We start from the raw sequence: 56043 nt of genomic DNA on the forward strand, positions 1-56043 counted from the left end.
CCCGTTCGATAAGGACCCGGATGATCTCCAAAGCTCCTGTGAGGATCGACGGGTCCGATAACGCATGTGCAAGACTAGCAACATTGGAGCGGCAGCGGAAAAACCCCTCATTGGTGCGCATTGCAATGAAGGCCAGAGATGCAAACTACACGAGCCTAGAATAGAAAGTGTCCGTTTGAGCCGCAAGAGTGCAAAGCGTGAAAGTCGCTGTGTTCAAAAACTTGATAGTAAATTCGAATCCGAAAGAAATTTGCCCGAGTTGTCAATGCGCGCTTGAAAAGCGACATTGATGTCCAAGGGCTATCTAGTTGGTAGCTTTATTGGATGGTTGAACACTTTACCTAGTTAAGCTCAAGCGACCTGCACTTCTCTCTCCGGCCAGAACTCGTCGACTATGACATAGGCGACAATTACGAAGAATGCGGCCCCTGCGACTTGCAAAACGCGCGTAATACTTTTGACGTCGGCCTCATCCGAAAATGGCGCAATCGACCCACCATAAACGATCAGGACAGTCGTCAACGCCGAGCCGGCTGCCGCGGCGAGAGCGGCCTGAGACTTTCCAAGCGCTCCGAGGGTGAAGCAGAAGAACAGACATAACAAAATTGGCGTCAGAATAACTGGTGCGATCACGTTTACTTCATAACAGATGATCGACACCGCAGCTCCAAGCAGGTTTGCTGTCAACATCGCTTTAGCGACGGTCTTACCCATTGAAGGCATGGCTGCCAGTTGCTGACTCAAAAGGGCGACGAAGAACAGAACCAATAGGGCAGATGCGCCAGATAGAAAAAACACCATGGCAAATGGCACAGTCACAAGTGACATTCTGACGATCCGCCGGTGCGGATCAAATACGGGTGGCGCGTCAGCTTTCTTCTCTGCGGCTGATTGAAGATCTGCTGGGATCAGCACAAACATCAGCGTCGATACGAAACCTGCAAATAGCAGGTTTATCGGTATCCAGAACACGAGCACAAGCGCCAGGTCCTGCGATTGGAGGGCGAGGTTCGGGATCATCAATGCCCCCATAAGCGCTATGACACCAGGTAGAACACCAGCCCCTGAAACTGACCACATGAAGGACAGGATGATCCCGATGGCCACCAGAATAAGGAATACCACTGGGTAGGGTGCGAAGATCGACGACAATAGAAATGAGATGAACATCAATCCTATCGAGAAAACAAACAATTTGGTGAATGCTGCCAACGGCAGCGCAGCGGGTGCTTGCAGGAAGAGCGCAGTGAAAACTGCCCCTACAACCGCCAAGGGCCATCCTAAAAACAGGCCCAAGGTAAAGACGCCGGTCACACCCAAGGCGAGCCTGAAAATGGATTTCCGGCCCTCAATAGGCATAGGAAAGAATCGAAACCAAACGGATATAGGTCTGCCCGACCATGTTCAGCAGGGAATTGTCGCTCAGATACATGATCACGTCGGCCTGCCCGTTAAGTTGGAAGCGTAGGTCGTCTTCGGCGCTTCCGGCCTCATACCCCGGCAGCACGATCCGAACAGGGAACCGTTCTGGTTCGCGTAGAAACCCTTTGGTACTTGGCGGGCTCGCCAACTGGCCGGGTTCATCGCCTCCGCTCAAAGATACGGCCGCGCTGAAGCTCTCAATAACACCCGGGACGATTTTACCGGGATGCATATCCAACACGACATCGACAGGAGAACCTATTGCAGCTCGGCCTAAGTTGTTTTCAGTAAAATACGCCTCAATCCAAACGTCGGTTGCATCTAGGAACGTCAAAAGGTCCTGACCAGATCGTGCGTATGTACCAGGGGCTATCAACAAATTGGATATGACACCCGTCGCCGGAGCGCGAAGTTCCGTCCACTCGAGGTTTAGCTCTGCATCTGCCAAGGCTGCCAATGCGCGTTGTATTTTTGGATTTTCGATCCCGTCGTCACCCAACCTCTGCTTTGCTTTTTCCAAATCCGCTTTAGCGTTCTCATAACTTGCCTCAGACTCTGCCAATTGACCTCGGGCATCATCGGCTTTTGAGACGGCGATCAATCCCTTTCTTTCCAGCGCAAACACGCGCTCTGTTTGAATCCGCATCGTATCCAGATCGCTCTGGGCCCGGGCCAATTTGGCTTGCGCAGCCCTCACCTCTGCCGAGGATGCGCCCACTTCCTGCGTAGCGGCTTCCAGATCAGCTTCGGCCTTGTCGCGTTGAATTTCGTAGGGCCTGGGGTCAATCCGAACCAGAACATCACCTGCCGAGACAACCTGTCCATTTTCGACAAGAACTTCGGTCACTGTACCGGTGACCTGTGGAACAATTTGGGTCGCGACGGCCTTTACTCTGGCATTCCCGGTAAACGGGGTTTTGCGGTCCGCGATAAGGTACCAGACGAGGAAAATAAGAATGACGGCCAAAGTGGTCCAAATCGTCTTTCTCATTTCGCCGCTCCTTCAGCTTCACTTTCGGCTTCTGCAGGCGCATCGATCCAGACCTTGAACAGTTCATAGAATACAGCGAACAGAACAGGCCCCATAAAAATTCCGATCAAGCCATACGCCATCATGCCGCCGAGAACACCGATGAGGATGACTAGCATAGGTGTCTCAAGGCCTTTTGAGATAAATACTGGCCTTAGGAAGCTGTCCATTATCGCTACGGGAACGGCCAGTACGGTGAAGATCAACGCTGTGCCACCGGACATGGTGCTCCAGGCGTAGATGACCACTGGCAGAAGAACCAAACCGGGTCCAATCTGGATAATCGAAAGGATTAGGCAAATAAACGCCAGCGTCGCGGCCGAACCAATCCCGAACAGCGCCAACAATACCCAAACTACGACCGCCTGAATCGCAGCTACGCCGATCACACCCTTTGTCACATTGCGGATCGTCGCGCCTGCCAGTGTAACGAATTCGCCGCCCCGGGGCGCAAAGACTCGGTTGGCAAAACGCTGAAGGCCTTGCACAAGACTTGGGCCAGGGCTGAACAAGGCACCCATAATCAAGACGGACAAAGCCAGTGCCAAGAGGCCAAGTCCGATGCTTAGCACCCGTCCGAACAGCGATTTGGTGATCTCAAGAATCTGCGCGCCGTATTTGGCAAGCGCGCCATCAAGGTTTCGTTCAAATAAGCCCCAAACTTCAGAAATCTTGTTGCCGACCAGGGGCAGCTCTTTTAGCCCTTCTGGTGCCGGTGGGACTTTTAGCTCGCCGCTGTCAGCTTGCTCTGCAAACTCAGATCCAAGCTCGGCTGCCCCTGATACCGCTGTTGCGACCGGCCCCAAAGTCAGAAGAAGACCTAACAAAACCAAAATCGTCGTAGCAAGTTTCTTCCGACCGCCCAACTTGGACTGTAGCCAATCGAAAACTGGATAGAGTGCGACGCATAGGATCGTCGCCCAGATCACCACGCTTGCCAGCGGTGCCACCATTACCAAAGCGCTGTAAAGGAATAGTCCGAGAAACAGCAGTCTTATCGCGAGATCGACAATCTTCGCGTCCTGGGTCTTTTCCATACCATCCCTCCAATATTTGTTTTCTGAATGTTACACTCAAAAAACGAAATATGTATATTTTTAAATTGGAGGGACCTGCAGCAACCTGAATTCTCTTGTAAATTCGTATTTCAGAGGGCTGGTCTGTAGATGTATAGCCTGCGTATGAAATTGGGTTGGCTCATTGGAGCAAAAATTAGTCGTCCCCTTTGGTGTCATCTTGGGACAGGATTGTATCCGCCACCGTGGTCGCTGCAGTCACGAAAATGCCGAGCCCCACGATGATGTAGAACATTGTAAAGATTTTGCCTGCTGCGGTTTCAGGAGAAAAGTCGCCAAACCCTACAGTCGATATTGTCACAACAGAAAAGTAGATGGAGTCGAGCCAACTCCAACCTTCGACATAGCGATAGAATACAGACGCCCACAGGATCATACCGGTTGTGAAGGCCAGAAGGCCTTTGACCCTGCCATCTTTAAAGGCGACGCCTATTCCTCGCGTAATTCTGGCTATCGAATTCATAAAACGACAATATCAAGGTAAAAACAAATATATACTATTTTTTGAATTTTTTCGTACTAGCCCGAAAATCTTGTGCGCTCTCACCGCGCGTATCGTGCGGAAATTGTAACCGACTGTTCGCCCAACCGCTTTAGGACTACTCAGTTCTGTTGTTACTCTATCGGCAGTGACGGCAATGGTGAAATGCGACACTTGCAACGAAAGGCTAACGGAAATTTCAAGTTCATACCGCATCGGCGAAATCCACTTTCCCAATGTCAGTAGGGTCCGCTAACAGGGACTGCACAGTCTGTTTTTGAATGTCCGGTTCGGGCTGTATTCTGTTACAGGCGACGGTGGAACGTGGTTCCCCGCATTCACCATGAAGCGAAACCCTTTTACTTTGCCCTGAAATTTTGTTTCGTAGCTTGGCCAAAAAGCGAAATTTCATGACAGCGTAGGCGCGATGGTTTAGGTTTTTACTTTAAATAGAATATCCAAGTCTCGGTGGGCTCCTTGGAACAAGTTACCTTTACGTTTGAGATGGGTGTGGTTTGCGTTTTGTTGGCCTTCACCGTCTTCTTGTTCGTGTCAGAAATTGTCAGAATTGACCTCTCCGCCATACTGGTTCTGGTTCTCGTCGGACTTCTCAGCTACGTACCCGGGCTTGAGAACCTGGCGGATGTTTCGCATCTGTTCGATGGGTTTGCGTCGAACGCTGTGATTTCTATTATCGCGGTCATGATCGTCGGTGCCGGATTGGATAAAACTGGTATCATGAACAAGGTTGCGGCGGTCATTCTAAAATATGGCGGCACGGCTGAAAGCCGGGTCCTGTCGATTGTGTCAGGAACGGTCGGCATCATATCCTCATTCATGCAGAATGTCGGAGCGGCTGCGCTGTTTTTGCCGGTCGTCAGCCGCATTTCTACGAGGTCGGGAATACCCTTGTCCCGCCTGCTGATGCCCATGGGGTTTTGCGCCATTCTTGGCGGCACGATGACTATGGTCGGGTCTTCTCCGCTGATTTTGCTGAACGACCTGGTCCAGACTGCAAACGAGGGGCTACCTGAAGGCCAAAAAATCCAACCCTTCGGGCTGTTCTCGGTAGCGCCAATTGGCGCGGCCTTAATCCTGACCGGGATCGGTTATTTTCTTCTGTTTGGGCGTTGGGTGCTGCCTGAAGACACCGGGTCCGACAACACCGGCACAGGACAGGGTACGCAGGAATACCTGCAACGGGTTTACGGCTTGCAGGCGGATATTTTCGAAGTGATCGTGCCAGAAAAAAGCCCGTTGGTCGGGCAGATACTGGCTGACATCAACCATGAAAATCATCTCTACATAATATCCACATTTTATCGCGGTAAGACTTCCATGGTTCAAGTTCTTACCGCCGAGATTGCCGCTCCGTGCCGGCTTGCCATCATAGGAAACCGCTCGGTTGTCGAACAGTTTGCAGAGAAATTTGGTCTGACTGTTCTTCCTGAACTGGATATCTTCGTAGAAGAGTTTGCGCCAACCAATGCCGGAATAGCCGAAGTCGTCGTGACACCTGATAGCAAGCTGATTGGGAAATGCCCCCGCGAGCTTTTGTTCCGAAAGACGTACGGCATGTCATTGCTTGCTATTCATCGAGGAGAAGAAACTCTCAGTCACGTCGAGACTGATACGCACGTGTCCACTCAGATCGGACTTGAAGAGTTTCACGCAGGCGACATGCTTGTCGCGCATACGAAGTGGGACAACCTGATGCGGGTCAAAAAGGATCCAGACTTCGTGGTTGTGACAACAGATTTTCCGCAAGATGAGCTACGGCCTCAGAAGGTCGGTTGGGCTTTGGCCTTCTTTGCAATATCGCTGTCGCTGATACTGTTCACCGACGTTCGCTTGTCCCTTTGCCTTCTGACGGGCGCCGCTGGAATGATGCTCACGCGGGTACTCAGTGTCGATGAGGCATACAGGGCAGTCGGATGGAACACGGTTTTCCTGTTGGCATGCCTGATACCTCTGGGGCAGGCGGTGCAAAATACCGGCACCGCAGCTTGGATCGCCCAGCAAATCATGATCATTTTGAACGGTTGGCCGATTTGGGCGCTTCAAGCCGGTGTCGCAATATTGGCCACCGCGTTTTCCCTGGTTATGTCGAATGTCGGGGCAACCGTGCTGCTCGTGCCCCTTGCTGTTTCAATTGCCGTAGCTGCCGGCGGAAACCCTGCGGCCTTTGCGCTAACAGTTGCAATCTCGACCTCGAACAGCTTCATCATTCCGACTCATCAGGTAAACGCACTGATTATGGGGCCCGCGGGTTACAAGGTAATGGACTTTGTGCGTTCCGGGGGCATCATGACCGTCCTGTTTTTGTTGGTTTCCTTGGTGATGCTCAATGTGATTTTCTGAACCGACTGACGGGAACAGATATCAAACTTTAGGCATCAAACCAAAACCTAACGATGCCGGTTTTAACTTTTTGCCGCTTACCGGGTTTCACTGGTCATCTGAACTCGCCCATGCCCAATCTGTCTTTTTTAGCCGAGAACTTTCACGGGTTTGGCACGCTCGGTGCGTCAATTGCATTGCAAATTTCAAACCCGAATTGAAAAGCACGCGGGTCACAACAAATTCGGTCCCGACCTTCAAACGGATTGCTATTTTGCGTCCCGTTGAACGTCCGAAAAGCCAGTTGGATGGCAGACACGGATCCCGGCGCTTAAGGTCCGGTTTTCTCCTCACTAACAATTTCACTATGAGTAACGGTTTTGTGAGGCTCATCGGTTCATGACTAGCTAATCAACTAGTTGAATCAGAATTAGTATTTTCAACAGAGACTGATTGTGTTGGGTGGCGAGTATGTATTCACTATTGTTTTCTATTTGGGCATCTCTTCCGTTTGACTTTGGCCAAAGGGCTGAACACTGCTCTAGGGCAGTGGAACAAGCACTCCTCATAGCTGGGCTTCTGACTGTTGCGGCGACGGTGTTTTCTGCGGAACATCAATTAGAGGACGGCACGACCGTCGCGCCGCTTGAGATGTTCCAGGAATGCGATGTCTGCCCCGAGATGATCGCGCTTACCGAGGGTGAGTTCATGATGGGTGGGCCTCCAGGGGAATCTCGGCGAACCAAGTATTTTGCTGATGGAAAAACGCGTACCGCTACGCCGGAGGCTCCTTACATCGCAAAACATGAGGGTCCGGTTCACCGTGTAGAAATCGACATTCCAATTGCAATGGGGCGCAACCAAGTAACCTACGATCAATGGATGGCGTGTGTCCAAGATGGGGGCTGTGGCGGGATCGTTCCGCAAAATTGTATTCCTCAGATCGATGGTTCCTGTGTGTCATTGACCGGAAATTTCCCGGTTATCTACGTCTCGTTTGAAGATGCGATTAGTTATACGAATTGGCTTAATCAAAAGGTTGGAGCCGAGGTCTATCGGCTGCCAACCGAGGCTGAATGGGAATACGCCGCGCGGGCGGGAACTCAGACGTCCTTTGCCCAGGGCGAAGAGGTTTCTACTGATCAGGCAAACTTTAGCGGTTCCGCGACCGCGAAGATGTTGGGAGTAGATCGCCATGATCTGGTCTCACGCCGGCTACCTGTACAGGTTGACCAACTCAATGCCGCGAACGCGTGGGGGCTAAGGCATATGTCAGGCAATGTTGCGGAATTGACGATGTCTTGTTGGTCCAAGAGATACGAAGGGTGGCGGACGTCCAGCCGTTATTTGGTCGAAGCGGAACTTTTAGATTGCGAACTAAGAGTAACTCGTGGAGGAGCTTACCGCTTTGCAATGGACTATGCGCGTACGGCTTCTCGTGGAAGAGGCTATGAAACGAGTCGGCGGAATGCAGTTGGGTTCCGTGTACTCAGAGAATTGAATTATTACGACTAAATTTTGGAGAGTTAATATGACTTGAGTCCATGGTGACAGAGATCCCCACACAGTAATTGGTCCATTTGCGGGGCTTCCAACGAGCTTAGGGGAACCTGTACGGACAACCACCTAAGGTCACGTTTTCTGGCTCACGTGATCGCATCAATCTCCCCTCGAACATAATCCCAAAGACTGAGGCGACCGAGGAAGAGATTTCAGAAAAACTGGAAAAAGGCACAGCGCAACGACGTCAATTCATAGTCCCAAAAAAGGGATAGAGAATTTCTGAACGCATCTCGTTCTGCTTAGATTGACACCGTCAGACAAAGCGAAAACATGCTTTCAGTTTCGCCTAAACTTTCCTTAATCGTTCAGAATAGCAGCCTTAACTTCCGCCTCCTTTATCTGTTGTACGACATCAACAGGACACTAGGAATTGGAGGAATTACCATGGCCAATACTCATGCCGCCCCAGCGCCGAAAAACGTTTTTGCCGGGATGATAGCAGACTATGCAGAGGCACGGACCGAGCTCTTTCGGCGGCGGATTTTCGCAAAGACCGTGCGGGAGTTGGAAAGCCTGAATGATGCACAGTTGGCGGATATCGGCGTCCCGCGCGCCGAGATCAAACAGCGCGCTTACCAAAGTGTCTATCGCGGCGTTTCTTACCACGACTGACATGGCCCTCGCCCAGCTCAAAGTAGCAAAGAAGGAAGGACCCTGAATATGTTTGATGACGTTTCATTGAATGGCAGGCTGACCCCGGCCGAAAGCGCATTGTTGCTGTTCGACAGAGCGATGAGGATCCAGGCGATCAGAGCCGATATCGTTCGTGCCGCACAATATCTGGACGGGTTCAGTGATCGCAAACTCTCAGAGTTAGGGATCAATCGCAGCGATATTGAAACAACGATCGACAGGTATATCTGACCGCATCACGCAGGGTTGGGTAGCGGCTTTTCAAGCTGAACGGTCAGTTGCAGTGGGTCTCTATCTGTAGGTGCTGTGCCAGCCTGTCGATCTCGGCCATCCATGTTTCCACGAGTTTCGGGTCACTGGGTGCCGCGTGAACCCCGGCCGGAACGGCCCGGTTCAGAACTGCTTCGACGGCCAGTGACACCGGCACTGAGACGAGGCGCGCCATCGCCGTGCCGCGCGCGTCGCCCCACGCGTCCATGACATAGGTTTTGTGCCAGACAGGAATGCCGTCCTTCTCGGCCTTCAGGCTCACGCACAGAACCACGCGGTCGGGCTCGCCCTCGTCATAGGCGTTCTCGGCCCAGAACTGATCCGACATCTCTTTCAAACGCGCATCGCCTTCGGGGCCCGAGAGGGTCTCGATCTCGGTAAATACGTCCGACCAGGCATCAGCCCAGCCGTTCAGGCGCAGGGTGCCGCGGACGAATTCCTTGACGGTCCAGTGATCGTCGAACTGGTACTCGGCCATGAACGGCAGAGAATCCCGGTTGGGATAGACCTCAAAGCTTTCGGGAGCGGGTAGCGGTGCAATATAGCTGGTGATGGCATCCCACGGGCGGGCAACGTCCAGCGGCGCGTAGTCGCGGATGGATTTTGACGGCGACCGCAGGGCTTTCAGAACGCCCAGAGGCGACCAGCTGAATTTATAGCGGAACGGGTTGGGGTTTTTGGGGATGCCGCCGCAATAGGAGATGAAGCTCAGGTGGTTTTGCGCGTCAAAAGCATCCGAGGCGCGGTAGTCAGCGACCAATGCGTGCGCCATCAGGTGATCGATGCCCGGATCCAGCCCGACCTCGTTGACAATGGTAACACCCGCTTCGCGCGCCTTGTAATCCAGCGCGCGCATTTCGGGGGCGATATAGGATGACGACACAAAGTTCGCGCCTTTGGAGATCGCCAATTCGGCCAGCGGTACATGCCAGTCGCCGGGTAGCATGGATACGATCACATCGCCCTTTTCCAACACCGCGCCCAAAGCGTCTATGTTAAATGCGCGAATTTCATCCGTCAGGTCGCCGACCTCAGCCTTGGCCTTGTCGATGGTCCGGTTCCAGACGGTGACTTTGTGACCGCCCTCGATCAGGCGGCGCAGGCCGGGGATGGCCGACAGGCCGGTGCCACACCAATGGATGGTCATTCGTATGCTCCTTTTTGGCTTTCAGCCGAATTTAAGTTTCGCAGTTACAATCGCACCGACAAGCAGGATCGATATCACATTGCCAAGGATCAACGGCCACGCAGCGATCATCAGCCCATAGATCAGCCACAGTGTCAGCGTGGTCAGAATCAGCAAGTTGGCGGGAAGGGACAGGTCTTTTGTTTCGCGGGTGCGCCAAGTTTTGAAAGTTTGAGGCAACCAGCATACTGTTCCCAAAATTGCCGCTGTTGCCCCGATCAGGTGTTCCATGGTTCGCCTTGCCTAACAATGTTTGACGAATTCGGCCCGTGCGCGGCCCCAGACGCCGCTGTCCAGATCGGTCAGGGTCAGCAGGGAGGGCAGCAGTTGCGTGGCATAGTCTTCCGAGCTTTCGACCGGCAGCATCGAGGGCAGGTTGTCGATGGCCATCACGTCCATCACCGGGTCGGTGGCCACGCGCAGCGCGGGGGCGTCCCATGTGGTCGCCCGGTCATAGACTGGCACTGGGTTATAGTCGCTGTCCGGATCGCAGGCCACGTCTCCGATGGCGGTCAGGTTGCGCTGTGCGCTGAGCGCCTCGCGCGGGACAAAGATCGGCGTGCCGGGGCGAGCGAAGATGCAGTTCAGGAACAGATCATGGTCGAGGATCTCGGGGAAGGGTCCACCGCTGGCGGTCTCGGCCATGTCCCACTTTGTAACAGCGACTCCCATCGCCTCGCACAAATCCGCAGCACCCGTGCCCACGCGGCCCAAGGCGCCGATGACGATAGCACGGGGGCGGGTGCCCGTGGCGTCCAGCTCGGCCAGCAACTCGGCGTTCAGCGCGTCTTTGTTGGTGTACACCCCGACCGGAGGGCATTCCTGCCCCCGCTGCTGCGCAGCCCATGTTTTCAGTGTCACCGCCGCACCCGCATAACCGGCCCAATAGCCAAAGGCAGCGACCCGGCGGCCGTCTTCGTCGACCAGATATTCCAAATCATAAAGCGTTCCGCCCCCGGTCTTGAAGCGCTCTAATAGGGCGCGTCCAGAATGCTGGCCCTTATAAGCATGGCCGAACATGATATGGCGATGGGGCAGGGGCGTGCCGTCCTCTGGCAGTTCTTTAAGGCCAAAGATTATCGCGTCCAGCGGGGCTTGGGGCCAGGAGTTCTCAGCTGCGACCTCACACCCGGCCGCCTTATATCCGTCCAGCGGGATGGCGCGGACCGAGCTTTCCTCGACCGTCACGCGGATGCCTGCGGCGATCAAAGCTGCGGCGCCTTCGGGGGTAAGCCCAACCCGTTCTTCGTTCGGGCGCTGTTCTGCCCGGACCCAGAGATGTGTCATCGTCGTTCCTTTTTCAGAGCATTCCGGCAGCGCGTACGGTCTGCACCGATGCCCGCGCCTCCATCGCGTCTCGGAACGCGATAATCTTGGGAAAGGCTGTAACGTCAACGCCGTCGCCCTCGAGCCAACTGCAGACCACATACAGATAAGCGTCCGCCAGCGAGAACTCATCCCCCAGTACAAAAGGCCCACGCAGCCCGTTCGAGGAGATATAGTCGCAGGACGCGGTCATCGTCTGCGCTACCTTACCCTGCATGTCTTTCCAGCTGGATTGCTTGTCAGCCCACCGCGCCCCGCGCATCTTGTGGGCGTGGTTCACATGCATGGTCGAGGCAAGGTAGTACATCACCTCGCGCATCCGCGCGGCCATGATCGGATCAGTGGGCACAAGCCCGGCCTCGGGCGCTATGGTTGCGATATAGTCCAACAGTGCGCCCGTTTCAGTCAGGATACCTCCGTCTACTACCAGCGCTGGCACACGACCCTTAGGGTTGATTTGCTTGTAGGCGGGTTTGGTCTGCTCACCGCCTGCGAAATCCAGCTTGATCGCCTCGTATTCCAGCCCGGCCTCTTCCAAGGCGATGGCCACGGCGACTGAAATCGTACGGGGGGCATAGTAAAGCTGCATGAAGGGCCTCCTTACAGGTGGGTCTGGGCGTATTGCCGATCGGGTGCTTCCAGATGCGGCACTGCATTGAACAGCACCGGGCTCAGCTGCGCACCAATTGGGTGCAGACGATGCATCGACGTATTCATGATGGCAAGCGCCACACGCGCCATCGCCGGGATATCCAGCCCCATCGCCTGCCGCACGACCATCGAGATCAGCCCGCCTGATGTCACCACAATCGCCGGGCCCCCTGCGGTTCCAATATCGTGCAGAGCGTCGCGCACGCGGGTTTCGAAGGTCTCAAACGTTTCTGGTGCGTTGGCGATTTCACCACTCGCCCACGCGGCGAATGTGCGGGGCAGGTGTTCCACAAACCCTTCGCGGTCTGTGGGCACGGCCACGTTGTGTTGTGTTTCATAGAGCTTGGCGATGTTGAAATACTCGATCTCGTTCAAACGCGGATCTTGCACGGGGTTCGGAAAACCCATGCTGGCCGCTGTTTCCAAATGGCGTTTCAGCGTTCCTGAATAGACCCGAGGAAAGTTGGCTTGTGTGTCGCGCAGATGCGCCCCCAGCCAACGCGCTTGCTGATGTCCCAGTTCGCTCAGCTTGTCGTAATCAGCTTCGTCCCGCGCGGCGGTATTGGCCTGACCGTGGCGTATCAGAGTTATATGTGACATGTCCGTCCCTTCCGGGGCGAAGTCTTATGACAGCTTGAACCGAGGGACCAGAGGCTTCGGACTTGAACCAGGGAATTTCACCCTTTGGCGCGCGCTTTGCGGGAAAGCAGAAATGACTTGGGTTGCATTGGCAATTTCAAGTGTTGCGTAACGGAAAAAAGTTTCCTATACGCTACAAAACTGCTGTATGCGCCCGTATACACCTCTGGTTTCACCTGCCGAGTTGGGTCTTGTGTTTAAGGTTGTTGACTTGCGGCTGAGACCTCGGAAGCTTGTGGTGGGATCATGTTGAGCGACCAGCGCAAATAACGCGGCGATACGGGATGCCAGGTTTTGAAAGGTTATAGATATGACATTACCGCGGCGCACGCCTTTGTATGACTTGCATGTTGAGTTGGGCGGGAAGATGGTTGATTTTGCTGGGTGGGAGATGCCTGTTCAGTATTCTTTGGGGATTATGGGTGAGCATTCGCAGTGTCGCGAGAGGGCTGCGGTGTTTGACGTCAGCCATATGGGTCAGGTGATTCTGCGCGGTGAGAATGTGGGGGAGAAGCTGGAAGCTTTGTGCCCGCAGGCTTTTGCGACGCTGAAAGAGGGCAAAGCGCGCTACGGTTTTTTTACGAACGAAGACGGCGGGATCATGGATGACCTGATCGTGTCGAATGCGGGGGACCATTACTTTGTGGTGGTGAACGCGGCGCTGCGGCATCAGGACATTCCGCATATGCGCGAACATCTGGACGGCGTCGAGGTGATCGAGATCTTCGACCGCGCGCTGGTAGCAGTGCAAGGCCCCAAGGCCGAGGATGTGGTGGGCGAACTCTGCCCCGCTGCCCGCGATCTGAAGTTCATGGAAACCACGGTGGCGGATATCAACGGCGTTGAATGCCGTATCTCACGCCTGGGTTACACCGGTGAGGACGGGTACGAGATCTCGATCCCCGAGGACAAGGCCATAGAAGTGACCCGCGCGTTCCTGGCGCATGAGGATTGTGAAGCCGCCGGTCTGGGCGCGCGCGACAGCCTGCGGCTGGAGGCGGGGCTGTGTCTTTACGGCAATGACATCGACCAGAGCACCTCTCCGATCGAAGCTTCGTTGGCTTGGGCAATCCAGAAGCGCCGCAAGGAGGAGGGCGGCTTTCCCGGCGCTGCGCGTATCCAAAAGGAACTGGCCGACGGGCCTGCACGCAAGCTGGTGGGCATCAAGCCGACAGGTCGAGCGCCTGCACGTCAGGGCGTGGAAATCCAATGCGCCGAGGGCAATAGCATTGGCCAGATCACCTCGGGCGGGTTTGGCCCCACGGTGGGCGGACCGGTGGCGATGGGCTATGTGGTGGCGGGCCATGGCGCGCCCGGCGAGGTGGTCAACCTGATCATCCGGGGCAAGCCGCAACCGGCCGAGGTTGTGGCGCTGCCCTTCGTCACCCAGAATTACAAGCGTTGAAGTCAGGAGAGAAAGACCATGGCAACCTATTATTCCGAAGAACATGAATGGCTGGATGTGGACGGCGACACGGCCACGCTGGGCATCACCAAGCACGCCGCCGAGCAGCTGGGCGATGTGGTCTTCGTGGAACAGCAGGAAGTGGGTGACGAGTTCGAGAAAGACGGCGAGATCGGCGTGATCGAATCCGTCAAGGCGGCCTCGGAACTCTATGCGCCGGTGGATGGCGAGATCACCGAGGTCAACGAAGCACTGGCCGACAATCCCGGCGCGCTGAACGAAGACCCCGAGGGTGAGGCGTGGATCTACAAGATCAAGATCGCGGACGCGTCGCAACTCGAAGATCTGATGGACGAAGCTGGCTACAAGGCCTTCATCGGCTGATCCAGACCGGGGCCCTGTACAGGGCTTCGCCCGTTCGGGCCGAACCGGCTCGTGATGATGTATCGGAGGCCTGCGTGGTCTCCGCCCGACCTGACTTATTCATAGGAGCGCTGCAATGGCTTTCAAACTGACCGACTACGAAGCCTATGACTTTGCCAATCGCCGCCATATCGGGCCCAGCCCGACCGAGATGCGCGACATGCTCAAGGTGATCGGCTTCAAGACGCTGGACGCGCTGATCGACGCCACCGTCCCGCCCGCGATCCGCCAGAAAGAGCCGCTGGACTGGGGTCCGGCGATGACGGAACGCGATGCGCTGTTCCACATGAAAGAGGTGGCGAGCAAGAACAAGGTTCTGACCTCGCTGATCGGTCAGGGCTATTATGGCACCACCACGCCGGCGCCGATCCTGCGCAACATCCTGGAAAACCCGGCCTGGTACACCGCCTATACGCCCTATCAGCCCGAGATCAGCCAGGGCCGGCTTGAGGCGCTGTTGAACTTCCAGACCATGGTCAGCGATCTGACCGGGCTGGACGTGGCCAATGCCTCGCTGCTGGACGAAGCCACCGCCGCGGCTGAGGCCATGGCGATGGCCAAGCGCGGTGGTCGGTCCAAGGCCAACAACGCCGCCTTCTTTGTCGACCGCAACTGCCACCCGCAGACCATCGCTGTGATCAAAACCCGCGCCGAGCCCTTGGGCATCGACGTACAGGTGGGCGATCCCGACCAACTGGAAGCAGGCGCCGTCTTTGGCGCGATCTTCCAATACCCCGGCACCCACGGCCATGTGCGCGACTTCACCGCCGAGATCGCGGCGCTGCATGAGCACAAAGCGATTGCCATCGTCGCCGCCGACATCCTGTCGCTGGCGCTACTGAAGTCACCGGGTGAGATGGGCGCGGATATCGCCATCGGATCGACCCAGCGCTTTGGCGTGCCGATGGGCTATGGCGGGCCCCATGCCGCCTATATGGCGACCACCGACAAGCTGAAGCGCGCGATGCCGGGCCGGATCATCGGTGTCAGCATCGACAGCCGGGGCAACAAGGCCTACCGCCTGGCGCTGCAGACCCGCGAGCAGCATATCCGCCGCGAAAAAGCCAACTCGAACGTCTGTACCGCGCAGGCGCTGCTGGCGGTGATGGCCTCGATGTACGCGGTCTATCACGGCCCCGACGGCATCAAGGCGATTGCGCAATCGGTGCACCGCAAAACCTCGCGCATGGCCGCCGGTCTGGAAGAGGCGGGCTTCTCGGTCGAACCCGAGGTGTTCTTTGACACCATCACGGTCGAGGTCGGCCACTTGCAGACCACCGTTATGGAGGCCGCCGTTGCCCGTGGCATCAACCTGCGCAAGGTCGGCGAGACGAAAGTGGGCATCAGCCTGGATGAACAGACCCGCGCCGAGACGATTGAGGCGGTTTGGGGCGCCTTCGGCATCGACCGTCAGGATGACAGCTCGAACGTGGCGTACCGCCTGCCGGATTACGCCCTGCGCGAGACGCCCTATCTGACTCACCCGATCTTCCACAAGAACCGGGCCGAGGCCGAGATGACCCGCTATATGCGCCGTCTGGCCGACCGCGACCTGGCGCTGGACCGGGCGATGATCCCGCTGGGATCCTGCACCATGAAGCTGAACGCGACGATCGAGATGATCCCGGTCACATGGCCCGAGTTCGGCAATCTGCACCCCTTTGCTCCGGAAGACCAGGCGCAGGGCTATCATGAGATGATTGCCGATCTGAACGACAAGCTGTGCCAGATCACCGGCTATGACGCGATCTCCCAGCAGCCCAACTCGGGCGCGCAGGGCGAGTATGCAGGCCTGCTGACCATCCGCAACTATCACTTCGCCCGCGGCGAAGGGCACCGCAATGTCTGCCTGATCCCAACCTCGGCGCACGGGACCAACCCGGCCTCGGCGCAGATGGTGGGCTGGCAGGTGGTGCCGGTGCAATCGGATGAGAACGGCAATATCGACCTGAATGACTTCCGCGCCAAGGCCGAGAAGCATTCGGATCATCTGGCCGGCTGCATGATCACCTACCCCTCGACCCATGGCGTGTTCGAGACCACCGTGCAGGAGGTCTGCCAGATCACCCATGACCACGGCGGTCAGGTCTATATCGACGGGGCCAACATGAACGCCATGGTCGGCCTGTCGCGTCCCGGAGACATTGGCGGCGATGTCAGCCACCTGAACCTGCACAAGACCTTCTGCATCCCGCATGGCGGTGGTGGCCCCGGCATGGGCCCGATCGGCGTCAAGGCGCATCTGGAAGAGCACTTGCCCGGTCACCCGGAATACGGCACCGCCGTGGGGCCGGTCTCTGCGGCGCCCTTTGGCTCGCCCTCGATCCTGCCGGTCTCATGGGCCTATGTGCTGCTGATGGGTGGCGCGGGTCTGACGCAGGCGACCAAGGTTGCGATCCTGAACGCCAACTATATCGCAGCGCGTCTGCAGGATGCCTATCCGATCCTCTACACCTCCGAATCCGGTCGTGTGGCGCATGAATGCATCCTCGACACCCGACCCTTGGACGAGGCGGCGCATGTCAGCGTCGACGACATCGCCAAACGTCTGGTCGACAGCGGCTTCCACGCCCCGACGATGAGCTGGCCGGTGGCCGGCACCCTGATGGTGGAGCCCACGGAATCCGAGCCCAAGGACGAGTTGGACCGCTTCTGCGACGCCATGCTCTCGATCCGATCCGAAGCGCAGGATATCATCGACGGCAAGATCGATGCGGAAAACAACCCGTTGAAGAACGCCCCCCACACGGTGCGCGATCTGGTCGGCGACTGGGACCGGCCCTATAGCCGCGAACAGGCCTGTTTCCCTCCGGGCTCCATGGGCGTCGACAAATACTGGTCCCCCGTCAACCGCGTCGACAACGCATACGGAGACCGAAACCTCGTCTGCACATGCCCTCCAATGGACGCATACGCGGAAGCGGCGGAATAAAAAGAAAACCCCCGCCCAGCGGGGGTTTTTCTTAGGGAACGAAGCCTTTCGGTACCCCGAATGGTGGAGAGTCCACGCTGGATCCCGTCAGTGCGTTGAGGAATGCCACGAGACTTGCGATGTCAGCTTCGGACAATTCCAATGGCGTGATGTCCATCTTGCCGCGCACACGCGCCATTTCCAACCGGTCGTCCCAGACGACGAAATCGGCTTTGTGCAACCAAGGAACGTTCGGCAGGTTAGCCATATCACGGGTCCATTGTGACAGGCTGCGTTCCGGATTCAGGTGGTGGCGTATCATGCTTTCTAGGTCCGGAAATGCTCCATTATGCCCATAGGGCGCCGTCAGAGCGACGTTTCGCAACATCGGAGTGCGAAAGCGGTAAGCATCTTCCAAGCGGTCGCTTTCCCCCATGCGGCCAACGTCACGCACATAGGGGTCCCATTGCCGCGTGCGGCCCGGCCCAAAAGGGGGCAGGGCCAAGGCGTGAAATTTCTGATCAGACATAAGCGGGCCGGAGTGGCACGAGGCGCAATTCGCCTTGCCGTAGAACAGGTCCATCCCGTCTTTCTGCTCTGCCGTCAGCGCCGAGGAGTCACCCGCGAGGTATTGATCGAACGCGCTGTCGGTGCTGCGCCATTCAACCGCCATGAACGCGGCTAAGGCGTTGGCGATCTGGGTGATTGTAATGTCCTCGGTCATGTTGACCTCATCAAAAGCGGCGACCATGGCCGGGCCATAGCGCGGATCGGTGCGCACGCGCTTGGCAAGGATCGGCCAGCCCAGATCAATCCGGTCGGCAACCGCTCCGGTCACCTGATTTTCGCCGACATTGCCGGCCATTTCGAATTGCGAGGTCAGTGGGAACAGCGCCTGTGCGGCGAGCAGCGAGTTCAGCCCCTCAGGCAACCATTCCTGGGCCGGAGAATTGAATCCGTTACCGTAGACATCCGAGATACTCAGGCGGCCATCGTGGAATACGGTGTGAAGCTCTTTTGCCCCAAGGTTCCAAAGCCCCGGTGAATTGCGCGGGATGCGCTTGCGGATCTTTTCTGCGCCCACGCCGGGCATGCGGTCCGGTCCCAGACCCTGTCCGCCTTCACCGATCCCCAAAGACAACCCGTCCGACGTGCCGAAATCAGGGTGATGGCAATGGGCGCAGGATATGTTCTGATTGCCCGACAGGATCGGGTCGTAAAACAGTTGATGACCGATGGCAGCCTGTTCCATATCAAAGAGGATAAAGTCATCATCGGTCAGCGGACGCGGCAAATCCTGAGCCGCAGCCGCACCGACGAAAAGGAAGAAAACCCAATGCGCCAGCTTGTATTTGCCCTTTGCTTTCTTGCCACCCCGGCGCTGGCCGAACTGGAACAGGCGCGTGACATGATGGAGGCCGGGGAGTTCGAGGCCGCACGCGAGGAACTGATGCCAGCCGCGCGGTCTGGCAATGCCGAGGCCGAGGAACTGATCGGCGTCATGTACGGCCTTGGGCTGGGGGTCGAGCAGGATTACGAGCGGGCGTTTGATTGGTATCTGCGTGCTTCGATGAAGGGACATCCGGGGGCGCAATCGGGCGTCGGTTGGTATTATGAGCTGGGTTTGGGCATGCCCGCGCCCGATCTGGTGCGGGCGTATATGTGGTACACGCTCAGCGCGATTGGCGGTGATCCCGATGCGGCGATCAGCCTTGAGGAAGTGGTCAAGAAAATGTCGCCGGAGCAGATTGAAAGAGCGCATGTTCTGGTCAACGACTACAAAGGGTGGATGTACCCGTTTCGGTAAGGGCCGGACGAAGCGCCCGGCCCCTTTCGCTTAGTTCAGATCCGCATCGCGAGAGGCGTTGATATCAGCCTCGGCTGCAGCAACCGCTTCGGTCAGGGCGTTGAACACCTCGTCCCCGCGGGCCACGTTGGACTGGAACCAGTCATAAACCGGCGTTGCGGCCTCTTTGAATGCAGCTTTCTGGTCGGGTGTCGGCACATAGAGATCCCCGCCACCGGCGACGAAATCTTCATAGGCCTGGATCGACTTGCGCTTGGGCGAGGCAAAGGTGGCCTGCTGCAGAGCATAGAACCCATCGACCACCACGCGGCGCATGTCCTCGGGCATCTCCTGGAACTTGGCGTTATTCATCCACCACAACGCACCCATATAGGCGTGGCCGTCCAGCGTGACGTATTGCAGACCGGCATCGGGGAATTTCATACCCATGATGTCGGTGATGCCGTTCTTGGACCCTTCAACCACACCGGTCTGGAAGCTGGTGAACAGTTCCGGCCATGGGATCGGAGTAGGCGATGCACCAAGTGCCTTGACCAGCTCCTGAGGCAGGTCTGCGACCACGGTGCGGATTTTCAGACCTTCCATATCGGCTGGCTCAGCGATGCGACGCTGAGTGTTGGCAAAGTTGCGCCAGCCACCGGTGTTTCCGATGGTCATCAGACGGATCGCGCCGCCGGAATCCTCAAGCGCCATGTCGCGTACCTTGCGGGTGAAATCGCCGGACAAGACATGCTCGGCGACGCGGTCATCGGCCATCAGATAGGGCAGGTCCAGAACCTGCACGTAGGGGAAGATGCCCGACGCGCCGCCCGAGGTCGAAATATAGATGTCGATCGTACCGTCAGCCACGCCTTGCAGGCACTCGGCCCCGTTCGAGCACAGCTGCGTCCCGATGAACAGTTCCACCTCGATGGCGCCGTTCGAGGCAGCCTCGACGTAGTTCTTGAAGACGATCAGGCCGTCATAGTCTTCGTCGTTTTCGTTCGAGTTCGCCGTCGCGCGCAAGGTGTAATCAGCAGCCGTTGCAGCTAGTGCGGATGCGGCCACCAGCGAGGTGGCCACCGCAGCGGTTTTGATGAAGTCTCTGAGCATTCGTTTCCTCCCTGTGATACTCAGTTCAGTTTGCAAATCCCGTTATCCTCGGGATCGTCATGGATAGTGCGGGGACATAGGTGATCAGGAAGATCACTATGATTTCGACAGCCAGAAACGGCAGGATCGCCTTGGCAATGGTTTCGACCTTTTCGCGCGATACGGCGGCGGCCACGAACAGCACCAACCCCATGGGCGGAGTGGCCAGGCCGACGGTCAGGTTGACGCTCATGATAATAGCAAAATGGATCGGGTCCACGCCGAGGCTTGTGAAAATGGGCGCAAGGATGGGGCCAAGGATGATGATCGCGGGGCCTGCATCCAGAAACATGCCGACGACGAACAGCAGCAGGTTGATCAGGAACAGCAGGATCAGCGGATTTTCCGACAGGCCAAGGATCAGTGCCGCCAGTTGTTCAGGCGCGTGGCTAAGGCTGACCACGGTCTTGAATGCCATCGCAGCGCCCACCAGCAGCAAAACCACCGCGGAGGTCAGACCCGCATTGCTGAGGATCTCGGGCACTTCTTTCAGGGTCAGCGTGCGCAGGACGAAGAAACCGATGATGAATGCATAGCCTACAGCGACCGCAGCAGCCTCGGTCGGGGTGAAGATGCCGCCGAGGATGCCCCCCAGAATGATGACGGGGGTCAGCAGCGGGAAGAACGCTTTGAGGCTTGCCTGACGACGCTCGGACCATGTGTATTTGCGGCTGGCGACGGGGAAGTCGTATTTGTCGGCCATGACTTTGATCATCAGCATCAGGCCGACGCCAACCATCACGCCTGGAACAATGCCTGCCAAAAACAGGGCGGCCACGCTTTCACCCATCACATAGGCATAGATGATCATGATGCCCGAGGGCGGAATGATTGGCCCGATCACCGAACTGGCCGCTGTGATCGCAGCGGCGAAGCGGCGGGTATAGCCCTGTTTCTCCATCGCTGGGATCAGCATCGAGCCCAGTGCCGAGGTATCGGCGACCGCCGAGCCCGACAGGCCGGCAAACAGGATCGAACTCAGGACATTCACATGGGCCAGACCGCCGCGCAGGTGCCCCATCAGGGCCTGAGAGAACTCGACCAGACGAATGGTGATGCCACCACGGTTCATCAACTCTCCGGCCAGCATGAAGAAGGGGATCGCCATCAACGGGAAGCTGTCCATACCGTTATAGACGTTCCGGTACAGCAGCGTGATGTCGTTGGTTTGGCCGTTCAGCCAAAGCAAAATGCCGGGCGCGGCCAGAAGTGCGAAAAAGACCGGCAGGCCGATCATCAGGAAAATCAGGAAGGTGGGCAGGAACCAGATCAGCATCTATTCAGCCCCCACCGGTGCATCTGCGATTTCGGGTAGCAGGTCTCCGCCGCCCATCATCTTGACGATCGACCGCAGGATAAGCTCGATATTGACGACTAGCAGAAGTATGACCCCCACCAGCAACGATGCCATCATCCAGCTGCGCGGGACGCGGTACCACTCGTCAAACCCCAGCGAGGTCGGAATATAGAGCGCCGCCGTGGCGAAGCGGCCGCCAAAACCCGTGACCTCGGACCAGCCGATATTCACGGCGACGGCCAACACCGCCAGCGAGACGAAAAGCAGAAACAGCATCAACACCTGCCCCAGCACGCGCGGCAGCATCATGGGCAGCATATCAATGGCGACAAACCCGCCGCGCCGAAACGCGGTAGGGGCCATCAGCCCGGTCATCCACAACATGCAGAAGCGCGCGGCTTCGTCCGGCCAGGGCAGGGCGTTGCCTAAAACGTATCGGAAGAACACCTGAATCAGGATTGCGATCACCATCAATGCAATCGCAACGACACCAACCGCGCGGCCCAAACGCAGCACGGTTTCGTTCACGAATGCAATCGGCGCAAGCGCCGTTGCCAGTCCGCCCATGCGGATCCTCCCTTGTTTAGCCGCAGGTTTGTCCCGCAGTCGTCAAATCGCGCTTAGTGCTGCGCGAATTGGCCGAGTTTCCCGGCGTAGAATGTCAGCGCGTCTCCGTCCGCCATGCTGACTTTCAGGACTTTGCCCACCACGATCACGTGATCGCCTGCATCGTGATAGGCGTGCTGTTCGCACTCAAACCGCGCCAGACAATCCGGCAGCAGAGGTGTTCCGTTCCCGCAGCGATCGTGGTCTATATCCCGCAGGGCGAATGCGTCTTTCGAGCAGCCAAAACACAGATCGGCTTGTTCCGACGATAGCACGTGCACGCTGAAATGGCGTGCCTTGTGGAAATAGGGGAACCGGCGCGAATTGCGGTCGCCTGCCCACATCACCAACGGGGGGTCCAGCGACAGCGATGAAAAGCTGTTGGCAGTGATGCAGACCGGACCATCGTCGCTGTCACAGGTGACAATGGTGACGCCGGTTGCAAACTTGCCGAAAGCGTCCCGCAGGGTGCGGGTGTCGTCCTTGTGTGGGATGAAAGTGTGGCTCATATCCTTTGAGATTGCGTTCATCATGGTACCTCATGCCCCAGCGCCGCCTCGTAAAGGCGGAACCAGCTTTCGCGATCCAGATTTACTTTCAATGCGTCCGAGATGCTTTTGATCCGGTCCAGATTGTTCGTGCCCATAACCGGCAGAATTCCTGCGGGGTGCGCCAATAGGAAAGCGATGGCGACTGCCGCGCGATCTACGCCGAATTCGGCAGCTATCTCATCGGCCACTACTCCGACCGGAGGGTTTCCGGCCATCAGCAAACCGCCCCCCAAAGGCGACCACGCCATTACGCGTTGGTTATGCTGTTGATGAAAAGCCAGATCGCCATTGCTGAATGGATCGATCCGGCCCAGAGACAGCTCGATCTGGTTCGTGACCAGACGCGTGTTCATGGCCGATTGCAGCAGGCTCCAGTCCCACGGGCGGAAATTCGACACGCCGACAGCGCGCACCTTGCCGCTGGCGACCACCTCATCCAGCGCGGCGCCGGTCTCAACGTGGTCCATGAACGGATCAGGGCGGTGGATCAGCAGCAGGTCAATATGGTCGATGGCCATCTCGGTCAGAGAAGTATCGACCGATTTCAGGATATGCGCGCGCGAGGTGTCGTAGTATTTGACCTTCGCGTCTGAATACCGTCCGCAAGGCGCGACGATATCGCATTTGGTGACGATCTCCATCTTTGACCGCAGGGACGGGTTGGCGCGCAGGGCGGCACCCAGAATGCCTTCGGCCGTGTAGTCGCCGTAGATATCCGCCTGATCGAAACTGGTGATCCCCTGATCCAGACAGGCTTGTATCTTGGCCTCGACATGACCGGCCGAGGTGTCATCGTCATCCCCGATGCGCCACATGCCATATACAATGCGGCTCAGTTCCAGCGTGTCGGATAGTTTCACACGGTGCATCAGCGGCGAACTCCGGCGCCCAGCGGGGTAGCCGGGGTTTTTGAAGGCACGCGCCCGTATTTTTCGGGCAGCGAGCAGGTTTTCAGATTAGGCAGGACGCGGGCCCCGAAATGCTTGGCCTCATCCATGTGCGGATAGCCTGAGAAGATGAAAGCGCGGATACCCATCTTTTGATATTCTTCGATCTTGGACATCACCTGATCGGTCGATCCGACCAAAGCTGCCCCACAGCCCGAGCGCGCGCGGCCAACACCTGTCCACAGGCCCGGTTCTACATAGCCATACTCATCCGCCAGATCGCGGTTCTTGGCCTGATGCGCCACGCCCAGAGAGGTCGAATCCAGCGCCCGTTCCCGGATCGCACGGCCATATTCGTCATCCAGCTTCGAAACGATGTAGTCCGCATATTCCTGCGCTTCAGCCTCGGTATCGCGGACGATCATGTGAACGCGCAGGCCGTAGTCCAACGTGCGGTTGTAGTTTTCAGCCACTGCGTGAACGGCCTTCATCCGCTCGGCCAGTTGATCCTTGGTTTCGGGCCACATCAGGTAGACGTCGCAATGCTCGCCACACAGATCCAACGCGGACGGAGAATAGCCTCCGAAATACAGCAGCGGACCGCCGGTCTGATAAGGCTTGGCCGGATCGGTGGTCAGGCCCGAGAAGTTATAGACCTCACCCGCATGGTTGATCTCATCCTGTGTCCAGGCTTGCTTGAGGATCTCGACTACCTCGCGGGACCGCTGATAGCGGAACGCGCTGTCGGCCTTTTCGCCGGGGAAATCGGACGAGATGATATTCACCGTCAGCCGCCCTTGCAGCATGTGATCCAGCGTCGCAATGGTGCGGGCCAGCATGATCGGCTGCATCTCGCCACAACGCACAGCAGCCAGCAGGTTTATCCGGTCCGTGATCGGCGCGCAGCCTGCCACGAAACTCAGCGTGTCCTGACCGACCTGATAAGAAGACGGGCACAGGATGTTTCGGAACCCTTGCGCCTCGGCCTCGCGGACGATGCCGGAACAATGCTCCCAACTCGACCGGAGGTCACCATCCGGGACACCCAGAAACTGATAATCGTCTGAGCACAAAGCGGCGAACCACGAAACCTCGGCCGCATCCAGATCGGGGGATGTGATGGGGACGATGGTCATTTGATTCGTTCTCCGTGCATCTTTTGACTTTCCTCTTGCGTAGCAATCACTTTGATGTAGATCAATAGTGTATCAATTTTTTCTGCGACTCGGTAAAGCACTCCGAAAATGACTGCCAACAGCCGCAACCCCAACGCGCTGCCGATCTATGTGCAGATCGCCGAGCTTCTTATCCGCGACATTGCCGCGGGTCGGCTGATCGACGGCGAGCGTTTGCCGCCCGAACGGGACATGGCTACGAATCTCAATGTCTCGGTCGGGACGCTGCGAAAATCGCTGGCGGAGCTTGAGAAAAAAGGGATGTTGGAGCGTATCCAAGGCTCGGGCAATTACATCCGCGAGACCGGGACGCAGAACAGCGTTTATGCGATGTTCCGGCTGGAGCTGCCCGAGGGCGGGGGGCTGCCGCGCGCGGATATCCTGTCGGTGGATCATCTGGAAAAACCCTCCGATCTGCCGGAGTTTGGCACCTCGACCATAGGCTCGCGGGTGCGCCGGATGCGCTATTTGAATGACACAATCATCGCGGTCGAGGAAATCTGGCTGGATGAGTCCGCCGGAAAGGTCGATCAGACGCTGCTTTCGGATTCGCTTTATCGCTATTACCAACAGCAGCTTGGGTTCTGGATCACGCGGGCTGAGGATCGGGTTTCGGTCCGTGCGCTGCCTGCGTGGACGCCCGAGACCTTCACCAAACCCGCTGGCGCAATGGCCGGGTATATTGAGCGGTTCAGTTGGTCCGAGGGGCCAGAACCGGTCGAGTTTTCAAAAACGTGGTTCGATCCGGATCGGGCCACCTATGTCCAACGTCTGAAATAAAAGGAAAAACGCATGACCCGGACCATCCATTACGGGCTGATCGGTTGCGGTATGATGGGGCAGGAACACCTGCATAATATCGCGTTGCTGGAAGGTACGCGCGTCTCGGCGATTTTCGAACCCGACGCCGCGATGGCCAAGGCAGCGCAGACGATTGTACCGGATGCGCAGATGGTGGGTTCGGTCGAAGATCTGCTGGCCGTGGATGATCTGGACTGCATCGTGATTGCCAGCCCCAACCATCTGCACGTGGACCAGATCGAGCAGATCGCGCGGGTGCGACCTTTGCCTTTGCTGGTCGAGAAACCTCTGTTCACCGACCCGTCAGATGCGGCGCGGCTTGACGCCATCCAGCGTGACTACCCTCATCCGATCTGGGTGGCGATGGAGTATCGCTATATGCCGCCCATCGCAGCCTTGATTGAGGGGGCGCAGGTGACCGGCGGTGTCAAAATGCTGACCATCAAGGAGCACCGCTTTCCCTTCCTGGAAAAGGTCGGCAACTGGAACCGCTTCAACCGCAATACGGGCGGTACCTTTGTCGAGAAATGCTGTCACTTCTTCGACCTCATGCGCCTGATCCTGCAATCGGACCCTGTGCGCGTGACAGCCAGCGGGGGGCAGGCTGTCAATCATTTGGACGAGGCGTATAACGGCGAAACACCCGACATTCTGGACCACGGTTATGTCATGGTCGATTTCGCCTCGGGTGCGCGAGCAATGCTGGAGCTGTGTATGTTCGCGGAAGGTGCGCGGTATCAGGAGGAGATCTCGGCCGTCGGGCCGGACGCGAAGATCGAGGCGATGGTGCCCGGACCGGGCCGATTCTGGCCCGAGCATCTTGGTGATGCGCCGGTGCCGCAACTGATCGTTAGCCCACGTGCGCCTAAGGGACCGGTCGCCAAGGACATCCCCGTTGATCCAACGCTATTGGCCGCGGGTGACCATAACGGGTCTACTTTCTATCAGCATCAAGGATTCCTAGCCGTCCTGCGTGGTGATAAACCCGCCCCCGAGGTGACTCTGCAGGACGGGATGTGGGCTGTGCGCATGGGTCTGGCCGCGCAAAAGGCGCTGGAGACCGGAGAGGCGGTTTGGTTCTAGAACTACTGAGCGGCCTCTTTCTGATGTGCCGACGCCAACAGTGTCGCCAGTTCCGGGCGGCATGAGCCGCAATTGGTTCCGGCCTGCAACGCCTCACCAATGGCTTCGACGCTCATCAGCCCTTTGGTCTCAATAGCGGTCAGGATGGTGTTCACGCCTACGTCGAAACAGGAACACAGGACCGGACCGGGATCGGGCCGGTCGGCCGGCGCGCGGCCTGACAGCAGGTCGGGCACCTGTGGCAGCGTCGCCAGATAGTCGCGCATCACGGCCACGGGCTCGGGCGAAATGAACAGGGCCGCAACCAGTCGTCCGTTCTCATAGAACGCCAACCGCGCCATGCCGCGCGCCGGGTCCTCAACTATGGTTATCTGCGCCTCGGGCAATCCGAAAAGATCACGCGCGGTGGTTTGCCAGTCATTTATTGTGCCCATCCCGGCCAGTTCGGCGCGATAGCCGGTTTTGGTGGGGGTCTTCGCCCAATATTCGCACGAAGGTTGCATTTCGCGATCTGACACCGCAAACCCGTACCACTCGGCGTTGAACCGGGTGACGTTCACCACGGAGGCTTTGCTTTCGGGCTGCCCGGACACAGGGTCGGTCGCCGCAGCGACCACGGCGTCGATCCGGGCTGAAGGGGCGGTTTCTCCGGTCCAGTGGATCGGCGCAAAGACCTGTCCTTGTGTGACATCGCGTGTGATCCGCGCCCGCAGGATGGATGTTCCATGCGTGCTTGCGACCTGCACCAGATCGGCGGGGTTTATCCCCGTGGCGCGTGCATCATCCGGATGAATGTCCAAAAACGGCTCGGGCAGGTGGGCCGACAGCCGCGCAGACAGACCGGTACGGGTCATCGTGTGCCACTGATCGCGCAGCCGCCCGGTATTCAGCCAGAATGGATAACGCGGTTCTGTTTTGGCCGCAGGCGCGCGCCATGTAACTGGTAAAAGCCGCGCCTTGCCGTCGGGGTGATAGAACTGCCCATCCGCAAAGAACCGCCCGCCCTGCCGTGTGGCGGTGATAGGCCAGCGCGTCGGCTGACGAGCGTCATAACCCACAGCATCCAAGTCGCTGAGGCCCGAGATATCGAAATCGCGTCCAAACTTGGCGGCAATGCCGGACAAGGTTGCATACTCACGAAAAATCTCTCCGGGCGTTTGATAATCGAAGGCCGAAGGCCAGCCCATCCGTCGTCCGACCTCGGCCAGAATGTCCCAATCCGCGCGCGCTTGTCCCGGTGCGGGCAGGACCGAACGTTGTCGGCTGATCGTGCGGTCGGAATTGGTGACTGTGCCGTCTTTTTCGGCCCACGCGGTGGCGGGCAACAGAACATCGGCCAGCCGCGCCGTATCGGTGCGGGCGGTGATGTCCGAGACCACAGTGAACGGGCAGGCCGCGATGGCATCGCGCACAGCGTCGGCCTCGGGCATTGAAACCACGGGGTTCGTGTGGATCACCCACAGCGCCTTGACGCGCCCGTCGCCCACGGCGCGGAACAGGTCCACGGCCTTGAGGCCCGGGGCCTCGGGCATGGCCGGGGCCGACCAGAAATCGCGCACGGCGGCGCGGTGATCGGCGTTTTCGATATCCAGATGACAGGCGAGCATATTGGCCAGACCGCCGACCTCGCGCCCACCCATCGCGTTGGGCTGACCGGTGACCGACAGAGGCCCGCAGCCGGGCTTGCCGATCCGCCCCGTGGCCAGATGGCAGTTCAGGATCGCGTTGACCTTGTCGCTGCCCGAACTGGATTGGTTCACGCCCTGACTGAAGATCGTCACGACCTTTTCAGTGCCCATCCACATCTGGCAGAACTGCGCGATATCGTCGGTGTCGAGACCGGTGGCCGAGACATCATCGGCCAGCGCACTGTCCAGCGCCGCCTGAAAGCCGGTGGTGTGGGTCAGGAAATCCGCATCCACCAAACCGGCGGTGTCGATTTGAGACAGCAGATGGTTGAACAGTGCCACATCGCTGCCCGCGGCCAGCGGCAGGTGCAGATCGGCACTGTCACAGGACGCCGTGCGGCGCGGATCGACAACGATGATCTTGGTCCCGCGCGCCTGCCGGGCTGCCATCAGGCGCTGATACAAAACCGGGTGGCACCAGGCCAGATTGGAGCCGACCAACACGACCAGATCGGCCACGTCCAGATCCTCATAGGTTCCGGGCACGGTGTCGGTGCCAAAAGCGCGTTTGTGGCCCGCAACGGTTGAGGCCATGCACAGCCGCGAATTCGTGTCGATATTGGCCGAGCCGATGAAACCTTTCATCAGCTTGTTGGCGACATAGTAGTCCTCGGTCAGCAACTGGCCCGATACATAGAAAGCCACTGAATCCGGCCCGTGTTCTGCGATGGTCTCGCGGAACCGGTCCGCGACCAGTTGCAGCGCGTCGTCCCAGCCAGTCTCTTTGCCCGTTACCACGGGTGCTAGCAGTCGCTGCGACAGGCCCACCGTTTCGGCCAAAGCCGAGCCTTTGGAACACAGCCGCCCTTGATTGGCCGGGTGATCCGGGTCGCCGGTGACGGTCAGGCCACCCGCGCCATCCGGTTGCAGCAGAACCCCGCAGCCCACCCCACAATAAGGGCAGGTTGAGCGTGTGGCGCAGGCACTCAGGTCTTTCACGCGGCGCTCCTTTGCCCCAATGAGGTGCTGTCGAGCAGGATGCGCTCTCCGTCCAGCTGCACCGGATAGGTGTCGATCTGGCCTTCATCCGCGCCTTGTGCCCGACCCGAGTTCAGGTCGAATACCCAATTGTGCAGCGGGCAGGTGACGGATCGGCCGTGCACGATGCCCTCAGATAGCGGGCCGCCCTTGTGGGGGCAGGTGTCCGAGGCGGCAAAGACCTCATCCTTTGCTGTGCGGAACAGGGCGATACAACCGACCGGCGTTTTCACTACGCGCGCGCCGCGCAGGGGGATGTCGTCGATATGTCCGATGTCGATCCAGCTCATTCTGCGGCCTCCAATGTCAGATCGGCCATGGGCGCAAAGCGGGGGGCCTCTTTGGCCTGCTCGGCCCATGGGTCTTTGCGGTAGATGGATTGGCTGAGTTCGAACCGTTCAACCAGCGCGCGGCGGTTGTCCAGATTGTCGACAACGGTTTCCTTGATCCAGTCGAGGCCAACCTTCGCCATCCATTTGTACAAGCGGTCCAAATACTTACCGCCCTCTCGATAGGCCTGGGTGACGGCCATCACGACCTCAATCGCCTCATCCTCGGTCGGGACCTGTACCAGCAGTTCGGTTTCCTTGACGTCCATGCCAGCCGCGCCACCGATGCTGATCTGGAAACCCGAGTCCACGCAGACCAAACCAATATCCTTGCAGGTCGCCTCGGCGCAGTTGCGCGGGCAGCCCGAGACCGCCAGCTTCAGCTTGTGCGGCGTCCACGAGCCCCACAGGATTTTCTCAAGCTTCACGCCGAGGCCCGTGCTGTCCTGCGTCCCAAAACGGCAATGATCGGTACCGACACAGGTTTTCACCGTGCGCAGACCCTTGGAATAAGCGTGGCCCGAGACCAGCCCGGCCTTGTTTAGATCGGACCAGATATAGGGCAGGTCCGCCCCTTTCACGCCCAGCAGATCGATGCGCTGCCCGCCGGTGACTTTGACCGTGGGCACATCGTATTTCTCGGCCGCGTCGGCAATGGCGCGCAGTTCCGCCGGGTTGGTGATGCCGCCCCACATACGGGGCACGACGCTGAACGTGCCGTCCTTCTGGATGTTGGCGTGTTTGCGTTCGTTGACGAAGCGACTTTGCGGGTCGTCCTGATATTCCACCGGCCAGTCGGCGAGCAGGTAGTAGTTAATCGCCGGGCGGCAGACATGACAGCCGTTCAGCGTCTTCCAGCCCAGCTCCTGCCAGACGGCTTCCTGACTTTTCAACTCTTGCGATTTGATCAGGCGGCGGACGTCCTCGTGGGTCAGGTCGCAGCAGCCGCAGACAGGTTGCGCCGTGGGCATCTGGAAGTCGTCGCCCAGCGTGACCTGCAGCAGTTGTTCGACCAGTCCGGTGCAGGTCCCGCAAGAGGCACTGGCCTTGGTGGTCGCGCGGATGGCGCCCAGATCGGTTGCGCCGCCTTCGATAGCGGTGGTGATGTCGGATTTGCAAACGCCGTTGCAGCCACAGATTTCCGCCTCAGGCGGCAATGCTGCAACGGCTGAGAGAGGGTCCGCAGAGCCGCCCCCCTGATAGGCCGGGCCGAAGATCAGCGTCTCACGCATCTCGGACACGTCCTCGCCATCGCGGATCAGGCCAAAGAACCAGTTGCTGTCGCCGGTGTCGCCAAACATAACCGCACCGACCAGCTTATCGCCTTCGAGAACCAGCCGTTTATAGACGCCGCGCGCTGGATCGCGGAACACGATGTCCTCGCGGGTCTCGCCCTCGGCAAAGTCGCCTGCACTGAACAGATCACAGCCGGTGACTTTCAGTTTGGTCGACAACGAGCGCTGTTTGAACGCCGCGTCCTCACCCAACAGGGTCTGCGCCAGCACCTTGGCCTGATCGTAGAGCGGCGCGACAAGGCCAAAGACCTCGCCCTGATGTTCGACACATTCACCGACGGCATAGATATCGGCGTCCGAGGTGATCATTTGGTCATCGACATGAATACCCCGACCCACGGCAAGGCCCGTTTCCTGCGCCAGCCCGGTGTTGGGGCGGATGCCCACAGCCATCACCAACAGATCGCAGGGCAATTCCGTGCCGTCCTCCAACAGCAGCGCCCGGGCCTTGCCATCCTTGCCCGCGATTTCGGTCGATTTGGCATTCAGCAGAACGGTGATGCCTTTTTCTTCCAGAGATTTCTTCAGCAGGTACCCTGCGGCAGGGTCCAACTGACGTTCCATCAAGTGGCCCATGATATGCACGACGGTCACATCAGCCCCGCGCGCGGCCATGCCTGCGGCGGCCTCAAGCCCCAGCAAGCCGCCACCGATCACGACGACCTTGTTGCCCGCGCCCATGCCCATCATCTGTTCTGTGTCTTCCAGATCGCGATAGGCGATGACGCCGTCCAGATCATGTCCCGGCATCGGGATCATGAAGGGGTTCGAACCGGTGCCGAAGATCAGTTTGTCGTAGGGAACATGACCGTTCTCGCCTTCGACCACTTTCAACTCGCGGTCGATTTTGACCACTTTCTCGCCAAACCGACATGTGATCCCACGTTCGGAATACCAGGCGTCGTCATGGGTCACGATCTCTTCGTAAGTCTGATCACCTGCCAGAACCGGGCTGAGCATGATGCGGTTGTAATTCCCGCGCGGTTCGGCGTTGAACAGGGTGATGTCGAACGCATCGGGGGCAGCGTCGGTCAGGTGCTCCAGCACCCGGCCCGAGGCCATGCCGGCTCCGATGACAACCAATTTCTGTTTCATATCAGTTCACTCCGCGGCAATGGCTTTGGGGGCAGGGGATTTGGGCTTGGGTTTGGCCCCATGCTCGTATTCCTCAAGGAAATCCAACACCTCTTGCCGGTATTCGTAGTAATCAGGATGGGCCAGCAGCGCCTTGCGGGTGCGCGGGCGCGGCAGGTCGACATTGGTGATCTTGCCGATGGTGGCCTGCGGGCCGTTTGTCATCATCACCACGCGGTCGGCCAGCAGGATCGCCTCGTCCACATCATGGGTGACGCAGATGGTGGTGACTTTGGTCCGCGACCAGACCTCCATCAGAACCTCCTGCAGCTCCCACCGGGTGAGGCTGTCGAGCATCCCGAAGGGTTCATCCAGCAGCAACAGTTTCGGCGACAGGGCAAAGGCGCGGGCGATGCCCACACGCTGGCGCATCCCGTTCGACATATCAGCGGCGGATTTGTCCATCGCATCCGCCAGACCGACCCGTTCAAGGTAATATTCCACCACATCCTGCCGCTCGGCCTGGCTGGCGCGCGGATATACGCGGTCCACACCGACCGAGACGTTTTCCTTGGCGGTCAGCCATGGAAACAGCGAAGGCGACTGGAACACCACGGCGCGTTCGGGATCGGCGCCTTCAACGTGGCGGCCATCCAGCTTGATCGCACCCTTGGAGATTTCGTTCAGACCAGCGGCCATGGTCAGCACCGTGGACTTGCCACAGCCCGAGTGACCAATCAGCGAGATGAACTCGCCTCGGTTGAGTTTCAGGTTGAAATCCTCGACCACGGTCAGCGGACCCTTGGGGGTGGGGTAGACCTTGTGCAACTGGCTGAAATCCAGATAGCGATCTTCGATCAGACCCGACTGCGCCTCTTTCACCGCTGCCGGTACACCGTGGATCGGGGTGACGTCGGGCAGGGTCTTGGTGCCTTCGACCTTGGCCTCGATGCCCACATCCATCAGGTATTTCGTGACCTCGCCACGCAGCGCCTTGAACGTCTCATCATGGTTCATGGCGGACCGGTCGCGGGGGCGGGGGATCGAGACCTTGAACTCGGTCCCCAACGTGCCATCGGGGTTCAGCGGGATAATGCGGTCGGCCAGCAGGATCGCTTCGTCCACGTCATTGGTGATCAGGACACAGGTCTTGCGGTCGGCCTCCCAGATCTTTTCGATCTCTTCCGCCAGATTGCCACGGGTCAATGCATCCAGCGCCGACAAGGGCTCGTCCAGCAGCAGAACCTCGGGGTCCATCGCCAGCGCGCGGGCCACGTTCACCCGCTGCCGCATCCCACCCGACAGCTCGGCGGGGCGACGGGTCGCCGCGTGGCTGAGGCCCACCATGCGAATGTAATGGGCTACCTTTTCCTCTTTCTCGGCCTTGGGCATCTTGGGGAACACCGCGTCCACGGCCAGCCGCACATTGCCCGTGACCGTCAGCCACGGCATCAGCGAGTAGTTCTGGAAGATCACCCCCCGCTCCGGCGCGGGGCCGGTGATGGCCTTGTCGCGAAAGGTGACGTTGCCCTTGGTGGGGAATTCGATCCCCGCCATCAGGTTGATCAGTGTGGTTTTGCCGGTACCGGAAAAACCCAGCAGCACCACGAATTCACCTTCCTGAACCGAGAGGTTGATGTCTTTCAGCACATCCGTCGCAGCGGTGCCGGTGCCAAAAGATTTGCTGACATTCTTGAAGTCGATCACAGCCATTTGGGTCACCGGTTGTTCGAGAAGGTAAACAGCGACTGCAGCGCATACATCACGCGATCCAACAGGAAGCCGATGATGCCGATGGTGAACACAGCCACCATGATCTTGGCCAGTGAGCTGGAGGAGCCGTTCTGGAACTCATCCCACACGAACTTGCCCAGACCGGGGTTCTGCGCCAGCATTTCAGCCGCGATCAGAACCATCCAGCCAACGCCAAGCGACAGACGCAGGCCGGTGAAGATCAGCGGCAGGGCCGAGGGCAGCACCAGCTTGGTGATCTTGGTGTAGGTGTTCATTTTCAGAACCTTGGAGACGTTCACCAAATCTTTGTCGATCGACGCCACACCCAGCGAGGTGTTGATCAGTGTGGGCCACAGCGAACACAGCGTCACGGTGATGGCTGAGATCAGGAAGGATTTCGCGAACCAGCCGTCATTGGTGACGTAAACGGCCGACACGATCATAGTCACAATCGGCAACCAGGCCAGCGGCGAGACCGGTTTGAAAATCTGGATCAGCGGGTTCAGCGCCGCGTTTGCGGTGGGCGATAGGCCCGCAGCGATACCCAGCGGCACAGCGACAATAGTGGCGATCAAGAACCCGAAGAACACGGTTTTGATCGAGGTCCAGATTTGGTTGTAGTAGCTCGGCGCGCCGGTATAGGCGACCTCTTTGACCTTTTCGGGCTGGCCCGCGTCGATGAACTTCTGGTTGCGCTTTTCAACCATCGCCTCGAACTTGGCCTTTTTGGCGGCCTTGGCCTGTGCGTCCTGATGCAGGCTAATGGCCTCTGACCAGACCTGCGCCGGACCAGGCACTGCGCCCAGCGAGGTTTGCACCTTGGGCGCCAACGTGCCCCAGAGAACCAGAAAGGCACAGATGGCCAGCAATGGTACGACCAGCAGGCGCCAAATCTCGCCCATCTGGGCGCGCGGGTTGTCGCCTGCACCGGCCTTCAGGATGGGGGTGATCCAGGCCAAGCCCAAAACCTGAAACCATTTGTCGGCGGCGTTGATCCGGGTGAACAGGCGGGCGCGTCGGGCCTCGCGTTCAGCATCAGGGGATAGCGTATCGTGGTCGATGGCTGTCATCTTGCGGTCTCCTGGCCCGGTCGTTCAGCGCCGGACGGGGGTGGAATTCTGTGAGAGAGAAGTAAGCCCCCCAGCCACCAAGGGCCGGGAGGCAGTGGAGTTAACCCTGAACTTCGGTGCCGACGACGACCTGTTCGCCTTTCAGGCCAATCGGCAGGCTTTGCAGATAGGCGTTGGGCATGCGGGCGTCATAGGGAATGCCGTCGATGATATCCTCGGCGGGCGTGGGGGCCTTGTAGCCGTCGCTCTCCCACGGGAAGTCGGCCTCATTCGCCAGACCCTCATCCACCAACATTTTCGCGGCTTCCAGATAGATGTCCGGACGATAGACCGACTTGGCGACCTCGTCATACCAGGCATCGGTCTGCGGCTCGGCGATCTGGCCCCAGCGGCGCATCTGGGTCAGGTACCAGATGGCGTCCGAATAGAACGGGTAGGTCGCGTTATAGCGGAAGAAGACGTTGAAGTCGGGCACTTCACGTTTGTCGCCCTTTTCATATTCGAACGTGCCCGTCATCGAGTTCGCGATCACGTCGTAGTCCGCACCCACATATTCCGGCTGGCTCAGCATCTCGACCGCGGCGGGGCGGTTGGCGTTGTCGTTTTCATCCAGCCACATCGCAGCGCGGATCAGGGCTTTAGTCACGGCGCGGGTGGTGTTGGGGTACTGCTCGGCGAACTCGGCATTGATGCCGAACACCTTTTCGGGGTTGTTCTTCCACAGCTCATAATCGGTGATGACCGGCACGCCGATGCCTTTGAACACGGCCTGCTGGTTCCAAGGCTCACCCACGCAATAGCCATAAATTGTGCCCGCTTCCAACGTGGCCGGCATCTGCGGCGGAGGCGTCACCGACAGGAACACATCCGCGCCGATCTGGCCGGTCACATTCTCGGGGCTGTAGTAACCGGGATGCAGACCACCCGCCGCCAGCCAGTAACGCAGTTCGTAATTGTGGGTCGAAACCGGGAAAACCATGCCCATGTTAAAGGGCTTGCCTTCGGATTTGTATTTCTCGACCACCGGGGCCAGCGCCTCGGCCGAAATCGGGTGCTGCGGGCGGCCGTCATCCATTTTCGGGATGTTGGGCTTCATCTCTTCCCAGACCTCGTTCGACACGGTGATGCCGTTGCCGTTCAGGTCCATCGAGAAGGGGGTGATGATATGCGCCTCGGTGCCATACCCGATAGTTGCGGCCAGCGGCTGACCGGCCAGCATGTGCGCGCCGTCCAGCTGTCCGTCGATCACACCGTCCAGCAGCACTTTCCAGTTGGCCTGCGCTTCGAGCGTGACGAACAGGCCCTCATCCAGGAAATAGCCATTCTCATAGGCCACGGCCAGGGGGGCCATGTCTGTCAGTTTGATAAAGCCAAAGGTCAGCTCGTCCTTCTCCAGCTCCAGCGTTTCTGCCAGTGCCGGGCTGATCAGGGCGGTGGTGGCGACAAGGCCTGCAAGCAATTTCTTCATGTGGGTCTGTCCCTTTCTTGGTCCCGGTCTACCGGGTGGGTGAAAAACAAAAGCCGCTGCACGCTCTGACCGGGAGGATTGGCCAGAGAGTGAGCGGCTTTGCTCAGTCGTTCCCAAACTTTGGGAGGAATTCTTGCGGCACACGCCTTTGCGTGCCGATGGGTTCAGAGTGGTAAATGCGCCGCTGCCGATCAAGTGATTTTGCTGCGATGCGGCGTTAAATGCTGCAATCGCGCGGTGCGGCGCGCGCGTCTGCCTAATTCTTGGGCGTCAGATATCCTGAGGGTCAAAAATGCGCCCATCCAAGAACGCATCCCGCTTCAGCGACAGCTGCCCGTTATGGGACGCAACCGGTGTGGTTTCACGAATCGCGCCCTCAAGTTTTTCCGAGGCACCGGGCAGATCCGCCCCCAACCCTGCCAGTTGATTGCGGTAGATATCGCTGCGAAACACGCTGCCCGCTTGGGCCAGCGCCAGATGCGGGTCCAGACCGTATCGTTGCGCCAGACGGTGGGCGATCCACTTGGCCTGACTGCGCCATGGGAAATTTGCGGCCCCGTCGTGGAACTCGACAAATCCCGGCACCTCGCGCTGTTCGGCGTGGCCTGTGATGGTAAAGCGCCCCGAGAGCGCCCGGTCGATCAGTTCCGAAGGCAGGTTCAGATAGGTGTCTCGGGCAAGGATTTCAGCGGCGGCGGTGTGGCTGCCCGGTTGGCCCAGCCAACGCCCGGCGCGCCAGACGGCCCGCATCAGCTTGCCAAGCAAGTGCGGCTCGGTATCCGCCCAGTCGGTGCGCACGGCCAGCACCTTTTCCGGCGCAAAGGCCCAGATCGCCTGACCCGGCAGCAACAACGCGCCCGCCTGCGATTCCACGGCGACCGAGCCCCAGGGCTCGCCCACACAGAACGCATCCACATCGCCCTCGGCCAAAGCCTGCGCCATCAGGGGTGGCGGGATGGTGCGCACCTCGACCCCGATTTTGGACAGTTCGGTAGCCTCAAGCCAGCAATGCAGCAGTTCCACATGCAGCGAGAACGGGAAGGGCACGCCGAAGACCAATGGCCCATCCGCGACCGAGGCCAGCGCGGCGGCGGCCTTGAAGGGGTCGCGAAAGTCGAACTCATAGCCTGCGTCGCGTAGGCGGGTTTCCAACGTGCGGCTAACGCCGATCACGTCGCCATTCACCGACAGGACCGAGACGGCGGACAAGGGTTGTGTGATCCCGCCCAGCCCCAAGGCCATTGCAACAGGGACCGGCGACAACAGCTGCGCCGCGTCCACCCGCCCAAAGGCCAACATATCGCGCACCGACGACCATGAGGGCGCTGCGATCAGGTCCAACTCGACTCCTTCGGCGCGGGCCAGACCCATCTCATGCGCCACGATCAAGGGGGCGGCGTCTACCAGCGGAACATAAGCAACGGGCAGGGTCACAGCGTTCATGACAACAGCCCCGAGGCCGTGACCAGCGCCTCGGCCACATCAGCGACGCGGCGGCCCTGATCCATCGCGGCTTTGCGTAGCAGGGCATAGGCCTCTTCTTCCTCGACCCCGCGCGCCTTCATCAGCAGACCCTTGGCGCGGTCGATCACCTTGCGTTCTTCCAGCGCACGTTTGGTCTCGGCCAGTTCACGGCGCATTTGCCGGACGATCTGGAACCGGGCGATGGCCGCGTCCAGCACGGGCTTCAGCCGATCCGGTTGCATGCCGTCGACGACGTAGGCCGACAGCCCCGCCTCAATCGCGGTCGAGGTCAAATCGCCCGCCGCGCCCGAGACAAACATGGCTACTGGCCGTTCCAGTGGCCCGGATGCAAGGGTCAGTTCCTCAAGCATGTCGCGGGTCGGGTTGTCGATGTCGATCAGCACCACATCGGGCACCAGCGCGGCGATCTTGCGCGCAAGGCTCGAGACATTGCCGATCACATGCACATCATAAGCCCCAGACGCCTTGAGTGCATCGACGATGGCAATCGCGCGCTCGCGGTCTTCTTCTACAACGACAATGGTCAGGGTGTCAGGCATGGCACCTTTTCACTGCGCCGATGTCTGATCACAAGGGTTCCCGGCCTATTCCGACACGATCCGCGCGTGACTGCCCAAAAAACAATCAACTGCTCACCGAGTCGCGTTAACGGACCGCAAATCTTTCGCCTATCGGAAACTCATGACCGCGGATGGGGTGAAATTGAATGTCGTTTTTCGACTTCGAAGAGTCTTTTCCGCTTGCTGCGACGCGGCAGGCTTTCTAGGTGTGGCGGCGGGACACCCCTCCCCAACGAGGGGCGTGTATCTGGAAGGGTAATACAGATGAGCACAAATACACCGGCAACGCGGCCGGCGAATCCGCGTTTTTCCTCTGGCCCCTGCGCCAAACCCCCCACATTCGAGCTGAACAAGCTGGCCGACGCTGCGTTGGGCCGGTCGCACCGTGCTGCGGTGGGCAAGGACAAGCTGAAGGCGGCCATCGAAGGCACGCGTGAGGTGCTGGGCATTCCGGCGGATTACAAGATCGGCATCGTTCCCGCCTCGGACACCGGCGCGGTTGAGATGGCGCTGTGGTCGCTGTTGGGCGAACGCAAGGTCGAGATGCTGGCCTGGGAAAGCTTTGGTGCCGGTTGGGTCACGGACGTGGTCAAGCAATTGAAGATCGACGCCGAGGTGAAAACCGCCGAGTATGGGCAGATCGTTGATCTGGCCTCGGTCGATTTCGCCAATGATGTGGTGTTTACGTGGAACGGCACGACCTCGGGCGTGCGGGTTCCCAATGGCGACTGGATCGCGGATGACCGTCAGGGTCTGACGATCTGTGATGCGACTTCGGCTGCATTTGCGATGGACCTGCCGTGGGACAAGCTGGATGTGACCACGTTCAGCTGGCAAAAAGTGCTGGGTGGTGAAGCAGCGCACGGGATGCTGATCCTCAGCCCGCGCGCGGTTGAGCGGCTGGAAAGCTACACCCCCGCATGGCCGCTGCCCAAGATTTTCCGCCTGACCAAAGGCGGCAAGCTGATCGACGGTATCTTTACCGGGGCCACGATCAACACGCCTTCGATGCTGGCGGTCGAGGACTACCTGTTTGCGCTGGACTGGGCGCGCTCGGTCGGTGGGTTGCAGGGCCTGATTGCCCGCGCAGATGCCAATGCTGGAGCGGTTCATGCCTTTTGCGATCAAAACGACTGGATCGCCAATCTGGCCGAGGATGCGGCGACGCAATCGAATACGTCGGTCTGCCTGAAATTCACCGATCCGCGCATTCAGGATGGGACGACATTCGCCAAGGCCGTAGCCAAACGGCTGGAGGTCGAGAATATCGCGCTGGATATCGGTGCATATCGCGATGCCCCCGCGGGCCTGCGCATCTGGTGTGGCGGCACGGTCGAGACCTCGGACATTCAGGCCATGCTGCCGTGGCTGGCCTGGGCCTTTGAGGCCGAGATCGCTGCGCAATCGGCAGCCGCCTGACAAGATTTTTCGACGAAAAATCTGGGCCCGACTGTGGCCCGGATACTTTCCCAAAATTTAAGGACCAGAAATATGGCCCCCAAAGTACTCGTATCTGACAAGCTCAGCGAAACCGCCGTGCAGATTTTCCGCGATCGCGGCATCGACGTGGATTTCATGCCCGATCTGGGCAAGGACAAGGATAAACTGGCCGAGGTGATCGGTCAGTATGACGGCCTCGCTATCCGTTCCGCCACAAAGGTCACGCCGACCCTGCTGGAAAAAGCCGACAATCTGAAAGTTATCGGCCGCGCTGGGATTGGCACCGACAATGTCGATAAGGAAGCAGCCAGCAAAAAGGGTGTGATCGTGATGAACACGCCGTTCGGCAACATGATCACAACGGCCGAACACGCCATTGCGATGATGTTCGCCGTGGCGCGGCAAATCCCCGAGGCCAGCACCTCGACCCATGCGGGCAAGTGGGAAAAGTCCAAATTCATGGGGATTGAGCTGACCAACAAGACTCTCGGCGTCATTGGCGCAGGCAACATCGGCGGCATCGTCTGCGAACGCGCGCTGGGCCTGAAGATGAAGGTCGTCGCCTATGATCCCTATCTCAGCGAAGAGAAAGCCTCCAAGATGGGCGTTGAAAAGGTCGAGTTGGATGACCTGCTGGCCCGCGCGGATTTCATCACGCTGCATGTTCCGCTGACCGATCAGACCCGCAACATCCTGAGCCGTGAGAATCTGGCCAAGACCAAGAGAGGCGTGCGCATCGTCAACTGTGCCCGCGGCGGTTTGGTCGACGAAGACGCGCTGGCCGAGATGCTGCAATCGGGTCATGTGGCCGGTGCGGCCTTTGACGTGTTCAGCGAGGAGCCGGCCAAGGAAAACGCCTTGTTCAACCTGCCCAACGTGGTCTGCACGCCGCATCTGGGTGCCGCGACGACCGAGGCGCAGGAAAACGTGGCGCTGCAGGTGGCCGAGCAAATCTCGAACTACCTGCTGACCGGGGCGGTTGAAAACGCGCTGAACATGCCGTCCGTGACCGCCGAAGAGGCCAAAGTCATGGGGCCGTGGATTAAGCTGGCTGGGCATCTGGGCAGCTTCATTGGGCAGATGACGGATGAGCCGATCAAGGCGATCAACATCCTTTATGATGGTGTCGCCGCTGAGATGAACCTGGCCGCGTTGAATTGTTCTGTCGTTGCGGGGATCATGAAAAAGGTCAATCCCGATGTGAACATGGTGTCCGCACCGGTGATCGCGAAAGAGCGCGGGGTTAAAATCTCGACCACCAATCAGGACAAGACCGGCGTTTTCGATGGCTATGTGAAGGTCACTGTTGTCACCAGCAAGCGTGAGCGTTCGATCGCTGGGACTGTATTCAGCGACGGCAAGCCGCGGTTCATTCAGATCAAAGGCATCAATATTGATGCCGAGGTCGGGGCGCATATGCTCTATACCACCAACGAAGACGTGCCGGGCATCATCGGTACGCTGGGTCAGACCATGGGCGAGAACGACGTGAACATCGCGAACTTTACCCTTGGCCGGTCCGAAGCGGGCGGCGAAGCGATCGCGCTGCTGTATGTGGATGAACCTGTCCCGGCCGAGGCCCGCGCAAAGTTGGCCGAAACGGGGCTGTTTACCCAGATCAAACCTTTGGAATTTGACGTGGCCTAGTAGGTAGTGTTGAATTTCTGAGACAATCCCAACCCGCGCTGCCTAAGGCGCGGGTATTTTCTTTGTCAGGGACCATTTTAACGTCACAAGCAAAGTGATTTTCGACCCGAGGTTTTTCATGACGTCTGCCATTTACGCCATTGGCGATATTCACGGCCAGCTTGAGATGTTGCAAACCGCCCTGCTCCGGATTGAGGCGGATGGAGGCCCAGATGCGCGAGTCGTGTTTCTGGGGGATTACGTGGATCGTGGGCCGAACAGTCGCGGGGTGCTTGACCTGTTGATCGAAGGTCATCGTGCAGGACGCAACTGGGTCATGGTGCGGGGTAATCACGACCGGATGATGGCGCGGTTTGTACAGGACTGCGAGGTCGCCGACAGCCACCTGCCGGTCACGCTCAGCTGGTTGCATCCGCGTTTGGGCGGGCGCGAGACGTTGGCCTCTTACGGTGTGGATGTCACCGACAATGACCGTATCATCTATGTTCATCAACGCGCGGTCGAGGCTGTTCCACCGCAGCATCTGGATTTCCTCAATGCTCTGCCGAACTATCACCAAGAGGGCGAAATGCTGTTCGTTCACGCGGGTATCCGACCGGGCCTTCCGCTGGAGCAGCAATCCGAGAATGACCTGATCTGGATTCGCAACGAGTTTCTGACCGAAGCCGCGCCGCATCCGTGGCTGATTGTCCATGGCCATACACCCGTCGATCAGGCCGAACATTGCGGCAACCGTGTCAATCTGGATGCGGGCGCAGGTTATGGCCGTCCATTGGCCACGGCGGTGTTTGAGGGGCGTAAGTGCTGGCTTTTGACCCCAAACGGACGCGTGCCGCTTAGGTAAACAGGTCGGCGAAACGCGCGCGCAGGGCGTTTTTCTGCACCTTGCCCATCGTGTTACGCGGCAGCTCGTCCAGAACGATCAGTTTGCGGGGATGTTTGAAACGCGCCATTTCGGCCTGCGCACGGGCCATGATCGCGTCCAGATCAGGGGTCGCGCCGGGTTCCGCCACCAGCAGGCCCACGGGGGTTTCGCCAAAATCTGGGTGCGGTACGCCGATCACGGCGCTTTCCAACACGCCGGGCTGGTCGTCCAGCAGCATCTCAAGTTCCTTGGGGTAGATGTTGAACCCGCCTGAGATGATCAGATCCTTTCCGCGTCCGACGATATGGACATAGCCATCCTCATCCACTCGCCCCAGATCGCCGGTGATGAAAAACCCATCCTCGCGCAGCTCGGCGGCGGTTTTCTCGGGCATTTGCCAATAGCCTTGGAAGACGTTCGGGCCGCGGACTTCGATCATGCCGATCTCGCCCTGCGGCAGGGTCTCGCCGCTGTCGGGGTCGGTCACTTTCAATTCGACGTCGGGCAGGGGGAAGCCAACCGTGCCCGCGCGACGCTCGCCGTCATAGGGGTTTGAGGTGTTCATGTTGGTCTCGGTCATGCCGTATCGTTCAAGGATGCGGTGGCCGGTGCGTGTTTCGAACCGCTCATGGGTTTCCGCCAGCAAGGGGGCCGAGCCCGAGATGAACAGTCGCATATGCTGAGTCAGATCACCGGTGAACCGATCATCCCCCAACAGGCGGGTGTAGAAGGTCGGCACCCCCATCATTGAGGTCGCCTGCGGCATCAGGCGCAGCATGTCATCCAGATCGAACTTCGGCAGAAAGATCATCGACCCGCCCGAGGCCAGCACCACATTCGTCGCCACAAACAGCCCATGTGTATGGAAAATGGGCAAGGCATGCAGCAGCACGTCATCGGCTGTGAACCGCCACTCCTGCACCAATGTTACCGCATTCGATAGCAGGTTGGCCTGCGACAGCATCGCGCCTTTCGACCGCCCGGTGGTGCCGGAGGTGTAAAGGAAGGCGGCCAGATCGTCCTCGGTCCGGTGCGCAGGTTCGAACGCGGGCAACATCCCCAAGGCACGCCGCATCAAACTGCCCGAGCCATCGGCGTTCAGCGTCTCGAGCCGAGCTTCGTGCATCTTAGCCAGTGGTGTCAGGGCGGTTTGGTTCGCGTCGTCGCACACAACCAGCGATGCGCCGCTGTTTTCGATGAAATAGGTTAGCTCGTTGACGGTGTAGGCGGTGTTCAGGGGCAAAAAGACCAACCCGGCCTGCGCGCAGGCGGCATAGAGTGCCAAGGCCTCGGGCGATTTTTCGATCTGAACGGCAACCCGGTCGCCCGGTTCCAACTCGTAACCAACCAGCGTGTTTGCAAGCCGCGCCGCCATATCAAGAAATGCGGCATGTGTGATAACCTCGCCATCCGGCAGATGCAGAAACGGCGTGTCCTTACCTGCGTGAATGCCAAACAAGCGGTCGTATAGCGGGTTTGCCATTCTGTCTGCCTTTGTCAACGGAACTGTTGCCTGCGAATCTGGCGTGGATTGGCACAGTGGTAAAGCCCAATTTGACGCGCTCAGAACTGGGTGGTCATCCGGTATCCGGCGCCGAAATACATTTTGGCGTAGGTGACGGGTTGCCCCTCCAACCATGTGATGCGTTCACCGGTAAACACCGGCTCACCTTCAGGCAGGTCCAGAAAACGGGCGACGGTCGCGTCCGCCCGGCTGGCTAGAAAGCTGAGTTCCACATTGGTGAACGGCACGGTCTGGATCAGCCACTCATTCGGGCCGATTGCCGAAAAATCCGCCTGCGCCACTTGTGGCACGCTGTCCACCACGATCCAGCGGTCTTCGTATTGAAACGGGGTATTGCCTGAAAAATGCATGCATCGCACATGCACCGTGCTTTGGTTGGGCCGCAAAACAAGACGCGCGGTCAGCCAATCCGGGGCGACGGTCGTCTCGGCTGAGACCAGCGCGTAGCGATAGGTGCCACCGGTCGCTTCGACCTCGTCCCGGACCATGGGTATGCTGAAACGTGCCTGCCGCTGAGGCGCGCTGAGTACACGGGTGCCAGCCTTGCGGCGGCGTTCCAGATAGCCTTCATCCGCCAGTTCCCGCAAGGCGCGGTTGACGGTTGTGCGGGTACAGGAGAATTCAGCTGCCAAATCCTGTTCGTTGGGCAACAACGAGTCGGGCTGCCATTCGCCCGAGCGGATGCGTGCCAAAACAGTTTTCTTGATGTCTTTGTAGCTGGTGGTCTCGGTTGATTGCGGCATGTACCCTCGGCTTTCGGATGCGTTCTAGACCGCGGACAAAAGATCGGCAATTCCTACCCTGTAGGCAGAAATGATCTGGTCGCGGTTCACGTGGCGGCCTTGCCGCACCATATGCCGCCCGGCAGACCACAGATCGGTCACGACCCCGTCATGGGCGGCAAAGCACAACCCGTCCAGCAACTGATCGTCGGTCAAGGCGCAAAGGGTCGGATGGGTGCGGTCGATGGCGACCATATCGGCCAGTTTACCCACCGCAATCTGCCCTGCATCCCGCGACAGGGCCTGCGCGCCACCCTCAACTGCGCAGGTATAAAGCGCGTGGCCCACCGATCCGGCCTGCTGAACCAGAACCGTGCGTTCCCGGTCGCGAAGACGTTGGGAATATTCCAGCATCCGCAATTCCTCGGACAGGGAAATCCGGACGTTCGAATCCGACCCGACCCCAAACCGTCCGCCCGCCTGCATATAAACCGCGCCGTTGAAGATCCCATCACCCAGATTGGCCTCGGTGATCGGGCAGAGCCCGGCAACAGCGCCCGAGCGCGCCATGGCCTGCGTTTCCGCGTCGGTCATATGAGTCGCATGGATCAGGCACCAGCGGTCATTCACATCGGCATTGTCCAACAGCCAAGACACGGGCGTCGCGCCCAATGCGGTCTGCGCATCTCGCACCTCCTGCGTTTGTTCAGCGATGTGGATATGTACCGGGCCCTGCGGTGCCGCTTGCAACAGGGTCTGCAAGTCCGAAGGAGAAGTTGCACGCAGGGAATGGGGCGCAATGCCCACAAGGCTGTCGGGAAGCGGGGCCCCTTTGCGGCAATCTTCGACCAGGCGCAGATAGGCGTCCACGCTATGACCGAACCGCAACTGCCCGCCCGCAAGCGGCTCTTGCTGAACGCCGCCATAGGTGTAAAGCACCGGGAGATGGGTTAGGCCTATTCCGGTCTGTTGCGCAGCGGCAAATATACGTTGGCTCAGTTCCGAGCGGGTCTCGTAGGGCTGCCCGCCGGGTTGGTGGTGGACATAGTGAAATTCACCGACCGAGGCATAGCCTGACTCTTGCATCTCCATGAAAACCAAAGCTGCGATGGCTTCGATCTGGTCGGGCGTCAACCGGTCAAGAAAGCGGTACATCAGGTTGCGCCATGTCCAGAAGCTTTCCCGCCCGGCGGCGCGGGTTTCGGTCATTCCAGCCATGGCCCGTTGAAAGCTGTGGCTGTGCAGGTTGGCCAAAGCGGGCAACAGAACGTCCACCTGATCGTCCTGCGGCTGAGGCCGCGCGCCGGTTTCGACCCGACTGATCCGGCCTTCTTTCACCTCGACCCTAAGGTCCGAGACCCAGTCAGAGCCGATCAGAGCGCTTTTGGCGTGCACAGTCATTGGGATTCCATTTTGTGTAGACTTTAATATTTTATACGTATACTTAAAAAGCGACAAGAAAGGGAGCCCAAAAGAATCCTCATGGCAAAAAAATCGGTTCTTCTAAGTGCGCATATGGCAACCATGGTCGAGGACGCGGCGCCGTATGGCCTGTGCCAGAACGCAGCAATCGCTGTCGATGGGGGGCGGATCGTCTGGGTGGGTACTCTGGCGGATATGCCCTCGGATTATGCGGATTGGCCGGTTCAGGATTTTGGCGACCGGCTGATCACGCCAGCGCTGATTGATGCGCATACGCATGTGGTGTTCGGTGGCAACCGTGCCGCCGAGTTCGAGATGCGCCTGAACGGGGCCAGCTATGAGGAGATCGCCCGCGCCGGAGGAGGGATTCTGTCCACCGTGACCGCCACGCGTTCAGCCAGCCAAGAGGCGCTGCTGGCAGATGCCCTGACGCGCGTGGATGCACTGCTGGCCGAGGGCGTCAGTTGTATCGAGGTCAAGTCCGGCTATGGCTTGGATGTCGAGACCGAGCTTAAGATACTACGCGTCGCACGGCGGATCGGGCAGGCCCGGCCGGTGCGGGTCAAGACCAGCTTTCTGGGCGCACATGCCGCGCCGCCGGACTACCGCGCGGATCCCGACGCCTATTTGACCAAGGTTTGCATTCCCGCCCTGCGTAAGGCCCATGCCGAAGGTCTGGTTGATGCGGTGGACGGGTTCTGTGAGGGCATAGCTTTCAACCCGACCCAAATCGCCAGGGTGTTCGATGTGGCGCGGGAGCTTGGTTTGCCCGTCAAACTGCACGCCGAGCAACTCTCCAATCTGGGTGGTGCCAAATTGGCCGCAGCCTATGGGGCGCTGTCGGCGGATCATGTGGAATATCTGGATGACGATGGCGTCTTGGCCATGGCGGAAGCGGGTACGGTTGCGGTTCTTCTGCCCGGCGCGTTCTATACCTTGCGGGAAACCCAGAAGCCTCCGGTCCAACTGCTGCGTGACCGAGATGTTCCGATTGCGCTGGCGACGGATTGCAATCCGGGCTCGTCACCTTTGGCCTCGCTTTTGCTGACTATGAACATGGCCTGCACCCTGTTCCGCCTGACACCGGAAGAGGCGTTGGCCGGTGTAACCCGAAACGCTGCGCGCGCTTTGGGGCTGGCGGATACCGGGCAAATTGCGCCGGACCTGCGGGCTGATCTTGCGGTCTGGGATGTTTCTCATCCGGCGGAACTGGCTTATCGCATTGGCTTCAACCCCTTGCACGCGCGCCTGTTTGGAGGATCGGAATGACCGAGCTGACTCTGACCCCCGGCGCGGTCACTCTGACCGATTTGGCGCAGGTGTATTGGCAGGATGCCACCGTGACGTTGGACCCCGCATGCAAGCCTGCGGTCGAGGCCGCAGCCCACCGCGTGCAGGCCGCCGCGCAAGGCGCAGACCCTGTTTATGGTGTCAATACCGGCTTCGGCAAACTGGCCAGCCACAAAATCGCGGCGCAGGATACGTCTACCCTGCAACGCAACCTGATCCTCAGCCATTGCTGCGGGGTCGGTCCCGCAATCTCGCGCCGCGTGACCCGGTTGATGATGACGCTCAAGCTGTCGTCCTTTGGCCGTGGGGCCTCGGGCGTGCGTTGGGATTTGATCGAGCTGCTCCAGCAAATGCTGGCACGTGGTGTGACACCTGTCATCCCGGCGCAGGGATCGGTCGGGGCGTCGGGCGATCTGGCCCCCTTGGCCCATATGACTGCCGTGCTGATCGGTGCGGGTGAGGCCGAGGTGGAGGGGACCGTCCTGCCGGGACTTGATGCGCTCAAAAAGGCCGGATTAGAGCCGATTCAACTCGGCCCGAAAGAGGGGCTGGCGTTTATCAATGGGACCCAGTTCTCGACTGCATTTGCACTGACAGGGCTGTTTCAGGCCTGGCGTGCTGCGCAAAACGCATTGGTGGTGTCTGCCCTGTCGACCGACGCGATCATGGGTTCGACCGCGCCGTTGCGCCCCGAAATCCACACCTTGCGTGGCCATCGCGGCCAAACCGAGGCTGCCAGCGCCATGCGTGCGGTTCTGGACGGGTCGGAAATTCGCGAAAGTCACCGTGATGGCGATACGCGGGTTCAGGACCCTTATTGCATCCGTTGCCAGCCGCAAGTCACGGGCGCGGCCATGGATGTGATGCGCCAAGCGGCGGCCACGCTTGAAGTCGAAGCCAACGCCGCCACCGACAACCCGCTGGTTCTGGAGGACGCGATTGTCTCGGGCGGGAATTTTCACGCCGAACCCGTGGGCTTTGCCGCCGACATGATCGCGTTGGCCCTGTCCGAGATCGGAGCCGTCGCGCAACGACGCATCGCCCTGATGGTCGACCCGGCGCTGAGCTTTGATTTGCCGCCCTTCCTGACGCACGAACCGGGGCTGAACTCGGGCCTGATGATTGCCGAGGTCACAACTGCGGCGCTGATGAGCGAGAACAAGCATCTGGCCAACCCCTGCGTGACGGATAGCACGCCGACCTCGGCCAATCAGGAGGATCACGTCTCGATGGCGGCCCACGGCGCGCGACGGCTGACGCGGATGGTCGAGAACCTGAACTATATCCTGGGGGTCGAGATGCTGTGTGCAGCCCAAGGCGTGGAATTCCGCGCCCCGCTGGTAACAAGCGCCCCGTTGCAGCAGGCCGTAGCCCGGCTGCGCGCCGATATCCCGGCGCTGTCCGAGGACCGCTATCTGGCGCCAGAGCTTGAACAGGCGAAGGTGCTGATTGCCGATGGGTGCGTGTTGGACGCGGTCAAACAGCCCATGCCGGAGTTGTTCTGATGCAGGTGGTCTCGGTCCGGTCCGGTGACAGCCCGATTGTGCTGGGTCAGCCTCATGGCGGAACCCATGTGCCCGATGACATCGCAGCGCGGTTGAACGACATTGGCCGGGGGATTGCGGACACGGATTGGCACATCAACAGGCTCTATGATAGGGTATTTACGGATGCGACGGTAGTGCAGTCCAATATCCATCGCTATGTCATCGACGCAAATCGCGATCCCGACGGTGTGTCGCTCTATCCCGGTCAGAACACGACGACGCTGGTTCCGCTGACCGATTTCGACGGTCAACCGATCTGGGCCGATGGGCAAGAGCCTTCGGCAGATGAAATCGAATCCCGGCGTCACGCCTATCATGCGCCGTATCACGCCGCGCTGCTGCAAGAACTGCACCGCGTGCGCGCGCGTCATGGGGTGGCGATCCTGTTCGATTGCCACTCGATCCGGTCCCGAATTCCGTTTCTGTTCGAAGGGGAATTACCCGTTTTCAACACCGGCACGAATGACGGTCAAAGTTGCGCACGCGTCATCGAACAGGCCGTGCAAGGGGTGGCTGAGGGTGCCGAAAGGATGCCCGCGGTGCTGAACGGACGCTTTCGCGGTGGTTGGACAACCCGCCACTATGGGCAACCAGATCAGAATATCCACGCGATCCAGATGGAGTTGGCGCAGCGCTCTTACATGGACGAAGCGCCGCCATGGACGTGGCGCGCGGACCGGGCTGTGGCCTTGCGGCCTTATCTCACCGACATGCTCACCCGCCTCAATGACCTCGCCCGATCGGGGGCACTGACCAATCAAGGAGCCCAGACATGAGCGATCCACGCAAAAACACCCGTGATATCTATCCGCCCACTGGCCCCGAGTTGAACGCCAAAAGCTGGATGACAGAGGCGCCTTTGCGGATGCTGATGAACAACCTGCACCCGGACGTGGCCGAGAACCCGCATGAGTTGGTGGTTTATGGCGGTATCGGACGCGCAGCTCGTACATGGCAGGATTTCGACACTATTGTTGAGGGTTTGAAGGATCTGGAAGAGGATGAGACTCTGATTGTCCAGTCCGGCAAGCCCGTGGCCATCATCCGCACCCACAAGGATGCACCGCGCGTTCTGATCGCCAATTCAAACATCGTGCCACATTGGGCCAACTGGGATCACTTCAACGAACTCGATAAGAAGGGCCTGATGATGTACGGCCAGATGACGGCCGGTTCGTGGATCTATATCGGCACGCAGGGCATCGTTCAGGGAACCTATGAGACCTTTGCCGAGGCCGGGCGTCAGCACTATGGCGGCGACCTGACCGGCAAGTGGATTCTGACCGGCGGCTTGGGTGGTATGGGCGGCGCGCAGCCTCTGGCGGCCGTCTTTGCCGGGGCTTGTTGTCTGGCGGTGGAATGCAACCCCGACAGCATCGACTTCCGCCTGCGCACCAAATACCTGGATGAAAAGGCCGAGACGCTGGACGAAGCGCTTGAGATGATCGACCGCTGGACCAAAGCCGGCGAGGCGAAATCCGTCGGTCTGCTGGGCAATGCCGCCGAGGTTTTCCCCGAGATCTACCGTCGCATGGCCGAGGGGGGCATGCGCCCCGATATCGTTACCGATCAGACCAGCGCCCATGACCCGATCAATGGATACCTGCCTATCGGCTGGTCCATGGCACAGTGGCGGGAAAAGCGCGAAACAGAGCCTAAGTCGGTGGAAAAAGCCGCACGTGCGTCTATGAAACAGCATGTGGCGGCCATGGTTGATTTCTGGAATGCAGGCGTGCCGACACTGGATTACGGCAACAACATCCGGCAGGTGGCGCAGGATGAAGGGCTGGAAAACGCCTTTGCCTTCCCCGGTTTTGTACCTGCTTACATACGCCCGCTGTTCTGCAAAGGGATCGGCCCGTTCCGCTGGTGCGCCCTATCCGGCGACCCCGAAGATATCTACAAAACCGACGCCAAGATGAAGGAACTGTTCCCAGAAAACGAGCACCTGCACCGCTGGCTCGATATGGCGCAGGACCGCATCGCATTTCAGGGTCTGCCCGCGCGCATCTGCTGGATCGGGCTTGGGGATCGGCATCGCGCTGGGCTCGCCTTCAATGAGATGGTGGCTAATGGTGAACTAAAGGCCCCCGTGGTGATCGGGCGGGATCACTTGGACAGCGGTTCTGTTGCCAGCCCGAACCGCGAGACCGAGGCGATGTTGGATGGCTCGGATGCCGTCAGCGACTGGCCTTTGCTGAATGCGTTGATCAATACGGCCAGCGGGGCGACATGGGTGTCGCTGCACCATGGAGGCGGCGTTGGCATGGGCTTCAGTCAGCACGCGGGTGTGGTGATCTGCGCTGACGGGACCGAGGACGCCGCGCGGCGGCTAGAGCGGGTGTTGTGGAACGATCCGGCCTCGGGCGTGTGGCGGCATGCGGATGCCGGATATGATGCGGCGAAGGATTGCGCCCGTGCGCATGGGCTGCGATTGCCGGGTATTCTGGGCTAGGGCGCATCTGTCCTCTGGCGAAAATGCTGCACCTGCGATATCCCGCAGGTGAGCTTGCCGGAGATTGAAGATGTACGTTGCCACCCTTTTGACCAACCCTGACAAAAATGCGCTGGAACAGACACTGGTCGACTCCCTGCGCAATGCCTGGGGCGGGGGTGACGTTCAGTGGTTGAGCCCGGATGAGGCGGCAGAGTTTTCTCTGGCGGGCCTGCCGGACAATCAGTGGGACGTGTGGGCCGATTTGCAGAACATGGGTGTAGATCTGGTGGTCCAACACGCCGAGGGGCGTCGCAAGAAGATGCTACTGGCCGATATGGACAGCACCATGATTCAGCAAGAATGCATCGACGAACTGGCCGATGAGGCAGGCGTAGGCGAGCGCGTCAAGGACATCACAGCGCGGGCCATGAACGGCGAGCTGGACTTCGAGGGCGCTCTGACCGAGCGTGTCGGGTTGCTGAAAGGTTTGGACGAGGCCGTGATCGACAAGGTCCTGGCCGAGCGTATTACCCTGATGCCCGGCGGCAAGGAACTGGTTGGCACGATGCGCGCGAATGGTGGTTATGCCGCGCTGGTTTCAGGAGGGTTCACGGCGTTTACGTCCAAGGTCGGGGCCGAACTGGGCTTTGATGAGAACCGTGCAAACACGCTGCTGGCCGAGGGCGGTAAGCTGACTGGCGATGTCGCGCGTCCCATTCTGGGACGTCAGGCCAAGGTGGATGCTCTGGAGCAGATTACCGAGCGGTTGGGTCTGTCCGAATCGGATGTGATCGCCGTGGGCGATGGCGCGAATGATCTGGGTATGCTGGGACGGGCCGGAACCGGGGTGGCGCTGCACGCGAAACCTTCGGTCGCGGAACAGTGTGAGGTGCGGGTAAACCACGGAGATCTCACGGCTTTGTTGTTCCTGCAAGGCTATGCACGATCTGAGTTTGCGGCCCGTTAGCACGGCGCGGCTTTCTTTTATTTAACAAAAATGTTAAACAATGGTCATGAACACCCTTCTGACCACATTTTCCGCGTTGTCTGACGCAACGCGATTTTCCATCGTCGAGCAGCTTATGCAGGATGGAGAATTACCTGCCGGAGACCTGATCGAAGGACGCGGTATGTCCGGCGCCGCGATCTCGCGCCATTTGAAACTGCTGCGCGAGGCGGGGCTGGTAAATCAGCGCGTGCAGGGCAGCCAGCGGATGTATTCGATCCGCCCCGAGGGGCTGCGCGCGATTGCGGAGTGGACCATCTCGAAACGTCAATTCTGGGAAAGCAGCCTGGACCGTCTGGGTGATGCAATCGAAAAGGAGACCTCATGGCCGATTTGAAACTGGAGCGCGCTTACCCGCTTGCACCGGACGATCTGTATGCGTGGATCAGCACCCCCAACAAGCTTCTGCAGTGGTGGGGACCCGAAGGGATGCATGTGCCCGAGCACAACCTGGATTTCTCTCGCACGGGTCCGTGGTATTCGGTGATGCAAAATGGCGAAGGGCAGCGGTTTAAGGTTTCGGGTCATGTGACGCATGTCGATCCGCCCAAATCGGTTGGGTTCACATGGGGCTGGCATGACGATCAGGACCAGCGCGGAGCCGAAAGCCATGTGATGTTGGTGGTCGAGGCAGCAGAAGAGGGTGCAAAGTTGATCATCGACCACCGCGAGTTGGGCGATGACGAAATCGCAGCGAACCACACCAAAGGCTGGACGTCGACGCTGAACAAGCTGGCCGCACAGCTGGCCTAGTTTTTCATCACGAAGGCATAAGGGAGGAAATAAATGCCACAGTTTCTATTTGTCTATCACGGTGGTCATACCCCGACCGACCCCGCTGAAATCGAAGCGACCATGGCCGCCTGGGGCGCTTGGTTTGGCGGAATGGGCGAGGCACTGGACATCCCCGGAAACCCGGTTGGCCAGTCTTACACCGTCAGCAGCAGCGGTGTTGTTGACAATGGCGGCGCCAATCCGGCCTCGGGCTTCACAGTTGTCAAAGCCGAAAGCATGGATGCTGCGACCGAGATGGCCAAGGGTTGCCCGATGGTTGTCAACGGGTCCGGCTCGGTCGAAGTGGCCGAGATTCACGAGATTGAGATGTAGCCTTTAGCTGGGGAACCCCGGCGCGGGTTTGATCACGCCGCATTCCAGCCCTCGACGGCTGTATTGCGTGGCGTTCAGAAATTTGCGGGTGGCCGGGTGGTCGGCCTCCAGCACGCCCAAGCTGACCAGAACCGCGGCAATGGCGCATTCGCTGGCGCGGGTGGTGCCGTCGGTGATCTTCAATGCCACGCCCATGCGTTTTTCGGGTAGGATTGCGATGAACACAGCCTCGGCACCGGTTTTGATGGCAACGCGACCACCCATGGCGCGCATCAGTTCGGTGCAGGCGCGGGTTTCACCGGCGACCAGCTCGGGGTGTTTCATCATTGCGGCCGTCAGCTGTTGCGCCGCGTCGCTGGCCCGGTCCGACCGATCCGCGGCGCTGGCAAACCACGCCATCGAACGCGCCAACCCGACCAGCGAGGTCGCAAAGTTCGGGGCTGAGCAGCCGTCGATGCCGTAGGCGGGGCTGGTCTCGCCCGTCGTTTCCTCAAGCGCGGACAGGCAGGCCTGTTGTACGGGGTGGTCGATTTCCAGATATTCCAGTCCGGCGCCCATATGCTGAGCAACGGTCAGAAACCCGCAATGCTTGCCCGAACAGTTATTGTGAATCTGACATGGCGTGTCATCGGCTAATATTAACCCGTCGCGCGCAGCCATGTCCTGTGGCTCTTGCGGGCCGCAGCGAAGATCGGGTTCCGCCAGACCCAGGTGGTCCAACCAGGCTGAGACGCGATCGGTATGAATATGCGCTCCACTGTGCGAGGCACAGGCCAGTGCAAGATGTTCCGAGGTCAGCCCGTATTTCGCCGCTGCACCCGAAGTGATCAGAGGCAGCCCCTGAATCATCTTGGCCGAGGATCGCGGATAGATCACAGCGTTCGGATTCCCCCAACTTTTAACGATCTGGCCGGTATCGTCGCAGATCACCGCATGCCCAAGATGTAGGCTTTCCAACAGCGGTCCGCGCCACAGTTCTGTCATTGGTACGGCTTGTGTCATTAGAACATTCCTTAACATGCGCAAAATTCTGCCAATCGCTCTTTCGCCTGTGGCGAAACCTGCGTTACAGTGTGTATGTCGGCAATCATCGGAAGACGCAACGTACAGACGGATCAGGCAGGGTCCGCACGCATTTCCGGTGGGTATGAGGTAATGGGTCGAGCTAGGAGGCTGGACGATGGGATCAAAGCTTGTCCGCGTGATCGCGGGCCTGTGCATAGCAGGATTGGCAACAACGGCAACTGCACAACAGGCGACGAGCACGAACAGGGTTGCAGCCAAAACGGACTGGAGCGTCTTCGTCGAGGATGACCCGACTGAATGCTGGAGCGTTTCCGCCCCCAAGGAAACCGTGAACACCCGCGGTGGGCGGGTCGTGTCGGTACGGCGCAGCGACATTCTGCTGTTCGTGTTCTACCGCCCCAACGCCGAGGTCAAAGGGCAGGTGACGTTCACGGGCGGCTATCCATTTGCACCGGGATCGACTGTCAATCTTGATATCGACGGCACCAAGTTCGAGCTGATCACCGAAGGTGAATGGGCGTGGCCCGCAACCGAAGGTGAAGACCTGAAGGTGGTCGCAGCCATGAAGCGCGGGACCGAGGCCGTCCTGACGGCGCGCTCGGAGCGTGGGACGCAGACCAAGGACACGTTCTCGCTGCTGGGGTTCACCGCTGCGATTGAAGACGCCGAGACGCGCTGCACCAACTAGACTGGGCATTTGCCTGATCGCTGCCCCGCCAGTCTGGCGGGGTTTTTGCGTTGTGGCAGGGCATTGTGCAGCGTTCTGGAGGCGGCATTCGTATTCGAAATTTGATTCCAGTCAAAGAAATGAATGCAAATATCTGCATGTATAAAGCTCTGAACTAGGGAAGGAGCCCGACATGCAAACGAAATCACTCACCGCTCTCTTGATGATGGTCGCCCTTATCCTGAGTGCTTGCGAGAAAGAGGCCGACACATATCCGGTCACGGGCGAGCAATGCGGGCCGGATGATCCGGTTCAAACGCTGGACGCAACGGATTGCAATATCGTGCCACCGGGCATTTGACGCATGCGGGTCCCATCGTAGCACGGCCATGTCGTCGTGTCTGGGGCTTCGACGCTTTGGGGTAAAACCGGGCCTGTGCTAGTATTGGGCAACCAACAGGGGGCTGCCCGATGCGCTTTGCATTTTTGATTTTGTTTCTGTCTTCCGCTGCCAGTGCTGATCCAACTCTAGAATGTCTGGATGCTGGTTCTCAGATAGAGATTGGCGCATGCGTGGGCGCGATGGAGGACCGCGTCAATCAGGCGATAGATGCAAGTTACAACATTGCCATGCAATCGGCCAAAGAACTGGATGATGTTACCGGACGTGTTGTGGCAGTGCCCGCGTTGGACAGCGCGCAGACCGCGTGGCTGGCTTACCGCGATGCCCAATGCGAGGCTGTTGGCGCGTCGTTCGGTGGTGGGTCAGGTACCGGCATTGGCATTACCGCCTGTCGGGTAGAGTTGGGCCGGGCACGTGTGGACGAATTGCTGCGCTACGCGAATTAAACGCGACGATTTCTTTTGATCTTTGCGCTAGGTCCTATATAGAGGCGCATCCCAAGCCAGAATCCGTTGAGATAGCCCCATGTCGCCCAAAGCGCCGATCACTCAAGACGTCATGACC

At 59.1% G+C, this 56043-nt stretch carries 53 protein-coding genes (1 of these 53 only partly in view); 25 read left to right on the forward strand and 28 right to left on the reverse strand.

Annotated features, from left to right (window positions below):
• Positions 1 to 351: 351 nt before the first annotated feature.
• The 4 genes from ACR0CA_RS12950 to ACR0CA_RS12965 all read right to left on the reverse strand — a co-directional run bounded on the left by ACR0CA_RS12950 (position 352) and on the right by ACR0CA_RS12965 (position 3991).
• Complete coding sequence (locus ACR0CA_RS12950) at positions 352 to 1359, reverse strand: DUF2955 domain-containing protein (protein ID WP_480552994.1); 1008 nt, start codon at positions 1357 to 1359, stop codon at positions 352 to 354.
• Entirely contained in the window at positions 1349 to 2413 is a 1065-nt protein-coding gene (locus ACR0CA_RS12955; protein ID WP_480899434.1) for an HlyD family secretion protein, read from the reverse strand. Before ACR0CA_RS12955 ends, ACR0CA_RS12950 begins: the two co-directional genes overlap by 11 nt.
• Entirely contained in the window at positions 2410 to 3489 is a 1080-nt protein-coding gene (locus ACR0CA_RS12960; RefSeq protein ID WP_170787525.1) for an AI-2E family transporter, read from the reverse strand. Before ACR0CA_RS12960 ends, ACR0CA_RS12955 begins: the two co-directional genes overlap by 4 nt.
• A 175-nt stretch (positions 3490 to 3664) precedes the next feature.
• Positions 3665 to 3991 carry a potassium channel family protein gene (locus ACR0CA_RS12965; RefSeq protein ID WP_170775830.1) on the reverse strand — a complete coding sequence of 109 codons (327 nt, stop codon included), beginning with the start codon at positions 3989 to 3991 and terminating at the stop codon, positions 3665 to 3667.
• A 522-nt stretch (positions 3992 to 4513) separates the two neighbouring features.
• Here ACR0CA_RS12965 and ACR0CA_RS12970 point away from each other — a divergent pair.
• The 4 genes from ACR0CA_RS12970 to ACR0CA_RS12985 all read left to right on the forward strand — a co-directional run bounded on the left by ACR0CA_RS12970 (position 4514) and on the right by ACR0CA_RS12985 (position 8776).
• A complete protein-coding gene (locus ACR0CA_RS12970) occupies positions 4514 to 6370 on the forward strand; it encodes an SLC13 family permease (protein WP_480899625.1) in 1857 nt (618 codons plus the stop codon).
• Positions 6371 to 6820: 450 nt separating this feature from the next.
• Positions 6821 to 7864, forward strand: a complete 1044-nt coding sequence (locus tag ACR0CA_RS12975; RefSeq protein WP_480899437.1) for a formylglycine-generating enzyme family protein — start codon at positions 6821 to 6823, stop codon at positions 7862 to 7864.
• 432 nt (positions 7865 to 8296) lie between these two features.
• The gene (locus ACR0CA_RS12980; RefSeq protein WP_480899439.1) at positions 8297 to 8524 is read left to right on the forward strand and encodes a DUF1127 domain-containing protein; all 228 of its coding nucleotides are present in this window, start codon (positions 8297 to 8299) and stop codon (positions 8522 to 8524) included.
• A gap of 48 nt (positions 8525 to 8572) precedes the next feature.
• Positions 8573 to 8776: a hypothetical protein gene (locus ACR0CA_RS12985; protein WP_170775824.1), complete on the forward strand. Its 204-nt coding sequence runs from the start codon at positions 8573 to 8575 to the stop codon at positions 8774 to 8776.
• A 43-nt stretch (positions 8777 to 8819) separates the two neighbouring features.
• Here the strand turns inward: ACR0CA_RS12985 and ACR0CA_RS12990 are convergent, their stop codons facing one another.
• From ACR0CA_RS12990 to ACR0CA_RS13010, 5 genes are read right to left on the reverse strand one after another with little or no spacing between them, the layout of a single operon-like run.
• Positions 8820 to 9962 carry a saccharopine dehydrogenase family protein gene (locus tag ACR0CA_RS12990; protein WP_480899441.1) on the reverse strand — a complete coding sequence of 381 codons (1143 nt, stop codon included), beginning with the start codon at positions 9960 to 9962 and terminating at the stop codon, positions 8820 to 8822.
• A gap of 21 nt (positions 9963 to 9983) precedes the next feature.
• Positions 9984 to 10232: a SemiSWEET family sugar transporter gene (locus ACR0CA_RS12995; protein ID WP_480899443.1), complete on the reverse strand. Its 249-nt coding sequence runs from the start codon at positions 10230 to 10232 to the stop codon at positions 9984 to 9986.
• Positions 10233 to 10244: 12 nt separating this feature from the next.
• Positions 10245 to 11288: a saccharopine dehydrogenase gene (locus tag ACR0CA_RS13000; RefSeq protein ID WP_480861075.1), complete on the reverse strand. Its 1044-nt coding sequence runs from the start codon at positions 11286 to 11288 to the stop codon at positions 10245 to 10247.
• Between the two features lie 13 nt (positions 11289 to 11301).
• A complete protein-coding gene (locus ACR0CA_RS13005; protein ID WP_480899445.1) occupies positions 11302 to 11916 on the reverse strand; it encodes a glutathione S-transferase family protein in 615 nt (204 codons plus the stop codon).
• An 11-nt stretch (positions 11917 to 11927) separates the two neighbouring features.
• On the reverse strand, positions 11928 to 12578 hold the full coding sequence (locus tag ACR0CA_RS13010; protein WP_170791769.1) for a histidine phosphatase family protein: 651 nt from the start codon (positions 12576 to 12578) through the stop codon (positions 11928 to 11930).
• A 349-nt stretch (positions 12579 to 12927) separates the two neighbouring features.
• On the opposite strand from ACR0CA_RS13010, the gene gcvT reads away from it, so the two are divergent.
• The 3 genes from gcvT (at position 12928) to gcvP (ending at position 17377) form a co-directional block, all read left to right on the forward strand.
• Positions 12928 to 14022, forward strand: a complete 1095-nt coding sequence (gcvT, locus tag ACR0CA_RS13015; RefSeq protein ID WP_480899447.1) for a glycine cleavage system aminomethyltransferase GcvT — start codon at positions 12928 to 12930, stop codon at positions 14020 to 14022.
• An 18-nt stretch (positions 14023 to 14040) separates the two neighbouring features.
• The gene (gcvH, locus tag ACR0CA_RS13020; protein ID WP_170775892.1) at positions 14041 to 14406 is read left to right on the forward strand and encodes a glycine cleavage system protein GcvH; all 366 of its coding nucleotides are present in this window, start codon (positions 14041 to 14043) and stop codon (positions 14404 to 14406) included.
• Between the two features lie 115 nt (positions 14407 to 14521).
• Positions 14522 to 17377, forward strand: coding sequence for an aminomethyl-transferring glycine dehydrogenase (gene gcvP, locus ACR0CA_RS13025; RefSeq protein ID WP_480899449.1), 2856 nt, complete (start codon positions 14522 to 14524; stop codon positions 17375 to 17377).
• Between the two features lie 31 nt (positions 17378 to 17408).
• Here the strand turns inward: gcvP and ACR0CA_RS13030 are convergent, their stop codons facing one another.
• The gene (locus ACR0CA_RS13030) at positions 17409 to 18608 is read right to left on the reverse strand and encodes a cytochrome-c peroxidase (protein ID WP_480899451.1); all 1200 of its coding nucleotides are present in this window, start codon (positions 18606 to 18608) and stop codon (positions 17409 to 17411) included.
• A gap of 84 nt (positions 18609 to 18692) precedes the next feature.
• Here ACR0CA_RS13030 and ACR0CA_RS13035 point away from each other — a divergent pair, with 84 nt between their 5' ends.
• Entirely contained in the window at positions 18693 to 19163 is a 471-nt protein-coding gene (locus ACR0CA_RS13035) for a tetratricopeptide repeat protein (protein WP_170783147.1), read from the forward strand.
• Positions 19164 to 19193: 30 nt separating this feature from the next.
• Here the strand turns inward: ACR0CA_RS13035 and ACR0CA_RS13040 are convergent, their stop codons facing one another.
• The 6 genes from ACR0CA_RS13040 to ACR0CA_RS13065 are packed head-to-tail and all read right to left on the reverse strand — an operon-like array spanning position 19194 to position 24771.
• Entirely contained in the window at positions 19194 to 20255 is a 1062-nt protein-coding gene (locus ACR0CA_RS13040) for a TRAP transporter substrate-binding protein (protein ID WP_170355481.1), read from the reverse strand.
• A gap of 25 nt (positions 20256 to 20280) precedes the next feature.
• Entirely contained in the window at positions 20281 to 21570 is a 1290-nt protein-coding gene (locus tag ACR0CA_RS13045) for a TRAP transporter large permease (RefSeq protein ID WP_170783146.1), read from the reverse strand.
• Positions 21571 to 22158 carry a TRAP transporter small permease gene (locus ACR0CA_RS13050; RefSeq protein ID WP_170355479.1) on the reverse strand — a complete coding sequence of 196 codons (588 nt, stop codon included), beginning with the start codon at positions 22156 to 22158 and terminating at the stop codon, positions 21571 to 21573.
• Between the two features lie 53 nt (positions 22159 to 22211).
• The gene (locus ACR0CA_RS13055) at positions 22212 to 22727 is read right to left on the reverse strand and encodes a flavin reductase family protein (RefSeq protein ID WP_170783144.1); all 516 of its coding nucleotides are present in this window, start codon (positions 22725 to 22727) and stop codon (positions 22212 to 22214) included.
• Complete coding sequence (locus ACR0CA_RS13060) at positions 22727 to 23617, reverse strand: aldo/keto reductase (RefSeq protein WP_480899454.1); 891 nt, start codon at positions 23615 to 23617, stop codon at positions 22727 to 22729. The genes ACR0CA_RS13055 and ACR0CA_RS13060 overlap by 1 nt, the downstream gene beginning before the upstream one ends.
• Positions 23617 to 24771 carry an LLM class flavin-dependent oxidoreductase gene (locus tag ACR0CA_RS13065; RefSeq protein WP_480899456.1) on the reverse strand — a complete coding sequence of 385 codons (1155 nt, stop codon included), beginning with the start codon at positions 24769 to 24771 and terminating at the stop codon, positions 23617 to 23619. The genes ACR0CA_RS13060 and ACR0CA_RS13065 overlap by 1 nt, the downstream gene beginning before the upstream one ends.
• A 108-nt stretch (positions 24772 to 24879) precedes the next feature.
• Between ACR0CA_RS13065 and ACR0CA_RS13070 the strand changes: the two genes are divergently transcribed.
• Together ACR0CA_RS13070 and ACR0CA_RS13075 are read left to right on the forward strand one after the other, a co-directional pair.
• Positions 24880 to 25590, forward strand: a complete 711-nt coding sequence (locus ACR0CA_RS13070; protein ID WP_480899458.1) for a GntR family transcriptional regulator — start codon at positions 24880 to 24882, stop codon at positions 25588 to 25590.
• A gap of 12 nt (positions 25591 to 25602) precedes the next feature.
• Positions 25603 to 26694, forward strand: coding sequence for a Gfo/Idh/MocA family protein (locus ACR0CA_RS13075; RefSeq protein ID WP_480899461.1), 1092 nt, complete (start codon positions 25603 to 25605; stop codon positions 26692 to 26694).
• A gap of 2 nt (positions 26695 to 26696) precedes the next feature.
• Here the strand turns inward: ACR0CA_RS13075 and ACR0CA_RS13080 are convergent, their stop codons facing one another.
• The 8 genes from ACR0CA_RS13080 to ACR0CA_RS13115 form a co-directional block, all read right to left on the reverse strand.
• Positions 26697 to 29321: a molybdopterin-dependent oxidoreductase gene (locus ACR0CA_RS13080; protein WP_480899463.1), complete on the reverse strand. Its 2625-nt coding sequence runs from the start codon at positions 29319 to 29321 to the stop codon at positions 26697 to 26699.
• On the reverse strand, positions 29318 to 29650 hold the full coding sequence (gene nirD, locus ACR0CA_RS13085; RefSeq protein ID WP_480899465.1) for a nitrite reductase small subunit NirD: 333 nt from the start codon (positions 29648 to 29650) through the stop codon (positions 29318 to 29320). The genes ACR0CA_RS13080 and nirD overlap by 4 nt, the downstream gene beginning before the upstream one ends.
• Entirely contained in the window at positions 29647 to 32079 is a 2433-nt protein-coding gene (nirB, locus tag ACR0CA_RS13090) for a nitrite reductase large subunit NirB (protein ID WP_480899467.1), read from the reverse strand. Before nirB ends, nirD begins: the two co-directional genes overlap by 4 nt.
• Before the next feature lie 6 nt (positions 32080 to 32085).
• Positions 32086 to 33771 carry an ABC transporter ATP-binding protein gene (locus ACR0CA_RS13095; protein ID WP_480899469.1) on the reverse strand — a complete coding sequence of 562 codons (1686 nt, stop codon included), beginning with the start codon at positions 33769 to 33771 and terminating at the stop codon, positions 32086 to 32088.
• 5 nt (positions 33772 to 33776) lie between these two features.
• Positions 33777 to 34862, reverse strand: coding sequence for an ABC transporter permease (locus tag ACR0CA_RS13100; RefSeq protein WP_170774962.1), 1086 nt, complete (start codon positions 34860 to 34862; stop codon positions 33777 to 33779).
• A 100-nt stretch (positions 34863 to 34962) separates the two neighbouring features.
• Positions 34963 to 36330 carry a CmpA/NrtA family ABC transporter substrate-binding protein gene (locus tag ACR0CA_RS13105; RefSeq protein WP_480877339.1) on the reverse strand — a complete coding sequence of 456 codons (1368 nt, stop codon included), beginning with the start codon at positions 36328 to 36330 and terminating at the stop codon, positions 34963 to 34965.
• Between the two features lie 270 nt (positions 36331 to 36600).
• Positions 36601 to 37773 carry a CmpA/NrtA family ABC transporter substrate-binding protein gene (locus ACR0CA_RS13110; protein WP_480899472.1) on the reverse strand — a complete coding sequence of 391 codons (1173 nt, stop codon included), beginning with the start codon at positions 37771 to 37773 and terminating at the stop codon, positions 36601 to 36603.
• Positions 37770 to 38354 carry an ANTAR domain-containing response regulator gene (locus ACR0CA_RS13115; RefSeq protein WP_170774956.1) on the reverse strand — a complete coding sequence of 195 codons (585 nt, stop codon included), beginning with the start codon at positions 38352 to 38354 and terminating at the stop codon, positions 37770 to 37772. The genes ACR0CA_RS13110 and ACR0CA_RS13115 overlap by 4 nt, the downstream gene beginning before the upstream one ends.
• A gap of 285 nt (positions 38355 to 38639) precedes the next feature.
• On the opposite strand from ACR0CA_RS13115, the gene ACR0CA_RS13120 reads away from it, so the two are divergent.
• The 3 genes from ACR0CA_RS13120 (at position 38640) to ACR0CA_RS13130 (ending at position 42306) form a co-directional block, all read left to right on the forward strand.
• Positions 38640 to 39794, forward strand: coding sequence for a phosphoserine transaminase (locus ACR0CA_RS13120; RefSeq protein ID WP_170774954.1), 1155 nt, complete (start codon positions 38640 to 38642; stop codon positions 39792 to 39794).
• A gap of 72 nt (positions 39795 to 39866) precedes the next feature.
• Positions 39867 to 41462, forward strand: coding sequence for a phosphoglycerate dehydrogenase (serA, locus tag ACR0CA_RS13125; protein WP_480899475.1), 1596 nt, complete (start codon positions 39867 to 39869; stop codon positions 41460 to 41462).
• 118 nt (positions 41463 to 41580) lie between these two features.
• Positions 41581 to 42306 (forward strand): metallophosphoesterase family protein, encoded by a 726-nt coding sequence (locus ACR0CA_RS13130; RefSeq protein ID WP_480899477.1) that lies wholly within the window; start codon positions 41581 to 41583, stop codon positions 42304 to 42306.
• On the opposite strand, the gene ACR0CA_RS13135 is transcribed toward ACR0CA_RS13130, so the two are convergent.
• From ACR0CA_RS13135 to ACR0CA_RS13145, 3 genes are all read right to left on the reverse strand, one after another.
• Positions 42299 to 43810 (reverse strand): malonate--CoA ligase, encoded by a 1512-nt coding sequence (locus tag ACR0CA_RS13135; RefSeq protein ID WP_480899479.1) that lies wholly within the window; start codon positions 43808 to 43810, stop codon positions 42299 to 42301. The two genes, ACR0CA_RS13130 and ACR0CA_RS13135, sit on opposite strands and share 8 nt — an antisense overlap.
• A gap of 80 nt (positions 43811 to 43890) precedes the next feature.
• A complete protein-coding gene (locus tag ACR0CA_RS13140; protein ID WP_480899481.1) occupies positions 43891 to 44595 on the reverse strand; it encodes a GntR family transcriptional regulator in 705 nt (234 codons plus the stop codon).
• Positions 44596 to 44619: 24 nt separating this feature from the next.
• On the reverse strand, positions 44620 to 45975 hold the full coding sequence (locus ACR0CA_RS13145; RefSeq protein WP_480899482.1) for a formimidoylglutamate deiminase: 1356 nt from the start codon (positions 45973 to 45975) through the stop codon (positions 44620 to 44622).
• 81 nt (positions 45976 to 46056) lie between these two features.
• Here ACR0CA_RS13145 and hutI point away from each other — a divergent pair, with 81 nt between their 5' ends.
• The 8 genes from hutI (at position 46057) to ACR0CA_RS13185 (ending at position 53383) form a co-directional block, all read left to right on the forward strand.
• Positions 46057 to 47265: an imidazolonepropionase gene (gene hutI / locus ACR0CA_RS13150; protein WP_480899484.1), complete on the forward strand. Its 1209-nt coding sequence runs from the start codon at positions 46057 to 46059 to the stop codon at positions 47263 to 47265.
• Positions 47262 to 48791 (forward strand): histidine ammonia-lyase, encoded by a 1530-nt coding sequence (gene hutH, locus ACR0CA_RS13155; RefSeq protein ID WP_480899486.1) that lies wholly within the window; start codon positions 47262 to 47264, stop codon positions 48789 to 48791. Before hutI ends, hutH begins: the two co-directional genes overlap by 4 nt.
• On the forward strand, positions 48791 to 49609 hold the full coding sequence (gene hutG / locus ACR0CA_RS13160) for an N-formylglutamate deformylase (RefSeq protein WP_480899487.1): 819 nt from the start codon (positions 48791 to 48793) through the stop codon (positions 49607 to 49609). The genes hutH and hutG overlap by 1 nt, the downstream gene beginning before the upstream one ends.
• On the forward strand, positions 49606 to 51288 hold the full coding sequence (gene hutU / locus ACR0CA_RS13165; RefSeq protein ID WP_480899489.1) for a urocanate hydratase: 1683 nt from the start codon (positions 49606 to 49608) through the stop codon (positions 51286 to 51288). The genes hutG and hutU overlap by 4 nt, the downstream gene beginning before the upstream one ends.
• A 70-nt stretch (positions 51289 to 51358) precedes the next feature.
• A complete protein-coding gene (gene serB / locus ACR0CA_RS13170) occupies positions 51359 to 52237 on the forward strand; it encodes a phosphoserine phosphatase SerB (protein ID WP_480899491.1) in 879 nt (292 codons plus the stop codon).
• A 46-nt stretch (positions 52238 to 52283) separates the two neighbouring features.
• Positions 52284 to 52613 carry an ArsR/SmtB family transcription factor gene (locus ACR0CA_RS13175; RefSeq protein ID WP_480899493.1) on the forward strand — a complete coding sequence of 110 codons (330 nt, stop codon included), beginning with the start codon at positions 52284 to 52286 and terminating at the stop codon, positions 52611 to 52613.
• The gene (locus ACR0CA_RS13180) at positions 52601 to 53029 is read left to right on the forward strand and encodes an SRPBCC family protein (protein WP_170783122.1); all 429 of its coding nucleotides are present in this window, start codon (positions 52601 to 52603) and stop codon (positions 53027 to 53029) included. The genes ACR0CA_RS13175 and ACR0CA_RS13180 overlap by 13 nt, the downstream gene beginning before the upstream one ends.
• A gap of 33 nt (positions 53030 to 53062) precedes the next feature.
• Entirely contained in the window at positions 53063 to 53383 is a 321-nt protein-coding gene (locus tag ACR0CA_RS13185) for a YciI family protein (protein WP_480505175.1), read from the forward strand.
• A 3-nt stretch (positions 53384 to 53386) separates the two neighbouring features.
• Here ACR0CA_RS13185 and ACR0CA_RS13190 read toward each other — a convergent pair whose 3' ends face one another.
• Positions 53387 to 54385, reverse strand: coding sequence for an asparaginase (locus ACR0CA_RS13190; RefSeq protein WP_480899495.1), 999 nt, complete (start codon positions 54383 to 54385; stop codon positions 53387 to 53389).
• Between the two features lie 178 nt (positions 54386 to 54563).
• Between ACR0CA_RS13190 and ACR0CA_RS13195 the strand changes: the two genes are divergently transcribed.
• The 4 genes from ACR0CA_RS13195 to rlmN form a co-directional block, all read left to right on the forward strand.
• A complete protein-coding gene (locus ACR0CA_RS13195; protein ID WP_170774923.1) occupies positions 54564 to 55097 on the forward strand; it encodes an invasion associated locus B family protein in 534 nt (177 codons plus the stop codon).
• Between the two features lie 172 nt (positions 55098 to 55269).
• Positions 55270 to 55437, forward strand: coding sequence for a hypothetical protein (locus ACR0CA_RS13200; RefSeq protein WP_170774922.1), 168 nt, complete (start codon positions 55270 to 55272; stop codon positions 55435 to 55437).
• A gap of 110 nt (positions 55438 to 55547) precedes the next feature.
• A complete protein-coding gene (locus ACR0CA_RS13205) occupies positions 55548 to 55925 on the forward strand; it encodes a lysozyme inhibitor LprI family protein (protein ID WP_170791317.1) in 378 nt (125 codons plus the stop codon).
• A 79-nt stretch (positions 55926 to 56004) separates the two neighbouring features.
• On the forward strand, positions 56005 to 56043 hold the 5' end (the start) of the coding sequence (gene rlmN / locus ACR0CA_RS13210; RefSeq protein WP_170783118.1) for a dual-specificity RNA methyltransferase RlmN. It continues 1149 nt past the right edge of the window; the window shows 39 of its 1188 coding nt (coding positions 1–39); the start codon lies at positions 56005 to 56007; its stop codon lies off the right edge, out of view.

The sequence above is a fragment of the Ruegeria sp. F12 genome, assembly GCF_056533885.1.

What these genes read in the sequence shown, in the direction of transcription:
- ACR0CA_RS12950 (WP_480552994.1), bottom strand. Translation starts at nt 1,359, where the DNA reads ATGCCTATTGAGGGCCGGAAATCCATTTTCAGGCTCGCCTTGGGTGTG.
- ACR0CA_RS12955 (WP_480899434.1), bottom strand. Translation starts at nt 2,413, where the DNA reads ATGAGAAAGACGATTTGGACCACTTTGGCCGTCATTCTTATTTTCCTC.
- ACR0CA_RS12960 (WP_170787525.1), bottom strand. Translation starts at nt 3,489, where the DNA reads ATGGAAAAGACCCAGGACGCGAAGATTGTCGATCTCGCGATAAGACTG.
- ACR0CA_RS12965 (WP_170775830.1), bottom strand. Translation starts at nt 3,991, where the DNA reads ATGAATTCGATAGCCAGAATTACGCGAGGAATAGGCGTCGCCTTTAAA.
- ACR0CA_RS12970 (WP_480899625.1), top strand. Translation starts at nt 4,514, where the DNA reads ATGGGTGTGGTTTGCGTTTTGTTGGCCTTCACCGTCTTCTTGTTCGTG.
- ACR0CA_RS12975 (WP_480899437.1), top strand. Translation starts at nt 6,821, where the DNA reads ATGTATTCACTATTGTTTTCTATTTGGGCATCTCTTCCGTTTGACTTT.
- ACR0CA_RS12980 (WP_480899439.1), top strand. Translation starts at nt 8,297, where the DNA reads ATGGCCAATACTCATGCCGCCCCAGCGCCGAAAAACGTTTTTGCCGGG.
- ACR0CA_RS12985 (WP_170775824.1), top strand. Translation starts at nt 8,573, where the DNA reads ATGTTTGATGACGTTTCATTGAATGGCAGGCTGACCCCGGCCGAAAGC.
- ACR0CA_RS12990 (WP_480899441.1), bottom strand. Translation starts at nt 9,962, where the DNA reads ATGACCATCCATTGGTGTGGCACCGGCCTGTCGGCCATCCCCGGCCTG.
- ACR0CA_RS12995 (WP_480899443.1), bottom strand. Translation starts at nt 10,232, where the DNA reads ATGGAACACCTGATCGGGGCAACAGCGGCAATTTTGGGAACAGTATGC.
- ACR0CA_RS13000 (WP_480861075.1), bottom strand. Translation starts at nt 11,288, where the DNA reads ATGACACATCTCTGGGTCCGGGCAGAACAGCGCCCGAACGAAGAACGG.
- ACR0CA_RS13005 (WP_480899445.1), bottom strand. Translation starts at nt 11,916, where the DNA reads ATGCAGCTTTACTATGCCCCCCGTACGATTTCAGTCGCCGTGGCCATC.
- ACR0CA_RS13010 (WP_170791769.1), bottom strand. Translation starts at nt 12,578, where the DNA reads ATGTCACATATAACTCTGATACGCCACGGTCAGGCCAATACCGCCGCG.
- gcvT (WP_480899447.1), top strand. Translation starts at nt 12,928, where the DNA reads ATGACATTACCGCGGCGCACGCCTTTGTATGACTTGCATGTTGAGTTG.
- gcvH (WP_170775892.1), top strand. Translation starts at nt 14,041, where the DNA reads ATGGCAACCTATTATTCCGAAGAACATGAATGGCTGGATGTGGACGGC.
- gcvP (WP_480899449.1), top strand. Translation starts at nt 14,522, where the DNA reads ATGGCTTTCAAACTGACCGACTACGAAGCCTATGACTTTGCCAATCGC.
- ACR0CA_RS13030 (WP_480899451.1), bottom strand. Translation starts at nt 18,608, where the DNA reads ATGGAACAGGCTGCCATCGGTCATCAACTGTTTTACGACCCGATCCTG.
- ACR0CA_RS13035 (WP_170783147.1), top strand. Translation starts at nt 18,693, where the DNA reads ATGCGCCAGCTTGTATTTGCCCTTTGCTTTCTTGCCACCCCGGCGCTG.
- ACR0CA_RS13040 (WP_170355481.1), bottom strand. Translation starts at nt 20,255, where the DNA reads ATGCTCAGAGACTTCATCAAAACCGCTGCGGTGGCCACCTCGCTGGTG.
- ACR0CA_RS13045 (WP_170783146.1), bottom strand. Translation starts at nt 21,570, where the DNA reads ATGCTGATCTGGTTCCTGCCCACCTTCCTGATTTTCCTGATGATCGGC.
- ACR0CA_RS13050 (WP_170355479.1), bottom strand. Translation starts at nt 22,158, where the DNA reads ATGGGCGGACTGGCAACGGCGCTTGCGCCGATTGCATTCGTGAACGAA.
- ACR0CA_RS13055 (WP_170783144.1), bottom strand. Translation starts at nt 22,727, where the DNA reads ATGAACGCAATCTCAAAGGATATGAGCCACACTTTCATCCCACACAAG.
- ACR0CA_RS13060 (WP_480899454.1), bottom strand. Translation starts at nt 23,617, where the DNA reads ATGCACCGTGTGAAACTATCCGACACGCTGGAACTGAGCCGCATTGTA.
- ACR0CA_RS13065 (WP_480899456.1), bottom strand. Translation starts at nt 24,771, where the DNA reads ATGACCATCGTCCCCATCACATCCCCCGATCTGGATGCGGCCGAGGTT.
- ACR0CA_RS13070 (WP_480899458.1), top strand. Translation starts at nt 24,880, where the DNA reads ATGACTGCCAACAGCCGCAACCCCAACGCGCTGCCGATCTATGTGCAG.
- ACR0CA_RS13075 (WP_480899461.1), top strand. Translation starts at nt 25,603, where the DNA reads ATGACCCGGACCATCCATTACGGGCTGATCGGTTGCGGTATGATGGGG.
- nirD (WP_480899465.1), bottom strand. Translation starts at nt 29,650, where the DNA reads ATGAGCTGGATCGACATCGGACATATCGACGACATCCCCCTGCGCGGC.
- nirB (WP_480899467.1), bottom strand. Translation starts at nt 32,079, where the DNA reads ATGAAACAGAAATTGGTTGTCATCGGAGCCGGCATGGCCTCGGGCCGG.
- ACR0CA_RS13095 (WP_480899469.1), bottom strand. Translation starts at nt 33,771, where the DNA reads ATGGCTGTGATCGACTTCAAGAATGTCAGCAAATCTTTTGGCACCGGC.
- ACR0CA_RS13100 (WP_170774962.1), bottom strand. Translation starts at nt 34,862, where the DNA reads ATGACAGCCATCGACCACGATACGCTATCCCCTGATGCTGAACGCGAG.
- ACR0CA_RS13105 (WP_480877339.1), bottom strand. Translation starts at nt 36,330, where the DNA reads ATGAAGAAATTGCTTGCAGGCCTTGTCGCCACCACCGCCCTGATCAGC.
- ACR0CA_RS13110 (WP_480899472.1), bottom strand. Translation starts at nt 37,773, where the DNA reads ATGAACGCTGTGACCCTGCCCGTTGCTTATGTTCCGCTGGTAGACGCC.
- ACR0CA_RS13115 (WP_170774956.1), bottom strand. Translation starts at nt 38,354, where the DNA reads ATGCCTGACACCCTGACCATTGTCGTTGTAGAAGAAGACCGCGAGCGC.
- ACR0CA_RS13120 (WP_170774954.1), top strand. Translation starts at nt 38,640, where the DNA reads ATGAGCACAAATACACCGGCAACGCGGCCGGCGAATCCGCGTTTTTCC.
- serA (WP_480899475.1), top strand. Translation starts at nt 39,867, where the DNA reads ATGGCCCCCAAAGTACTCGTATCTGACAAGCTCAGCGAAACCGCCGTG.
- ACR0CA_RS13130 (WP_480899477.1), top strand. Translation starts at nt 41,581, where the DNA reads ATGACGTCTGCCATTTACGCCATTGGCGATATTCACGGCCAGCTTGAG.
- ACR0CA_RS13135 (WP_480899479.1), bottom strand. Translation starts at nt 43,810, where the DNA reads ATGGCAAACCCGCTATACGACCGCTTGTTTGGCATTCACGCAGGTAAG.
- ACR0CA_RS13140 (WP_480899481.1), bottom strand. Translation starts at nt 44,595, where the DNA reads ATGCCGCAATCAACCGAGACCACCAGCTACAAAGACATCAAGAAAACT.
- ACR0CA_RS13145 (WP_480899482.1), bottom strand. Translation starts at nt 45,975, where the DNA reads ATGACTGTGCACGCCAAAAGCGCTCTGATCGGCTCTGACTGGGTCTCG.
- hutI (WP_480899484.1), top strand. Translation starts at nt 46,057, where the DNA reads ATGGCAAAAAAATCGGTTCTTCTAAGTGCGCATATGGCAACCATGGTC.
- hutH (WP_480899486.1), top strand. Translation starts at nt 47,262, where the DNA reads ATGACCGAGCTGACTCTGACCCCCGGCGCGGTCACTCTGACCGATTTG.
- hutG (WP_480899487.1), top strand. Translation starts at nt 48,791, where the DNA reads ATGCAGGTGGTCTCGGTCCGGTCCGGTGACAGCCCGATTGTGCTGGGT.
- hutU (WP_480899489.1), top strand. Translation starts at nt 49,606, where the DNA reads ATGAGCGATCCACGCAAAAACACCCGTGATATCTATCCGCCCACTGGC.
- serB (WP_480899491.1), top strand. Translation starts at nt 51,359, where the DNA reads ATGTACGTTGCCACCCTTTTGACCAACCCTGACAAAAATGCGCTGGAA.
- ACR0CA_RS13175 (WP_480899493.1), top strand. Translation starts at nt 52,284, where the DNA reads ATGAACACCCTTCTGACCACATTTTCCGCGTTGTCTGACGCAACGCGA.
- ACR0CA_RS13180 (WP_170783122.1), top strand. Translation starts at nt 52,601, where the DNA reads ATGGCCGATTTGAAACTGGAGCGCGCTTACCCGCTTGCACCGGACGAT.
- ACR0CA_RS13185 (WP_480505175.1), top strand. Translation starts at nt 53,063, where the DNA reads ATGCCACAGTTTCTATTTGTCTATCACGGTGGTCATACCCCGACCGAC.
- ACR0CA_RS13190 (WP_480899495.1), bottom strand. Translation starts at nt 54,385, where the DNA reads ATGACACAAGCCGTACCAATGACAGAACTGTGGCGCGGACCGCTGTTG.
- ACR0CA_RS13195 (WP_170774923.1), top strand. Translation starts at nt 54,564, where the DNA reads ATGGGATCAAAGCTTGTCCGCGTGATCGCGGGCCTGTGCATAGCAGGA.
- ACR0CA_RS13200 (WP_170774922.1), top strand. Translation starts at nt 55,270, where the DNA reads ATGCAAACGAAATCACTCACCGCTCTCTTGATGATGGTCGCCCTTATC.
- ACR0CA_RS13205 (WP_170791317.1), top strand. Translation starts at nt 55,548, where the DNA reads ATGCGCTTTGCATTTTTGATTTTGTTTCTGTCTTCCGCTGCCAGTGCT.